Here is a 57142-nt window from a genome sequence, read left to right on the forward strand (position 1 = left end):
ACTATCATGCGGCCAAACCCCATCCGGAGACTACACATGCCCCACTACACGCGCCGCGCTTTACTTGTTGCATTACTCGGCGCACCTGCCCTGGCTGCCTGCGGCGGCCTGGATGGCAAGCAGAGCTCTCGCAATGCCCCTTTTGATCCTCCGCTATACCCCAATGAAACCCCTGAATTGCGTGCATCAATCAACAAGTGGGCTGACCATTATGAACTGCCGCGCGAGCTGTTGCACAAGCTCGCCATAAGGGAAAGCACGCACCGGCCATGGGCCGTCAACAGGCCATATTACGGGTTGCTGCAGATCCTGCCCGCGACAGCGCGATCCATGGGGTACAAAGGCAACGCACAGGGTTTGTTGGATGCAGACACCAATCTGGAGTTCGCCGGAAAATACCTGCGTGGGGCGTGGCTCTTGTCAGATGGCGACCAGAAGCGGGCTATCTTCCTTTATGCCAAAGGTTACTACCCCGAGGCGAAGGCCGCCGGGATGCTGGTTGAAACTGGCCTAAGGTCAGAGTGACGTTGGGTAAGGATATAACTTGTCATTAGCGTAAAGGTTGCAATAATGACTTATGCAATCGCTAAGGTATTCTGTTGCCATAACCACGCATTATGCCTAAGCGATATGCATAATTAGCTTGCGTCAGGCACCACAGTTGACGCAACGTATTCGGTGAAATGGACAGATTTGGCATGTCTTTGGGGAAAGATTTGCCGCCGCAAGGGTTGGACAGGTGAAACTTATAGACTTGGCCGCGATCGACCACGAGGAAAAGTCGGCAGCCGACATAATTAATGCTGTCTGCGATGAATTGGGTTTCGATTACGCGTCTTATGCCACTTTTAACCCTGTAAAGGGTGACGTTCAGGGGTATGCCAACTACCCGGACGAATGGAAGATTCACTATGGCAGCCAAGGCTTCCACCATTTCGATCCGACCTTGTATCAATCTGCGCTCAGCATCGCTCCGGTAGACTGGGGCAGATTTAATCACGACGAAAAGTTCCATTCGGTTTTTCGGGACGCGCATGATTTTGGCATTACTTCCCGTGGCTTAACCGTTCCGGTACGTGGCCCATACGGGGAATGTGGCTTGCTGAATGTGACCCGAAATTGCTCGGATTCCGAGTGGGCAAAGCTGAAGAAACATGTGATGGGGGACCTGCAGATGGCCGCAGTTACAGCGCATGATACCGTGATGCAGTCTGGCCTGCTGGCCAAAGCACTGTATTTACCAGCCCTTTCGACGCGAGAGAAAGAGATCCTGCAGTGGGTTGCGGACGGAAAATCACAGCAAGACATCGGTGATATCCTGTCGATTTCCCACCGAACCGTCGAAGTTCATATGCGATCCGGGCGTGAAAAAATGGGCGCGTTGACAACACCGCAAGCCATTGGAAGAGCTATTGGATTGGGCCTAATTGCCCCAGGATAATCAAAAAAGATCAAAAAATACGGGAAACCCCCAATAGTCTTAGCTCAAATCTTAGTTAACGTCATCCTTACGGTAACCAGACTGTAGGGGGATGGAAATGATCATCGTAATTGATGGTATCAACCAGAATAAGTTTAAGCATGTCTTGGACGAGATGTACAAACTGCGCGCGCGCGTTTTTGGCGACCGCCTTGGTTGGGATGTAAATATCGTTGATGGGCGCGAACGCGACCATTTTGACGACCTTCATCCAGCACATGTAGTTAGCATCGACGACGAGGGGGACGTTGTTGGGTGCATGAGACTACTGCAAACGACCGGGCCACACATGCTGTCCGATGTTTTTCATTCAATCCTAGACGGCGAACCGCCGATCCGCAGCGCGCAGGTCTGGGAAGCAACCCGGTTTTGCGTCGACACCAAAAAGCTTGGGCGAGGACGTGGGGAAAACTCGGTATCCTATGTCACCAGCGAGATCATGATTGGCTCGTTCGAATATGCCAAGATGGCCGGTGTTCTGGACTCTATCGCCGTGATCGATCCGGTGATGAACCGCGTCCTGCAACGGTCCGGCAATGCGCCTTATGACTATCTTGGAACCGCCAAGCCGATGGGTAAGGTTGTCGCCATGGCTGCGTTGATGGATTGCTCGGACGAACGGATCGCTGGAATTCGGGATTACGCCGACATTGAACACGATGTCTTCCTGACCGACGAACAGGCCCTGGAACTGGTCGAACGGACAAAGGCCAAGCCAAGTGCCGCGAATTATGACCACCAGCCTCTGACGCAGTTGGAAAAATACTTTGTCGAACAGATGAGTTCGGCAACATCGAAAGCCGAAGTTGATTCAGTGCTGAAACTGATCGAAGCGCTTTCGGACCGCTTCACGCCAGAGCAGAAGACCGCTCTGCTAAGAACCCCCCGTGCTTTTGCTCATGAGGCCTGACCCCCTCACCTCATAAGTTAAAGCCACCCAAGCGGAGCCGTCTAATTTCAGACGGCTCCGTATTTTTTTGCGCCCATGGGGATTGGCGGACGAGGATTACTCCTCGTCCAGTGCCTCAACGGCTTTCTGCAGATCGTCTTTGCTGACTTCTTTGTCTGCGACCTGAGCCAGTTCAAAGACATAGTCGATGACTTTGTCTTCGAAGATCGGCGCGCGCAGCTGTTGCTGCATCTGAGCGTTCTGCTGCACGAATTCAAAGAACTGACGTTCCTGACCCGGGTACTGACGTGCCTGGTTCATGATCGCCTGGGTCATCTCGGAATCGGTGACCTCAACCTCGGCCTTCTGGCCCAGTTCAGCCAACAGCAGGCCCAGACGCACGCGGCGTTCGGCCAGCTTGTTGTGCTCGTCTGTGGGCTCGATCTCGGCGTGGTCGTGACCTTCCACTTCCGGGTTTTCCTCGTGCCACAGCTGATGTGCGATCTGCTTGGCTTCGGCTTCAACCAACGACGGCGGCAGGTCGAACGAGACCTTCTCGTCCAGCGCATCCAGCAGGCCACGCTTCATTACAGCGCGCGATGCACCGGAATATTCCGCTTCCAGACGCTCGGCGATTTGACCTTTCAGCGCGGCCAGATCCTCTGCGCCGAACTTGGTCGCCAGCTCGTCGTTTACTTCTGCAGCAACAGGTTCCTTCACCTCTTTGATGGTGCAGGTGAATACGGCGTCTTTACCGGCCAGATGCTCTGCGCCGTATTCCTCGGGGAAGGAAACGTTGACGTCTTTGACTTCTTCGGCCTTCACGCCAACCAGCTGCTCTTCGAAGCCGGGGATGAAGCTGTTGGAACCCAGAACCAGCGGATAGTCTTCAGCCGAACCGCCTTCGAACTCTTCGCCGTCAACTTTGCCGACGAAGTCGATCACAACCTGATCGCCGTCTTTGGCTTTGGAACCCTTGCGGCGCGCTTTGAAATCCTGAGCGGTTTCGGCCAGATTGTTCAGGGCTTCTTCGATGGCTGCGTCGTCTGCTTTGACGACCAGCTTCTCCAGCTCGACAGATTTCAGATCAACTTCGGGGATCGCGGGCAGCGCCTCATAGGACATTGCAACCTCGACATCGTCGCCTTCTTTCCAGTCTTCGTTGGTCATCTTGACCTCAGGCTGAAGCGCAGGGCGCTCGCCGCTGTCTTCAAAATGCTGGTTCATCGCACCATCGATGCTTTCCTGCATCGCTTCGCCCAACAGGCGCTGACCGAACTGCTTTTTCAGCAATGCCATCGGCACTTTGCCTTTGCGGAAACCTTTCATTTCGACTTCCGGCTGCGCTTCGACCAGTTTCTCGTTAACTTTGTCGTCCAGCTCGGCTGCGGATACGATGATATTGTAGCCGCGTTTCAGACCTTCGTTCAGCGTCTCGGTAACCTGCATTATGGTAGTCCCCATAGGATTCGGGGCGCGCAAAACGGCGCGCCGGGCAAATTTGACGCCTTCTATTTGCCCAGCCGCTTACGTGCAAGAGGCAATGGCCAGATCAGCCTTGTTTTGCCGCCGATTTGAACAAAAAAAACGCCCCAGCCAGACTGGGGCGCCGTTAGTTTACGGGGAAACGTCGTCAGAACTTCCAGAGCGCACCCAGTACCCAGGCTTCGTTCTTGTCAAAGTCGACCGTGTCGTCGAAATCGTGGTTACGGTATTTCAGGTAGGCGTCTGTGTTGATCGCGTCGATCCGCTGGACAACGGCAATACCCCAGGACTTGGTGCTGGACCCCTGATTTTCAAAATCAGAACCGTCGAAATAGTCGATACCAACGCCGGTTTTACCCCAGGACACCCAATCCCCTTCATAAGCAAGTTTAGTGTACCAGTAATCTGGATCGCTTGCCCCAGCAGAGGTATCGTCCCGCGTGCCGAGGGCCGCAGTAAAGCTGAACCCGCTGGGCAACAGGACCGACGCGGACCCGATGGTATCCTTGCGCTCGCCGGGTTGGCCGTCGAAGTCCCTTACGGCGTAGGCAATGCTCGCTGCGAACTCGACACCGTTGGTGAAGGTGTTCCGGTACTTGACCGCTAGATCGTAATAATCGTCATCGTCGCTGCTGGACAGGATGTTCTGACCATAAGCTATCGCCGCTGAGAAGCCGTTGAAATCGGGTGTGTCATACCGCACCCGGCCCCGGCGCGCGCCATCAAAGTTGCTGGCCGAGTCGCCAACTGTGATCCCACTCAGGACACCGTCTGCTCCACGGTAGAGAAACGCGCCGTTTTCATCGTTTGTGAAAGAATACAAAGCTGTCCCGACGTAGGACAAATCCGTCTCGGCGGCCCCGTCCGAGGCCATGCTGCCCTGACCGGCAGAAAACTTGCCGTATCCACCTTTAAGCGAGAAATCGACATGGCGGATGTCTTCGCGGCTCCAACCGCTTGTGTTGGTGCCATTCTGGTTTGCTGACCCCGTACTTGGCAGACCCAGACCCGTTTCGAACCGGAACATAAACTCATTGCTGCCATAGGGCTGCATGACGCGCAAACCCACGCGGCTGTTGGACAGGTCATTGTCCAGCAACCGGGTCTCGGTCTCCTGGCCGTCATCGACCGATACGATCACCGGATCGAGCTGACCGTACAGCACCACATAACCGCCGCTGTTGTTTTCGTACTTTAGTTCAGCAGCAGCAGGGATCGCCGTGGTCATCGCCAGAACAGCGGCAACCGAGGGGAGTTTCAAATTCACTGTCATTTTATTCACCTTGAACGTTTCGTTTGTGGCAACCGCCAAAAGAAAAACCGATGTGACGGGCCACTCCGCAAGGAACCGAGTTAGTCGCGTTTAGAGTTTCTGCCTTACGGCTCAAATCGGCAGAAAGTAAATTTTAATCATATCAAAGATTTGGCCACCAAGATTTCGTTGGTAGGAAAATCCACGTACAAGTCTGCCACTCTGTCCGAAGTCTTTCAAAAGGAATGACATGCACTGATGCGTATACGTGCGGCTATTTCTTGCCGAACGCTGAAAAAAACGGCCAATTTCCGCCCATGCGTCATTTAGCCAAACTCTGAAAAACCGCAGGCAATTGCTCGGGTAAGTCCTCGGCTATCAGTCCGGGGCCAAATTGGCGCGCGCATTCCACATGCAGCCAGGCCGCCGTTTCCGCTGCCTGCATTGCGGCGAACCCTCGCGCCATCAACCCGGTGATAAACCCGGCGAGCACATCGCCAGAGCCAGCCGTCGCCAACCACGGTGCCGAACGCTCATAATGGGCCGAATTGATCGCACAGCGCCCATCCGGTGCGGCAATCACCGTGTCCGGCCCCTTGAACAGAACCACACACCCTGCCCGCGTGGCCGCCTCACGCGTTGCGTCGACCTTGGAATAGGCTGGGCCTTTGGTGGGAACCGCAGTCAACTTCTCAGCAATATCCGGGAAAAGCCGGGCGAACTCTCCACCATGCGGTGTGAGAACGCAATTATCGTGCAATTGGTCAAACAGAACCGCAGGGTCGTCCGCAAACGCGGTCAAAGCGTCCGCATCCAAAACTGTCGCCCGATTTGCAGCCAGAGCAACCGGAACCAACGCCTGCGCACGCTCCAATCCCAGACCGGGGCCAAGACAAAGCGCATTCAACCGCTCGTCGTTGAGAACATCGGACAACCCCTCACCACCCTCAACCCGTTGCAACATGATGGCCGTGACCTGCGCCGCAACTTCCATCTGCGCGGCCGGCGGGACACCCAACGTTACCAACCCGGCCCCAATCCGCAAAGCACCGCGCGCTGCCAATCGCGCCGCGCCAGTCTTTCCGGAGTCACCAGAAATAATCAGGGCGTGACCATGAGAGTACTTGTGCATCGCTTTGTTCGTTCGGAGATTGGAAGGGTACTTTTCTGACACTTGCCAGCGGGAATTCCCGGTCTCGTATTGAATGGAAGAGTTCCGTCGAAAAGACGGAACAAAATCGGCAATTCCAATTTCCTTGACCTTCAACGTTTCCGCCTGATCCGCCAAAAGGCCAATTTTATGGCCAAGCCGCTTGCGTTCGAACGTTACAATGAGACCGACGACCTCGGGTCCATCGTAGAACTGTGTTTCCTCGTCCAGAAACTTCCCGCTATCGGAACAATATCCAGAGGGAACATCGATAGCCACATCAATGCCAACCTTGAACATCTCACGGCAAAACGCCTTGGCGTCTCCAGAAAGCGGTCGCGACAACCCTGTTCCGAACACGGCGTCAATAACAAGGTCAAAGTCGGCTTTCAGCAATTCGCCCGCTACTGGATTACTGCCTTCGATATCTCCAATTTTGCTCCACCGTTCACAGTTCGCCTTCGCATCCGGCGGCAACTTTTCCGGATCGCCAAACAGAAAAACCTCGATCTCCCAACCCCACTCTTTCAACAGCCGCGCAACGACGAACCCATCACCGCCATTGTTGCCGGGACCGCACAAAACCACGGCAGTGCCAGACGTTCTTGACAGTTCAGGCCACTCCTCGAAAATCGCGTCGACAACACCGCGACCGGCGCGTTCCATCAGTTCCAGACCGGTCACCTCACCGAACTCAATCGCCGCGGTTTCAATTGCTCGCATCTGCGCCGCTGTTAGCAATTCCGTCATTTCAAATCCTCTGGCGATTCAGTTTCGCTTACTTTTTGTGCAAGTTGATCAAAAATTGACCCGACGCCCATTTTCTCAGCGCCCGGCTCGGGCCGATATCGCTATCACATTGCCGCCCGAATTTAGACGTGGTCAGTGCCAATCTGACAAGAGTTAACAGGAGCCCGGAATGAAGAAGATCGAAGCGATCATCAAGCCGTTCAAACTCGATGAGGTTAAAGAGGCGCTGCAGGATGTCGGCGTCCAGGGTCTTAGCGTGATCGAGGTTAAGGGCTTTGGCCGTCAAAAGGGCCACACCGAATTGTATCGCGGCGCGGAATACGTCGTCGATTTCCTGCCCAAGGTGAAGGTCGAAGTCGTTCTGGACGACGATCAGGTTGATGCGGCCATCGACGCCATCGTCGCGGCAGCCAAAACCGACAAGATCGGCGACGGCAAGATCTTTGTCTCGCCTGTTGAACAAGCCATTCGCATTCGGACCGGTGAGACCGGCCCGGAAGCACTGTAACAAACTCAAAGCAGAGGAATATTAAGTTATGAGCAAGGACGCAGTTCTTCAGCTGATCAAAGACGAGGACGCCGAGTACGTCGACGTTCGCTTCACTGATCCCCGCGGCAAGCTTCAGCACGTCACGCTGATGGCCGACCAGGTTGACGAAGACTTCCTGGAAGAAGGCTTCATGTTCGACGGTTCGTCCATCGCGGGCTGGAAATCGATCGAAGCATCCGACATGAAACTGATGGTCGACACCAACAGCGCCTATGTCGATCCGTTCTACGCGGAAAAGACGATCTGCGTGCACTGCTCGGTTGTCGAACCCGACACCGGCGAAGCCTATGAGCGTGACCCGCGCGGCACCGCCCAGAAAGCCGAAGCGTACCTGAAGGCGTCCGGTATCGGCGACGTTGCTTACATGGGGCCCGAGGCCGAATTCTTCCTGTTCGATGACGTCCGTTTCTCGAACAACATCAACAAAGTATCATACGAAGTTGATGCAACTGACGCGTCGTGGAACACCGACACCGAGTACGAGATGGGCAACATGGGCCATCGTCCGGGCGTCAAGGGCGGCTACTTCCCGGTCAACCCCATCGACGAAGCGCAGGACCTGCGCTCGGAAATGCTGTCGACCATGAAGCGTCTGGGCATGAAGGTCGACAAGCACCACCACGAGGTTGCTTCGTGCCAGCACGAGCTGGGCTTGATCTTCGACAGCCTGACCAAACAGGCGGACGAGCTGCAGAAGTACAAATACATCATCCACAACGTCGCGCACGCATACGGCAAATCGGCCACGTTCATGCCGAAGCCCATCGCAGGTGACAACGGCACCGGCATGCACGTGAACATGTCGATCTGGAAAGACGGCAAGCCGCTGTTTGCAGGCGACAAATACGCCGACCTGTCGGATGAGGCACTGTACTTCATCGGCGGCATCCTGAAGCACGCCAAAACGCTGAACGCCTTCACCAACCCGGCGACCAACAGCTACAAGCGTCTGATCCCGGGCTTTGAGGCCCCAGTTCTGCGCGCCTACTCGGCTCGTAACCGTTCGGGTTGCGTTCGTATTCCGTGGACCGAAAGCCCGAAAGCCAAGCGCGTTGAAGCTCGTTTCCCCGATCCGGCTGCGAACCCCTACCTGGCATTTGCCGCTCTGCTGATGGCTGGTCTGGACGGCATCAAGAACAAGATCGATCCGGGCGAAGCCATGGACAAGAACCTGTACGATCTGCCTGCCGAAGAACTGGCCGACATCCCGACCGTCTGCGGTTCGCTGCGCGAGGCGCTGGAAGCGCTGGCGTCGGATCACGACTTCCTGCTGCAGGGTGACGTGTTCACCAAAGACCAGATCGACGGCTACATCGCTTTGAAGATGGAAGAAGTCGAAACCTACGAGCATACCCCACACCCCGTTGAATACGGCATGTACTACAGCTGCTGATCGGGTTCAGGGTAGAATACTCAAGGGCGTCCATTTGGGCGCCCTTGTTTCGTTTGGTACGATCTCTCACACTCGACCCACCCGGTTAGGAGAGATCGCATGTCATCAGACGCCCCCTTTTCTCAATTCACAGATTTCGTGACTTCGAGCGATGAACTGGAGCGCATAACTGGCGCGCCCCTGCCCCAGATCATCGCCAAAGAGCTGTCCGGGCTGGACCAGATGTGCCGCGACTTTATTGCCAAGTCCACATTCTGCCTGATTGCGTCGGCCAATCCAGGTGGTCATCTGGACATCTCGCCCCGAGGTGATCCAGAAGGGTTCGTAAATGTGTTATCCGACACCCTGATCGTAATCCCTGACCGACCCGGCAACAAGCGCGTGGATACGTTCCACAATATTTTGCTGGACCCACGCGTCAGCCTGATATTCTTCGTGCCGGGCAAGATGGAAACTCTGCGCCTTCGTGGCACTGCCCGTCTATGCAAAGATCGCGACTTGCTGGATAGCATGGCGATAAACAACCGCTCGCCGAAACTGGCCTTGGTCATCCATGTCGAGACAGTGTTCGCACACTGCCCCAAATGTGTGATCCGCGCGAACCTGTGGCGGCCGGAGGAATGGCCGGATTCGTCTGAGTTACCGAACATGAACGCGATGATGGTCAAACACGCCAAGATAGACAAAACGCCTGAAGAGTGGTTTGAAAGCTTGAAAGGTACCGGAGAGTTGGACCTGTACTAACCTCTTTTGGGATTGGGGAATGCCACGTACCCTATCCATAACATTTCACTTGCCTGGATTTCACTGATGCTGCGATTTGCCCTTATACTTGCCCTGTCCCTTCCCACAGTTGCAGCCGCCGCTCCTTGCGGAAACACCAGTAACGGCTTCGAAGCATGGAAAAAGGACTTTGCGAAACAGGCCAAGCGTGCTGGCGTCAAAAAGAAGGGGCTGCAGGCGCTGGCACAAACGCAGTACGCCACGCGCACGATCGCTGCGGACCGCAATCAGAAAAGCTTTAAATATTCCTTGGACAAGTTCATGCGCGTACGCGGGGCAGACACCATCGTGGCGCAGGGGCGCAAACGTAAAGCACGCAACCCGCAATTCTATGCAGCGTTAGAACGCCAATACGGCGTACCGGCTGGGGTACTGATCGCCATTCACGGTATGGAAACCGGGTTCGGAAACTTCATGGGCGACAGTCAGGTTGTTTCCGCAATCACAACACTGGCCTACGACTGCCGCAGGTCCGAGTTTTTCATTCCTCACGCAATCGGAGCGCTGAAGCTGGTCGATCAAGGCAGCATTACGACAGCGACAAAAGGGGCAAAACATGGCGAACTTGGGCACACCCAGTTCCTGCCGGGCAATGCCATGCAATACGGGGTTGATGCCACCGGCGACGGTCAGGTCGACTTTTACAATATGACGGATGCTCTGGCCTCAACCGCTAATTTTCTACGTAAGAAGGGCTGGAAACCCGGTCGCGGCTATCAACAGGGTCAGCCAAACTTTGCTGTCATTCAACAGTGGAATGCCGCCTCGGTTTACCAACAATCCATTGCAATAATGGCTGCCCGAATCGACGGTTGAAGCTGGCTTGGGATTCCGGCAGTTACACCCGATTTCGGCCACATTGTCGCCACAGACGTCAAAAGGCCCTTAAAATGCCTAGGTTTCCATAGCGTAATCAATCCCCGCGATTTCTCATTTTTTTCCATTTTTGCCCAAATCTGCCCCAGATCGCTTGCTAGATTGTTTCCAAACACAGGATGCGACAAAGGACAGCGCAGTGACTCCGAAGCACAGCTATCACGGTGGTCTGCAATTCAACGGTAAGGCCGAAAACGCGGTCGAGCGGTTCAGCGACATCGTTGCCAAGACCCTTGCGGACTATGGTCACCTGGTCGAGCGTAAGTCTCTGCAGAACGACACCGAAGCAAGCATTGTGTCCAGCCAGTATCTGGTGCGCCTGACGCTGGATACCAAGGTCGCCGAAACCGAAGACCGGTTCGATCGCCTCAACCGCGCTGCAGGTCTGAAGACAATCCAGAGACCTATTGTCACCCTGCCGAATAATCGGCTGACGATCACAGTGACTCCGGTTTCCCCCCTATTGGATGACAGGGAAGTATCCGAGCTGATGCTGGTCGTAATCCTTTACAGAATGGTTGACGTCTGCGCGACCCAGCGGGTCGAATGGCTGTCGCCCAACACCGTTTTGACTATCGAACAATTCATGAGCGCATTTGACACGCTGGCCCCAAGCAGGCCGCGTGACAGAAAGCAGATTTTCGAGGCAGTGACAGGCCCGTTTGCCGGACTGAATGTCACTGACGCAGAAGACCTGGATGAGCCAGAAAAAAAGGCGCTGACCCCAGTAGCCCGGCCGATCCAGCTGTCGGATGAGCAGTTGCTCAGCATCGCTTTTCGGACAGAACCTATCGAGCAGCCTACCGATCGGGACGACACGCCCCCCCTCGTCCACGAGCAACCCAGCGATATCCTCCGACTGACCAGTTGGGGATTGACGGGTGCCGTGGCAAGCGTGTCCGTCCCGATTGCGGCCTCTTTGGCCGCTGTGAACCTGATAAGGGGCGAAGACTTCCGCCTGAACACTCAGGTGCTGGTATATTCGGTCGCGATCTCCGCTCTCAGCACAAGCGGGGCACTTGCGGGCGCTGCCAGCGCGCTAGGCATGTAGCCTGGTATGAAATGACCCTCCTTGGAGGCCCCGCCATCAGGCGGGGTTTTCCATTTTTGACACCTGCTCTGCCGCCAGAACATAAGTATGGATCGAGAAAACCACGGCCTGTGTCTCAGGCAGTCGCAACAGCGTCTGCCGCTCACTTCGCAGGAACCGCGCGTGTCCTGGTTTCTGCGGGGCCCGCCGGTCGTTTGCGCTGCGGGGTTGATGCAGCTCGGCGTCCTCATACCACAGCGCATTGAACCGCCACAGAGGGCGCCCTGGTTGTATCCCGTCAAACAAACGCTGAACCCGCCGGGCGATGTCGGCGTTGTAGCTGTCAACAGGCAGATGGATGTCGATCAGGGGCCGCATGAATTTTTCGGATAAACGCCAACTGGCAGGAAAACACAGGATGGCTCCAGTGAGCACGTGTTCATCCCCCTGCTTTTGTAGGATGCAGAAATCTTCCTGCACCAATCGGCACAGCGTATCCAATGGCTGATCCGGATCGATCGTAACATCTGTCCCGTCCGGGCGAGCCACGTGATCTGTGCACTCGGGATAGACTTGGTTCAGGACAAGATCCAACAACTCCTGCGCAGCGGGTTTAGCACCTGCATCCATCGCCAGAACATCCGAACGATGACTAACCAAAAGGTCCTTGCGTCTTTGGATCTGGGCGGCGAACGCATCATCGTGGTGCAACCAGCTGTCCATGCTTGCTGGCTGAATGCCTGGCAATGGGCGCTTGTCCAGCGGGTCATACGGAATTGAAGTCTGAAGAATGGTCGTCATGAATTTGACGTATCATCAGAATTTCCGCTTGTCGGTCAAAAAGCGACGAACGCACGGTCGCAAACCTTCAAGACGTCCGGAGATTGATTCTCCACGCTCAAAGAACAGGCAGGGAGACCCACCATGAACCGACACTACCGCGACACTCGCAAGATCGACCCGACCAAAGGTGCGACCCTTGGTGATGGCACCCCGAATGAAAACGACCGGATCGAGATTGGCCCGACGCAGCTTGCGTTTTCAGAATGGGAAAAGGCCGGCCTTGTCCTGCCCGATCTGGCCCGGATGCGCGAACATCGGTGGAGACGGTTGACGCAGGCCATTGTCGATCGCGGCTATGGCGGGCTGTTGATGTTCGACCCGCTGAACATCCGTTATGCCACCGACAGCACCAACATGCAGTTGTGGAACACGCATAACCCATTCCGCGCCGTCTTGCTGTGCGCCGACGGCTACATGGTGATTTGGGACTATAAGAACTCTCCGTTTCTTTCCACGTTCAATCCGCTGGTGCGCGAGCAACGATCCGGAGCTGATCTGTTCTACTTTGACCGCGGTGACAAAGTCGACGTGGCCGCGGACGTGTTTTCAAACGAGGTGCGCGTTCTGATCGACGAACATGGTGGCGGCAACAAACGCCTCGGCGTGGACAAGATCATGCTGCACGGCTTGCGTGCGCTTGAGGCGCAAGGCTTCGAAATCATGGAAGGCGAAGAGGCGACGGAAAAGACCCGCGCCATCAAGGGCCCGGACGAAATCCTTGCCATGCGCTGTGCCAATCACGCCTGCGAAACCGCTGTGGCGGAAATGGAGAAATTCGCGCGCGCCAATGTGGGAGACGGCAAAACCTCGGAAGACGACATTTGGGCAGTTCTGCACGGCGAAAACATCCGGCGCGGCGGCGAATGGATCGAAACCCGCCTGCTGGCCTCGGGCCAGCGAACAAACCCGTGGTTTCAGGAATGCGGCCCCCGGATCACGCAACAGAACGAGATCATCGCTTTTGACACCGACCTGATCGGTTCATATGGCATCTGTATTGATATCTCACGCACATGGTGGATCGGCGACGAAAAACCCCGGCCCGACATGGTCTATGCCATGCAGCACGCGCATGAGCATATCATGACCAATATGGAGATGCTGAAGCCCGGCGTGATGATCCCCGAACTGACGGCCAATGCGCATGAGCTGGACGACAAGTTCCAGGCGCAGAAATACGGCTGCCTGATGCACGGCGTCGGCTTGTGCGATGAGTGGCCTCTGGTTGCTTATCCGGACAAGGCAGTGGCGGGCTCTTACGACTACGCGCTCGAACCCGGCATGGTCCTGTGTGTTGAGGCTGCCGTTGGAGAGGTTGGCGGAGATTTCTCGGTCAAGCTGGAGGATCAGGTTCTAATCACCGAGGACGGGTATGAGAACCTGACCACCTATCCCTTTGATCCGCAGCTCATGGGGCTGAGCTGACGTTTCAGTTCGACCAATGTGACCGTCTGACATTTCCGTGCCAGTCATCGGACACGGGACTAACAACCTGCGCCTCAGTAGATGCCACCGGCGGCAGAGTTTGACCAAGCGCAAATCCGATCACGCCGGTCAGGGCAATCACGGCCAGTATATCCGGGCGTAGAACCACGCCCCTTTGATCCATTGCAGTATGTGCCATTTGAACCTCCTGGGCTGCACGTGTGCGATGGTCGTAAGATGGGGGTGTGATATGAATTAGTGAAACAAATACTTTTTGCATTATACTTCACGAAATTTGATTCTTTAGGTTCACAGCAAAGACAAAGGAATGCGCGCAATCCGTTCGCTTCACTCACCTTCCCGTGACGCTTCTTACTATGGGGTTGAGCGGCCAGACGGAAGCACACACTATTAGTCATCCCGACGAACAAGGAACTGCCATGCCCACCGAACGCATTACCTTTGCCGGTCACGACGGCAACCAATTGGCCGCGCGCCTGGATTTGCCGGACGGACCGGTTCTGGCCACGGCGCTATTTGCGCATTGTTTCACCTGTTCCAAAGACATCCCTGCCGCGCGCAGGATCGCGGCCCGACTGGCGGCAATGGGCATCGCCGTGCTGCGATTTGATTTCACCGGGCTGGGTCATTCCGGTGGGGAATTTGCCAACACAACCTTCACCTCCAATGTCGAAGACCTGATCGCAGCCTCGCATTATCTGGCTGGCCGCAACATGGCTCCGGCATTGCTCATCGGCCATTCGCTGGGTGGTGCCGCTGTGTTGCGCGCTCGTGCTGGCATTCCCAGTGTCAAAGCCGTGGTCACTTTGGGTGCGCCCGCAGATCCGGGCCATGTAGCGCATCACTTCGAAGATGCGCTGCCGGAGATCAAGCAGGCTGGATCGGCGGACGTGATGTTGGGCGGGCGTCCCTTCCGTATTGGCAAAGCTTTTGTGGATGATATTTCCGAAGCAGCCCTGATGCCCGCTATCGCAGATCTGAAGGCCGCTTTGCTGATCTTGCACGCCCCTCGGGACGAGACCGTAAGCATCGACAATGCCAGCACAATCTTTCTGGCCGCCAAACATCCCAAGAGCTTTGTGACCCTCGACGATGCCGATCACCTGATTACCCGCGCATCCGATGCAGAATACGCGGCGGACGTGATCACCGCGTGGGTGACGCGATACGTCAAGCTCTGCCCGCCTGCCCCGCCACCGGGGGCGCCCGAAGGTGTCGTTCGAGTGACCGAAGCTGATCCGGAAGGGTTCCTGCAGGACATTCAGTCCGGCCCACGCCACCACGCCGTCGCGGACGAGCCCGCCTCATACGGCGGCACCGACCGAGGCATGTCTCCCTATGGATTCGTGTCGTCTGGTCTTGGGGCTTGCACATCGATGACCATCCGCATGTATGCGCGGCGCAAGCGGTGGCCGCTGAAAACCGTTTCAGTCGATGTGTGCCACAACAAGGTCCACGCACAAGATGCCGGGCTGGCCAACGAAGGAAAAGTCGATCAGTTCCGCCGCAAGATCCGCCTTGAAGGTCCGCTGACGGCCGAGCAACGCGCGCGACTGCTGGAAATCGCGGACAAATGCCCGGTCCACAGAACCTTGGAAGGGTCAGCCCAGATCACGACGGAATTACTGGACTGACCCGCTAGCTCAGCGCCGCCCTGCGGGGCGGTGAATAGGTGGCCGTGCCGCCGGGGGTCGCGCAACCGGCGGCCGTGGCCTGTTCGGTGGTCGGGACACCGGCGGTCTGTTCGGTGGCTTGGCGATTGGCGGAACAGGACGCGCAGGTGGACGTCCATCCGGCGGTCTGGGTCGATCCGGTCGGTCGATGTCTATATCTACATCCACGTCGTGATAGTAGTCGTTCCACAACATCGAGTCGTAGAAGGGGTCATACCCGTATCCCACGCCAACGGTGACGCCATCACAGGCCGAAAGCGTCAGTGTGGCAGCACCCAATCCAAGGGCAAGGGTTGCACGTTTGATCAATTTGCGTGTCATGTGCGCCTCCTCACTGAAGGGACCGGAACGACGCGAACACGGCGTTCAGGTCGTTCACATAAGCTGGATCGGCGCCGTCGCGCAGGATCGCCACGGCAATGGCTACGCGCCCCCTCGGCAAGTCGATCACTGAAACCGTAAAGTTAACACCACGTCCTTCGCGATTGCCGGTCCCGCGAATAACCCGTGCGGGCAATCCGCCGATACGCGTCGTGGTGGTTTCGGATACGGTCGGATCCTTGACCAGAAACCTGTCTATGTCTTCAAGATACCGCAGACCGCCCTCGATCGAGGCCACGCCAGCAGGCGACACAAAGCCCATCCAGACATTATCGTCCGTGACTGGCCGCATCCCCATGACCCGAGCCACGGCACGTGCATCGCCCAGCTCGGTATCTTCAATTTCGCGCGGGCCACCGGTGCGCAGCGCCCAGAAGTCGGGCACGGAAAAGCCGAATAGCGCGCGTCCATTGTCCGTATAGGTAACCGGAGTGTCGGCGGATGCCGTCCCACCGCTCAGCATAAGCGAAGCACAAACCGCGAGTGCCGAAGCTAATTGAATACGCATATCTCAATAACCTAATGATTTCATTGAATGCAGATTGACCTGCAGTGGCCCCTTTTGTCCAGCATTCCAATGTGCGGGCACAAAAAACCGCGCCGGGATATCTCCGGGCGCGGCTTCGTCAGATTTGGATTGGTTGGAAATTACGAACGAGCGTCGCCCACCAGTTTCCACAGGCCAGGGATCAGCAGTGCAGCCAGCACCAGCTTGATCGCGTCGCCCACCAAGAAGGGTGTCAGACCCCACTGCAGGATCGGCTGGTCCCATCCGTACAGCTGACCCAGCCACAACAGACCGGGCACGTAGATCGCGACATTTGCCAGAACCAGAGCCAACGCCATCTTGCCGAACGAACGGTCCCAGCCTCGCGCGGCCAGTGCGCCCAGCAGAACGGTTGCCAGAAGGTAACCGACCAGATAGCCGCCGGTACCGCCCATCATGTAAGTCAGACCAAATTTCTCGGCCGAGGAACCTGCGAACACATCAAAGCCCAGCGCGCCGATCAAAAGGTAGCCCAGCATGGTGGCTAGACCCAGCCGCGTGCCATAGGCGGTGCCGATGGTCAGCACGGCAAAGGTGCCCATTGTGATCGGGACAGGCCACATCGGAACCTTGATCTTGGCAGCAATTGCCAGCGCAAGAATACCTAGTGCCACCAGCGCAACTTGTTTGACGCGCAGCGCGGTGCCTTCGCGCGGGCCAATCGCATTGGCCAGTACATTCGCATTCATTCTTATGACTCCACCTATTTTCAACAGCAGAAATGCCCGCTTAGAGCTTTGACTGCAACATGATTACGCTATCTTAACCGATATTCGGTGTTCATTTCATAAGATTTTCTGGGTCCCGAGACGATCCAGCGCACGGACCAGACTGGCCAGGCCGAAAAATCGTAGACAGCATCGTAGCTGTCGGGCGGGCAATCGTGGTGGTCAGACGCATGCGCCTGCCCCAAGGCCAGCCGGTGAAAATAGCGGCCGTCGTCAAAATGTATGGCAATCGCTGCACCCGCCGCGTGCCACAGGTACCTGCGCGTGCCTTTCATCTCGGCTTGCCCCGGCACACGCAGCGTGACCTCTTCGTCGTATGTCAAGCCGTCCTCGGTCGGGCTCAGGACCGCGTGACCATCGACCTGCACCACCTGCCCCGCCTGCGCGTCCAGAATGGTCCGGGTCAGGCGCCAACGGCCTTGGAAATCCGACAGTTTGCGCGGCAGGCTCATTCGGCGAGTGTTCCGTCGGTCGTGGCACCGTTATCATCCACGAACCGGATCACATTGCCACTTTGCTCGACATCATAGCAGGCCCAAAAATCCGAAGGCGGCCAGACCGAGCAATAACGATCCTCGCGCACTGCCCACCGCCCTGCGCTGGGCCCGCCCGAGAAATACTGCGTCAGCATCGTATCATCGAAGGTCTGCCAGATACCTTCCCCGTAATCGAGCTTCTGTCCGGTCAATGCCGACAGAATTTCATCCCCCGTCAGCGTTCTGAACTCCTCAGCCGCCAGAAAACCGGGCCAAAGGGCCAAAATCAGGGCAAACCGTCTCATCTTTGCACTCGCGCCTTGTTCCTTTGCTTGCGCAGGTTTAAACCCCGCCGCAACGCCTCCTGCCAAATCACAATAAGGTGCCGCTGCCAATGATTCCACGCTATTCCCGCCCCGATATGGTCGCCATCTGGTCGCCCGAATCCAAGTTCCGCATCTGGTACGAGATCGAGGCACATGCCTGCGACGCTATGGCGGATCTGGGTGTGATCCCGCGCGAGAATGCCGAGGCTGTCTGGAAAGCCAAGGATGTGGAATTCGACGTGGCACGCATCGACGAAATCGAAGCGGTTACCAAGCACGACGTCATCGCCTTCCTGACCCATTTGTCCGAACATGTCGGCAGTGAAGAGGCGCGTTTTGTCCATCAGGGCATGACCAGCTCAGACGTTCTGGACACTTGTTTCAATGTGCAACTGACCCGCGCCGCCGACCTGCTGATCGCAGATCTAGAAGGTCTGCTGGCTGCCCTGAAACGCCGCGCGATCGAACACAAGGACACGGTCCGCATCGGCCGCAGCCACGGTATCCATGCGGAACCCACCACCATGGGCCTGACTTTTGCGCGTTTCTACGCCGAGATGGACCGCAACCTGTCCCGCATGCGCGACGCCCGCGCTGAAATTGCCACTGGCGCGATCAGCGGCGCGGTCGGCACCTTCGCCAATGTTGATCCGCGTGTGGAAGAGCATGTCTGCGACCAGTTGGGTCTGGTGCCCGAGCCGATTAGCACTCAGGTCATCCCGCGCGACCGTCATGCTGCGTTCTTTGCCACGCTGGGGGTTATCGCCAGCAGCATCGAGAACGTCGCCATCGAAATCCGCCACATGCAGCGCACCGAGGTGCTGGAGGGGGCCGAATTCTTCTCGATGGGTCAGAAAGGCTCCTCGGCCATGCCACACAAGAAAAACCCGGTTCTGACCGAGAACCTGACCGGGTTGGCCCGCATGGTACGCGCGGCAGTGATCCCGGCAATGGAAAACGTGGCACTCTGGCACGAGCGCGATATCTCGCATTCCTCGGTTGAACGCATGATTGGGCCGGATGCCACGATCACACTGGATTTTGCACTGGCGCGACTGACAGGTGTGATCGACAAGATGTTGATCTTCCCCGAGAACATGATCGAAAACATGAATAAGTTCCCTGGTCTAGTGATGAGCCAGCGGGTTCTGCTGGCGCTGACACAAGCAGGTGTCAGCCGCGAAGATGCCTATGCCATGGTTCAGCGCAACGCGCTGAAAGTCTGGGAACACCGCACCGATTTCAAAGAAGAACTGCTGGCAGACGCGGACGTCACCGCCGCGCTGAGCCCTGAAGAAATCGAAGAGAAATTCGATCTCGGCTATCACACCAAACACGTTGATACGATCTTCGCCCGTGTGTTCGGCGAATAAACCGCGATTGATCAAATGCTTCGCAGGGCCCGGTTCGCGTGACGTGATCCGGGCCCTGCTCTTTTGCCAGACAGGCCAAAACAGGCTATGATGCCCGCGTATGTCCGGACAGGAGAAACACGATGATCCGCACTTTGATTTGCGCTTTGGCTCTTAGTTGTTCAGCTTCCATTGCTTTGGCCTGCAGTGGCCATTCCAAGCAAACCCAGTCCTGCGCGCCGGGCACGTATTGGGATGCAGAAACCCATACCTGCACCAAAATTGTGAATAGCTGAGAAAAAATCTTCCTATTCGTGAATAAACGCGAGCCTTCGGTTGTTAGCTTTTGAGAAGAACGCACTATGCTTTCTGTAAGTAGCCCATACAACGGAGTAGGAATATGCGCCTAGTACTCGCTTCAGCCATCGCCCTTCAGGCCTTTGCATTCGCGCCGGTCGCGCTTGCCGCTGGCGGTGACAGCAGCCCGCCAAAACCGACCAACACGACCAAGAAGTGTTTCTTCGGTCGCGTCTATGACAAAGACGCCGGACGGTGCGTGAAGCCGGACAAGACCAACTTTACTGAAGAAGAGCTGTATGACGCCGTGCGCGAACTGGCCTATGACGGACAGTTAGAAAATGCACAGGACATCCTGCGCATCATGGATCAAGATGATGATCGCGTGTTGACTTACTGGGGTTTCACCTACCGCAAAATGGGTGAGCTTGATCTGGCGAATGCCTTCTATTCGAACGCCATTGAGGCGAATCCCGACAACATACTGGCGCGCAGCTATATGGGTCAGGGCTATGTCACCGAAGGCAAAACCGATCTTGCCATCGCACAGTGGCGCGAGATCAAGGCGCGCGGCGGTGAAGGCACCTGGGCCGAGGCATCCCTGCGCGAGGCGATCCGCACCGGGCTGACTTACAACTACTAAACTTCAGCCTTTCTTTACCCGACTCTCCGTAATCTGCCTGTGGAACAGAAACTTGGCACCACGGGCAGATGCAGGACACAAACTCTTTGGTTCAACTGGCACCGGGGACATCAACACCCGCAGCCGACGCCCAGAACGACGCGCCCCGCGTCGTCCCCAAGGCGTTGAGCAACCGACAAAAAGCCGCCGTCGTGGTGCGTCTTTTGTTGAATGAGGGCGCAGATATCCCCCTGGAAGAACTTCCCGACGATTTGCAGGAAAAGCTGACGCACCAGCTGGGTCAGATGGGCCTAGTGGATCGCATCACGCTGGCATCCGTCGCACATGAATTTGCCGAAGCGCTGGACAGTGTCGGCCTGTCTTTTCCACATGGGTTGGCCGGTGCTCTGGACGCAGTCAGCGACAAGATTACGCCGGCAACAGCGGCTAGGTTGCGGAAGGAAGCCGGGGTGCGCCAGATCGGCGATCCGTGGCAACGGCTGCGCGAAATCCCGACAGAAGATTTGGCCACCATCGCTCTGGCCGAAAGCACTGAAATTGCAGCGGTCATGTTGTCCAAGCTGGAAACTGCGAATGCCGCGCAACTTCTGGGTCACCTGCCCGGCCCGGTCGCGCGGCGCATCACCTATGCCGTGTCTAAAACGGCCAACATCACACCCGAGGCGGTTGAACGGATTGGCTGGTCGCTGGCGGCGCAAATTGATCGACGTCCCGCCACGGCCTTTTCGGATGGCCCCGGCGTGCGGGTCGGTGCGATTCTGAACCAATCAGCCGCAGCGACGCGCGACGGGCTTTTGACGGCCCTAGATGAAGAAGACACCGACTTTGCAGCTTTGGTGCGCCAATCGATATTCACCTTCGCCCATATCCCGGCGCGCATCCTGCCCCGGGACGTGCCTGCGATTCTGCGTGGATTGGATCAGGCTGATCTCGTCACCGCCTTGGCTGGCGCCACGGCCGAGAATGACAAAGCCGCGGTCGATTTCCTGCTATCCAACATGTCGACGCGTATGGCGGATAACCTGCGCGAGGAATTCACCGAACGCGGCAAGGTGAAACTGGCAGAAGCAGAAGAAGCTATGACACTTGTCATCGGCTCAATTCGAACACTGGTCGACGAAGGCGCAATAGCGTTGATCGAAGAGGATAGCGAAGAGTGACGGGCTAGTCCGATCCGGCAAGACAAAGCATGGCTTTGTTTTGCAACGCTTGTGGTTGCGGTTTCCGCCTTGTATGACTTGCCCGGCAAATCGCAACAGCCGGTGAGACCTATTCATGCCCGTCGAAAAGTCGGAACTAAGCCGCACAGAGCTTAGAAAATACTACATCACTGGATTGTTCATGAAGGGCGTCATCGGGACCTTGCGGTTGCTGCCCTATGAAGCTCGCCTGGCCACCATGGGCGCAATCGCGCGTGGGCTTTCACCGTTGATCGGCTTTACCAAACGCGTGCGCAGCAACTTGAAATTGACCCGCCCTGACCTGTCAGAGGCCGAGGTCAACAGAATTTGCAGTGCCGTTCCGGACAATGCCGGTCGCGCGATTATGGAGCATTTTTCGCCCGAAGGGTTCACCGAACGTCAGCGCACGGCAAAGGTAAGCGGTTCGGGTGTTGCCGCATTTGACACTGCCGTCGCCGAAGGGCGACCGATCATGATGATCACCGCGCATTTTGGTCACTATCTTGCAGCACGCATCGCCCTGCAGGAACGCAGCGGTCAACCGATTGGGTGCCTCTATCGCCGCATGGCGAACCCTTATTTCAACGACATGTATGTCGAAGCGTTCCATAAGACCGGCTCGCCGATGTTCGAGCAAGGCCGTCGCGGAATGGTCGAGATGGTGCGTTCGCTCAAAAAAAATGGGATCATCGCGATCGTATCCGATCTGCACGCCCATGGCGGTGAAGAGCTGACATTCTTTGGCAAACCCGCCGTGACCTCAGTCCTGAATGCAGAACTGGCAATGAAATACAACGCCGTCCTGATCCCATGCTATGCGGTGCGGCAACCAAACGGCGTGGACTTTGAAATCGTGCTACACGATCCGGTGCCGCATACAGATCCGAAGACCATGACCCAGTTCACCAATGACGATCTTGAGGCCATGGTAAGACAGCATATGGGTCAGTGGTTTTGGATCCACCGGCGCTGGAAAGCCTGGAACGGTTTGGGCGTGCAGCCCGAGGACATGCCCTGATTATTTGACCCGCGCGGCTGCCACGATCGGGCCGTGCCCTGCCCTTTGCACCAGCACAACTGCCGGAAAATCTGGGTCGACGGTTACCGAAAACGCCTGAGGCGCGACGCCGTCCCATTGACCTGCCATATGCCAGGCCTCGACAACATTGGCATAGTCCAGATCGTGGCCAGCCAGCTCTCCGCGTCGGATCGAGGCATGGCGCATCGGTGAATACTGAATGACCCGGATGTCATAGGTTTCTCCGGCCGGCAGTTCGACCGGCGTCACATCCACCGATACATCATCACCCGAGCGCACGGCCGTCACGGATGCTTGCGGGGTGGCCTTGAGATGTGCATTGATCAGGCGATCCAGTTCCCGCGATTGCGCCCCGACCACATCCTGCTGCCCATTCACCACCATCTGAGGCGTATAGATCATCGACCGCCCACCTTCTCGCGCATAAGTGCGCTGGCGCAGAGTGTGATCCGGGTCGGCATATTCGTCCTTCCAGCCGATGTAGTCCCAGTAATCCACATGCAGTGCCAGGCCGATCACATCGTCGCGTTTGGCCAAATCATGCATGATCCGGTCGGCAGGCGGACAGGACGAACAGCCCTGAGATGTGAACAACTCAACCACAACCGGGTCGCCCTCGGCCAGGGCTGCTGTAGAGAGAAACAAGGAAACTAGCGCTGTCGCGCGAATGGATCTGAACATTACGGGTCTCGGGCCTTTGGCTGGGTGTACTGCCCGGTTTAAACGCAAGCCCGTTCAACCTCCAATCAACGTTTCTTGAGACATGCGACCATCGTTACCCTTATATTTTGTGTGCAATGGTATACATAACTCAACGAGCTCACCACCTTGGTCCTTGAACCAAAGGCGTTGGTGATGCAGATAAAGATTAGCGAATCCCGGGATCTAAGTCATTTCAGAGGGAGGCCACAGATGCCCATCAAAGTCGGACAAGATACCGCCAAAACACGCCGCAACCTTAGCGTGAATGGCAAATCCATTTCATATTACTCGATCCCTGCGGCGCAAGAGGCTGGTCTGGGTGATTTTTCCAAGCTTCCCGCCGCGCTGAAAGTGGTTCTGGAAAACATGCTGCGGTTCGAGGACGATGGCTTTTCTGTCGCGGTCGACGATATCAAAGCCTTTGGCGAATGGGCACGCAATGGTGGCAAGAACCCGCGCGAGATTGCGTATCGCCCTGCCCGCGTGTTGATGCAGGACTTTACCGGCGTTCCGGCTGTTGTTGATCTGGCCGCGATGCGCGATGGCATCAAAGGGCTGGGCGGCGATGCGCAGAAGATCAACCCGCTGAACCCGGTTGATCTGGTCATCGACCACTCGGTCATGATTGATGAATTCGGCAACCCGCGCGCGTTCCAGATGAACGTGGATCGCGAATATGAACGCAACATGGAGCGTTACCAGTTCCTGAAATGGGGGCAGTCGGCCTTTAACAACTTCCGTGTTGTTCCCCCCGGAACCGGCATTTGCCATCAGGTAAACCTAGAATATCTGGCCCAGACCGTCTGGACCGACACCGACCAGAACGGCGACGAAGTCGCCTACCCCGATACGCTGGTTGGCACCGACAGCCACACCACCATGGTCAACGGCATGGCTGTTCTGGGCTGGGGCGTCGGCGGGATCGAGGCCGAGGCCGCGATGCTGGGACAGCCGATCTCGATGCTCATCCCCGAGGTCGTGGGTTTTGAGCTGACCGGCGCGATGCTCGAAGGCACCACTGGCACTGACCTTGTTCTGAAAGTCGTCGAGATGCTGCGCGCGAAGGGCGTGGTGGGCAAATTCGTCGAGTTCTACGGGAGCGGTCTGGATCGTCTGCCGCTGGCTGACCGCGCAACGATTGCCAACATGGCCCCCGAGTATGGCGCGACCTGCGGTTTCTTCCCAATTGACGGCGAGACCCTGCGCTATATGCGTAACACCGGCCGGGATGAGAATCGTCTGGCACTTGTCGAAGCTTATGCCAAGGAAAACGGCCTTTGGCGTGATGAGAACTACGCGCCCATCTACACCGACACTCTGACGCTGGACATGGGCACGATCGTTCCCGCTATCTCCGGCCCGAAACGACCGCAGGACTATGTTGCGCTGACCGACGCCAAGGCGGCATTTACCAAGGAAATGGCCGAAACCTTTAAGCGCCCGATGGGCAAGCAGGTCGTGGTCAAGGGCGAAAACTACGGCATGGAATCGGGCAAGGTCGTGATCGCCTCGATCACATCCTGCACCAACACTTCGAACCCTTACGTGATGATCGGGGCCGGTCTGGTTGCAAAAAAGGCGCATGAGCTGGGCCTGAACCGACAGCCCTGGGTCAAAACTTCGCTGGCCCCCGGCTCGCAGGTTGTATCTGAATACCTTGAGGCGGCTGGCCTGCAGCAACATCTGGATGCCATCGGGTTCAACCTGGTTGGTTATGGCTGCACCACATGTATCGGCAACTCTGGCCCGATTCAGAGGGAGATCAGTGAAGCAATTGCCGAGGGTGATCTGGTCGCCACGTCCGTCCTGTCCGGCAACCGCAACTTTGAAGGCCGGATTTCGCCGGACGTGCGGGCCAACTACCTCGCCTCGCCACCGCTGGTTGTAGTCTATGCGTTGGCTGGCACCATGGATATCGACCTGACATCCGAGCCGATTGGGCAGGACAAGGACGGCAATGACGTCTTCATGAAGGACATCTGGCCAACCCAAAGCGAAATTGCCGAGCTGGTGCAGGAAACTGTCACCCGCGAAGCGTTCCAGTCGAAATATGCGGATGTCTTCAAAGGCGATGAGAAATGGCAAAGCGTCGAGGTTCCGCAACAGGAAACCTATGACTGGCCGCCGACTTCGACCTATATCCAGAATCCTCCCTATTTTCAGGGAATGGGTGCCGAGCCGGGCACGATCTCAAATATCGAAGGGGCCAAGGTGTTGGCGGTTCTTGGGGACATGGTCACGACCGACCACATCTCACCCGCAGGGTCTTTTGCAAGCACTTCACCTGCCGGTCAGTACCTGATCGAACGTCAGGTGCAGCCACGCGAGTTCAACTCCTACGGTTCCCGCCGCGGCAACCACGAGGTCATGATGCGTGGCACATTCGCCAACATCCGCATCAAGAATGAGATGCTGGACGGCGTCGAAGGTGGCTATACCAAAGGTCCTGACGGCGAGCAGGCTTCGATCTACGACGCTTCGATGGCCTACCAGGAACTAGGCCTGCCGCTGGTCGTCTTTGGTGGCGAGCAATACGGCGCCGGCTCATCCCGGGACTGGGCTGCCAAGGGCACGGCCTTGCTGGGCGTCAAAGCCGTGATTGCCGAAAGCTTTGAGCGTATTCACAGGTCCAACCTGGTTGGCATGGGCGTGATCCCGTTCGAGTTCACCGGCGGCGACACCCGCAAGACACTGGGCCTGACAGGCGATGAAACCGTATCAATCCACGGCTTGGATTCGGTCGAGCCGCTGCAAGAAGTGCCCTGCACCATCATTTTCGGCGACGGAACCGAGAAAACAATCACGCTGAAATGCCGGATCGATACCGCGCCCGAGATCGAATACATCGAAAACGGCGGCGTGCTGCAATATGTGCTGCGGAACCTTGCCAAGGAAGCTTAAAGCAACAAAGCCCCGGCCAATGCGCCGGGGCTTTTTCTTGAGTGCCAGCGCCACCAGCACCAATAAGAAATAGAGCGCGTGCCGCAGGCACGCTCCGCTTGGCAACGGTTCAGATCACTGGCCGGCTTTTTCCAAGGCAGGGCGGATCGTGCTTTCAATCACGCGCTGCGTGATCGGACCGGCAAAGCGCAGAATGATCGTGCCCTCTCCGTCGATTACATAAGTTTCCGGAACACCGTAAAGACCCCAGTCCAGCGCCATGCGTCCTTGCTCATCCCGTCCGATGGCCTCGTAAGGGTCGCCCAGTTCGGTCAGAAAACCTTCGGCATTGGCCAACTGATCCTTGTAGTTGATGCCATAGACCGGGATGCCCTCTTCGGACAGCGCCTCAAGATTGGGATGCTCAGCCCGACAGGGTGCGCACCAGCTGGCCCAATAGTTGACCAGCTTGACCTCACCATCACGCAAAGTGGCATCGTCGAACAACGTTTTGCCCGGAAACTCTGTCAGAACGACAGGTGGCGCGGGCTGCCCTTCGCGTGCAGATGGCAAAGCATCAGGGTCGTCGCGGAACATTCCAATGCCTGCCAGAACGGCAAAAGCGCCGAAGATCAACGGCGGCGCAATCATCAGGGGTGAGATTTTAGCCATTGCGCGACATCCTGTGTTCGACCTTTTCCATTTCCGCCCGGACTTTGCGCCCGCGCATTACGCTGAGAACGACCAGTGCAATCAGCAACCCCAGCGAGGCAGCATAGGACCACAGGACCGCGTCGGCATATTTTCCAAGATCAGGGATCATCCGTTTAGCCTTTCTCGCGCCAGCAGAGCCTTGATCCGCCGCGCCCGGATTTCTGTTCCTGTGCGATACAGAACCAACGCGATGAACAGCAGCACAAATCCGATGATACATACCAGCAGCGGATAGAAATAAATGTTGCTGACTTTTTCTTCGGTATCCGCGCCGGTGACGGCTGCGGCGCGCATCACGGATGCCCCCTGATGCAGGCCTTGGTTCCAGAAGTTCACCGCATAGCGGCTGAGCAAGGCAAAAACCGACCCCACCAGACACAGGACCGAGGTCAGATCAGCGGCTGTATCGGAATCCTCGATCGCTTCCCACAGGGCTACGTAGCCAAGGTAAAACAGAAACAGGATCAGGAAAGCCGTCAGGCGTGGATCCCAGGCCCACCACGTGCCCCACATCGGTTGCCCCCAGATTGCGCCGGTTGCCAACGCGATTAGGGTCATCACGATACCGATGGGAGCTGCCGCTCGCGCAGCGAGTGCACTGACATGGTGGCGGCGCACCAGCCAGACCAAAGATGTGGCCAGCATCATCAACCAGCAATTAATCGCCATCAGCGCCGCAGGCACATGCAGATAGATGATCTTGACCGTCGAGCCCTGTTTGTAGTCATCCGGTGTGAAGAAAAAGCCCCAAACCAGCCCAACGAACAGACACACAAAAGAAGTCATCCAGAAGAACGGCAGGATCCGCTCGCTAGTCGCGAGGAATTTGCGCGGGTTGGCGTATTCCCAGAGGGTATTGGCTTTGGCTGCGATAGACATGGGCTCTATTTAGTCCGACTCGTGTTTGTTCTCAATTGACATCAGTCAAACTGCGACAGCGTCACCGAAGGTTGATCCGCAATACTGCTGCGCTGGCAAAAGGCAACAGCGCAATCGTGGCGGCGGTGATCCCCGCCAGCATCAAAAGCGGCGTCTGAGTTTCCATCCCCGTGGCACCACGGCGCGCGACCTCGGCCCCGAAGATCAGTGTGGGAACATAAAGCGGCAGAACAAGCAATGACAACAATAGACCACCACGCTTTAGGCCGACTGTCAGAGCTGCGCCGAAGGTCCCGATCACACTCATGGCCGGGGTGCCGACCAAAAGTGAGATCACCAGCCAGAAAAATCCCGGCACCGGCAGGTTCAACAGCACACCCAGAAACGGCGCGGCCAGAACCAGGGGCAAACCCGTCGTTAACCAGTGGGCCAGCGCCTTGATCGTCACGACCGCCTCAAGCGGCAAGGGCGCCGTTGCTAGCAGGTCAAGCGATCCGTCTTCCCAATCCAGCGCAAGCAGACGATCAAGGGACAACAGGCAAGCCAACAGCGCGCCCAGCCAAAGCACACCCGGCGCAATTGTCGACAGCAGCGAAGATTGCGGGCCGACAGAGAACGGCACCAGGACGGTCACAATCAGAAAGAATGCAAGGCCAAGACCAAAGCCCCCACCCGCGCGGAAGGCCAGTTTCAGGTCGCGCAGCAGCAAGGCGATCACAGGAAGCCTCCGTCAAAGTCGTCGATGGGTTTTGGTTTGGCTCTGTTGGGACCCACATCCAGAACCGCGCCGTCCAGACCAAGGTCGATATGGGTAGCGATCAGGGCCGAACCGCCCTGCCCCAGATGGGCACGAACGGCATCTGCGAACATCTGTACGGCGTCCTTGTCCAGTGACACGGTCGGTTCGTCCAGCATCCAGATCGGCCGTCCGGTGACCAGCATCCGGGCCAGCCCGAGGCGGCGTTTTTGTCCGGCGGACAGGTTGCCCGCATGGCGATCCGATAAATCATTTAATGCAAAAGCGTCCAGAGCAGGCTGAATGCCATCTGTTCCAAAGACCGAGGCCCAAAAGGTCAGGTTCTCGACCACCGTCAGCGTCGGCTTTAATCCGTCGGAATGCGAGGCGTAAGCGATCTGATCTTCGGCCCCGTCAATGGTTCCGCTCAACGCCGGCTGCAACCCCGCCAGCGTGCGCAGCAAGGTCGTTTTTCCGATCCCGTTCGGTCCACGCAGGATCAATGCCTGACCGGGTCGAAGCGAGAAGTTCAGCCCCTCGAGCACGGGGATGCCCCCGCGGGTGATGGCAAGATCGGATACGGTCAGTGTCATACGGTCCGGCTTATCTTATTGCGCATAGGGGCAAAAGGCGGGATTTGCCGCAGGGTGACACCTGATCCGCTTTCAAAGGACCGCGGTAGCGAGGGGCCAGCCCCTCGCTCTCTCCGGGGTATTTTTGGCCAGATGAAGCGGTTCCTGTCAGGTGGGAAGCAAAGCCAGCGCGATGCGGCGGCCTTCGGAGAGCAGTACATTATAAGTCCGGCAGGCTGCGGGTGAGTTCATGATCTCAACGCCCATGCCGGCCTGCTCGAGCGCCGCTCGAAAGTCAGAGGGGATGTGGGCCAGATCAGCGCCCGTTCCGATCAACAGGACATCCACATGCCCAGTCAGTGCAAGCAAAGAGGATCGATCGTCGTATCCGCCCCAACCGGTGGTGCCCGATGGACCGGTCAGAACCGCCCCTTGGTGAACCTGGCCACCAATACGGAAAAAGCCGGGCCCGTAGCCATCAACCGGTGTTGCGTTGTTATATGTGATCTCATTCAACCGCATGGATATCTTCTATGCCCCAAAGCGGCAGGCCCGACAAGGCAGCAAGGGCGATGACCACATAAGCCGCGGCACGGTAGAGCTTTGCCCTTTCTGGATTGAATAGCCATCCGCCCAACCAATTGCCGAGAAGATTTGGAGCGGACAGAGCCAAACCCAGAACAACACTGTCGAGGGTCACACGCCCCATGCCGGACAGGAAGCCAAAGATGAGAAAATCGAATCCAAAAAGGAACAGCAGGATTGTGGCCCGGATGACCTCTACAGGAAGTGGGCGAGACATGTAGAACAAGATCACCGCCGGTCCAGGCAACCCAGCGACGCCACCGAGAAAGCCCGCAGCGCCACCGATTGCGGTCACCATCGCGCGCCGCACGCGGCCTTGATAGCGTAATCCGAGGATCAGGATTGCGAGCATGAATAAGGCCAGAAAGCTGACCGCGTATCGAAAAACCTCAGGTTCGACCTGCGTAAGGACCCACAGGCCAACGGGCAGGACCAGGGCGCAGCCCAGCAGTAACCGTGCCAGGTCGCCGCGGTCCACGACGCGCCACGCCCGTCGCAGGTTGGGGAGTGGCCCGAAGATATCCATGATCGTCAGTCCGATCAGCGCCCCAAACGGGCCGAGGAACGGTGTGGCCAGAGGTAAAAAAATCAGCGCGGTGCCAAAGCCGGAAAACCCGCGAACGATGCCACCCAGTGTCGCTGCAAAAAGGATAACGGCCAGCCCCGTGGGGGATTGGCCGAGAAGATCAGGCATCCACATTTGCGAACTGGTTGCCCGCGTTGTTGGATGGCTTAGACCAGTCGCGCTTAACGCCCAGCCACAGCAGAATGGTCGAGGCCACAAAGACCGAGGAATACGTCCCCACGATCACACCCCAGATCATCGCGAAGACAAAGCCGCGGATCACGTCACCGCCCAGCACATAGAGCGAGATCAGAGCCAACAGGGTGGTAACCGAGGTCATTACTGTTCGACTGAGTGTTTCGTTGATCGAGATATTCAGAACCTCTTTGAGGTCCTTCTTCTTGTACTTCCGCAGGTTCTCGCGGACGCGGTCGAACACGACCACAGTGTCGTTCAGCGAATAGCCAACGATGGTCAGCAATGCCGCGATGATGGCCAGATCGAACCGGATTTGCAGTTCCGAGAAAATCCCAATTGTCAGGATCACGTCATGCACCAGCGCGGCCACAGCGCCCAAAGCGAACTGCCATTCGAAGCGCAGCCAGATGTAGACAAGCACCGCCCCGATCGCCAACACCACCGCGATAACGGCAGTTTGGATCAGCTCACCGGAGACTTTGGGGCCGACGGATTCAACGCTTTCAAATGGTAATTTGAGGCCTGGATCAGCAGCGGCAAGCACCTCGCCGACCTGAGTGATCACGTCCGATGTAACTGCCTCGGCGTCTTCTTGCGCCTGGATACGGATCATCGCGACATTCTCATCCGGTCCAAAGTTTGGATCGAAGATCTCTGTGATTGTCACATCCCCCAATTCCAACGGGGCAAGGGCGTCACGATAAACTCCAACATCAATCTCTTGGGTGCTTTGCGTCCGGATCGTTGTGCCACCGCGGAAGTCGATGCCGAAGTTCAGCCCCTGAAGCATGAAGGACGTGAACGCCACGATCATCATCAAAGCCGAGATACCCAGCCAGATTTTCCAGCGGCTGAAGAAATCGAACGAGGTATTCTGGGGTACGAGTTTCAGTCTCATGTCAAACCTCGATCATTTTCGGGCGGCGGCGTTCAAACCAGATGACGATCATCAGACGCGTCACGAAGATCGCGGTGAAGACCGAGGTCAGAATGCCCAGACCCAACGTGATGGCAAAACCGCGCACCGGACCGCTGCCCATGGCAAACAGGATTACAGCGGTGATGAATGTGGTCACGTTTGCGTCCAGAATGGCCGACAACGCCTTTTCATAACCCAGTTCGATCGCGCGCGCCGGGCCTCTGGCGGATTTCAGTTCTTCGCGGATACGTTCAAAGATCAGCACGTTGGCATCCACCGCCATACCAACCGTCAACACGATACCGGCGATACCGGGCAGTGTCAGGGTGGCTCCGATCAGGGACAACAGACCAAACAGCAGGCCGACGTTGATGATCAGGGCAATGTTGGCAAAGAGACCAAACAGGCCATAGCTGAGCGCCATGAAAACCAGCACTGCGACGAAGGCCACAATAGTTGCGACCTTACCGGCGTCGATGCTGTCCTGCCCCAGTTCGGGGCCGATGGTACGCTCTTCGAGGAATTCCAGCCCGGCTGGCAACGCGCCTGCGCGCAACAAAACAGCCAGATTGGTGCTTTCTTCGACGGTGAAGTTGCCGGTGATGATGCCCGACCCGCCGGGAATGTGGCTTTGAATGACAGGGGCCGAGATGACCTCATCATCAAGAATGATTGCGAACGGCTGGCCGATATTTTCCAGCGTATAGTCGCCGAACTTGCGTGCCCCCGATGTGTTGAACCGGAAGCTGACCGCTGGGCGACCGTTCTGGTCGAATGCTGGCTGCGCGTCCACCAGCTCTTCGCCAGTGACGACTGGGGCCGCCTCGACTGTGTAAAACAAACCGGTTTCGTCGATGGAGGGGAGGACCTGTTCGCCAATCCCCGGCACTGCGTCCGGGTTGGTGCCCCGCCCCACAACGGGATTGAATGTCAGCTGAGCAGTGGTGCCGATGATCTCTTTCAGTTCACCAGCACTGCCAATACCCGGCACCTGTATCAGGATACGATCCGCACCCTGGCGTTGGATCGTGGGTTCACGCGTTCCGACCTCGTCAATACGGCGGCGCACAATCTCAAGCGACTGGCGAACAGTGCGGTCGTCTGTGGCAAGTTTTTCCGCCTCGGACAGTTGAACGACGATTGTGTCGCCTTCAGCCCGTGCCTCGATATCGGTTGCACCTACACCGGTCAGGGTCTGCACCTGACGGGCCAGACCGCGCACAACTTCAAGCGCGCGGGACATGCCCTCGGGCTGGCTGATGCGCACCCGAATCTCGTCCGGGGCCGACTCTTGCTTGCGGATGGTGCCTACAGTGGCGCGCTCATCCCGCAGCGCATCGCGAATTTCGGGCCACATGGCCTCCATCCGGGATTCGTACACATCGCCGACCTGAACTTCGGCCAACAGATGCGCACCACCGCGCAGATCGAGGCCCAGATTGACCAGCGACGACGGCAGCCAGTTCGGCCATTGTGCCGCCTCGGCCTGCATTTCGGGGGTGTCGATGCCAAGCTCGATTGCGGCCTTGGCATCGTTGGATTGCTCGACGCGCGTATAAAACGCATTCGGCAGGGCCATCAGCAGGCCGATCACGCAGACCGACCAGATCAGAACCCGCTTCCAGGTATCAATTTGCAGCATTACCCTGCCTTTTCAAGGAATTATCGCGCGAAGTTACTTCGCAGGCTCGGTCTTACTCAGAACCTGCGCGATGGTCGATTTGACAACACGAACCTTCACACCCTCGGCGATTTCAACTTCAATCTCGTTGTCGCCTTCCTTGACCTTGGACACCTTGCCGATCATTCCACCTTGGGTGACAACCTGATCGCCGCGACGTACGGCCTCGACCATGGCCTGATGCTGCTTCATCTTTTTCTGCTGCGGACGGATGAGCAGAAAATACATGATAGCGAAGATCAGGATCAGCGGGAGAAACTGGGCGATTGCGCCACCTTCCATGGGATATTCCTTTGTTTTGATGCTGCGGAGAAGCTCCGCAAATTTGGCGAGAACCTATGCTCTGAATTGCGCCTTTGCAAGCGATGGCAACGCTCTACACCGCCCTGACCCGGCCACAGTGCAAAAAGAACAAGCCAGTCGTTGCAGATATGTCCTAGGCACCTTGTTGAAACCGGGTATAGTTCGGGTTAAGGGGGACATATGGCAAGGCATTTCAAGCCCTTCCTTTTGCTGGTTTATTTTCTGACAGCCCTAGCGTCCAGCCTGTGGTTTTCCGATGTCGTACTAGCACAGGAAACACCGGCAGAGTCCCCAGCTTCTGACGGGGCGGATTCGGACACTTTCGTGGCTCCGGTCATCGTGGACGGGGACGTCTTGTTCCAGGTCCGGGGCTCCAGTGCCCTACCCGCGCCAGAGCGGGCGGAAGATGTTCAGGACAAGATCATCGAAATCGCCGAAGCCTCGGATGCACCAACGGTTGAGGTGACATACGAAGAGACCGAGTTCGGTATCTGGACTCTGGTCGATGGCGACAGAGTCTCGATCGTCACCGAAGCTGACGCCGAGTTGGATCAGATGGAGCTGAGCGTTCTAAGCGTTTTACACGGGAACGCGATCAAAGAATCCATCGAAGACTATCGCGCCAACCGCACCGATCGGGCGCGCGTGTCCGGTGCAATTGAGGCGGTGGCATGGACTGTAGGGTTTGTTGCATTTGTGGTGGCAATCCTGTGGGTGCATCGTCGGATTCGACGGAAGACATTGAAATTTGTCTCGCGTCACCTCAGGGACGTTGAAACGGCCACAGCCAAAAGCGTTCAGGCCGAGGCGATTGCCGCGCTGGTACGATATGGGCTGAACTTTGTTCTGCTTATCATCTTCTTCCTGGGTTTTTACTACTACCTCTCATTTGTTCTGCTGGCCTTCGCTGAAACCCGCTATTTCGCGCAGCTGTTGCTGACCTATCTGACAGAGCCAGTTCTGCTGATCTTCAAAGGCGTTATCAGCTACATCCCCAATATGATCATGCTGGGCCTGATCACCTGGGTGGCGATGTACATCATCAAGGGGATGCGGGTGTTCTTTGACGCGGTCGAAGCGGGTTCCTTCGATATGGGCGATTTCGAAAAACACTGGGTCAGCCCAACCTTCAACATCGCTCGGGTTGTGGTGATCATGATCGCCCTGGTCTTTGCCGTTCCCTACATCCCCGGGTCCGACTCGGCGGCGTTCCAGGGATTGACGATCCTGGTAGGCGCCATGCTGTCGCTGGGTGCAAATTCTGTCGTCTCAAACATGCTGGCCGGCCTGTTCGTGATCTATCGTCGCTCGACCTCGATCGGGGACCGCATTCAGATCGGCGACCACATCGGCGATGTGGTTCAGATCAAACTGATGGAGACGCATCTGAAATCTATCAAGAACGAACTGATCTCGATCCCAAACGCGCAACTGATGAATTCGGATGTGGTGAACTTCTCGAAGAAAACGGACGGCAGCGGTCTGCTGCTGCACACCACGGTTGGCATCGGCTATGAAGAGCCGCCCGAGAAGGTCGAGGCGATGCTGATTGAGGCGGCCAACAGAACCAAAGGCATCAAGGCCAAGCCTGAACCCTTTGTTTTGTGGACCGCATTGGCGGATTACGCGATCAACTATCAGATCAACGGCTATACGACCCGTGGCAGCATCATTCCGAAAATCCGGTCGGACCTGCATCGCAACATCGTGGCCGTGTTCAATGAAAATGGTGTGCAGATCATGACGCCCTCTTACATGGCTGATCCGCCTGATCCCAAGATCCCAACCGAACATTGGGATGGCCATCTGGCGCATGAAACACACGAGGATGCCGATAAGTCGTAACCGGCGCTACACCCCGCCTTTCAGATGGTGCATAAGCGGTTTCAGTGATTCACGCATTTAAGGATCTGAACCATGCACGACATCCGCGCCATTCGCGAAAACCCCGCCGCCTTCGACGCCGCACTTGCGCGCCGTGGGGACGCGCCGGTGTCGTCAGATTTACTGAGACTGGACGAAAGCCGCCGGGCCAAGATTCAGTCCGCAGAAACGGCACAAGCCGAACAGAACAAGGCCAGCAAGGAAGTCGGTGCCGCCAAGGCACGCGGCGACGAGGCTGAATTTCAACGCCTGCGCGCGCTGGTCGCCGAGAAAAAGGCCGAAATTGCCCGGATGCAGACCGAGGCCAAGGATCTGGATGCGCTGCTGACTGATCAGCTGATCCGCATCCCGAACCTGCCCGCCGAGGACGCGCCAGAAGGTGCGGACGAGAACGACAATGTCGAGGTCAGCCGCTGGGGCACTCCGCGTGAGTTGGGTTTTGCACCGAAAGAGCATTTTGAAATCGAGGCCGTACAGAACGGCATGGATTTTGAAACGGCGGCAAAGCTGTCCGGCTCGCGCTTTGTCCTGTTGTCCGGCGGAGTTGCCCGCATTCACCGTGCGCTGGCGCAGTTCATGCTGGACACGCACATCAATGAAAACGAACTGACCGAGGTGAACGGCCCGGTTCTGGTTTTGTCCGAGATGATGCAGGGCACAGGCCAATTGCCGAAGTTTGGCGAAGACAGCTATCAGACCCGTGAAGGCTGGTGGCTGATCCCGACGTCCGAGGTGTCGCTGACCAATATCGTCAACGACACGATGATCGAAGAAAACTATTTGCCCCGCCGCTACACCGCGCATTCCCTGTGCTTCCGGTCCGAGGCCGGATCGGCCGGCAGGGACACACGCGGCATGTTGCGCCAGCACCAGTTCGAAAAGGTCGAAATGGTCTCGGTCACCCATCCCGACAAGTCGGATGATGAGCAAAAACGCATGCTGCGCTGTGCCGAAGGTATTCTGGAAAAGCTGGGCATCCCCTATCGCACCGTGATCCTGTGCACAGGCGACATGGGCTTTGGCGCGCGCCGTACCTTTGACATCGAAGCATGGCTGCCGGGTCAGGATACGTACCGTGAGATCAGTTCAGTCTCGACTTGTGGTGATTTTCAGGCGCGCCGGATGAACGCGCGCTTCCGTCCCGAGGCAGGGGGCAAACCGGAATACGTTCACACGCTGAACGGATCCGGTCTGGCTGTTGGGCGCTGCCTGATCGCCGTGCTGGAAAACGGCCAGAACGCAGACGGCACCGTCACCCTGCCCGAGGTTCTGGCCCCCTATCTGAGTGGTAAGCTGACGCTGCAACTGGACGGCACGCTGGCATAAGAAAACCGGCGGCCAACAGGGCGCCGGTTCAAGAGGCTTAAGGGCGGAGAAGGCTTACTTCTTCGCCTTTTTCTTATCCTTCTTTTTATCTTTTTTCTTATCTTTCTTCTTGTCCGTCTTGTCGGCCTTTTTCTTTTTGTCTTTCTTCTTATCTTTCTTCGCCTTGGCCTTCACCTTGTCCTTGGCTTTTGAAAAGACGGCTTCCATTTCCTCAAGCTTTTTAGCGGCCTTTTCAGCCTTGGCTTTGGCCTTAGCCTTCTTTTTTGCCTTGGCTTCTGCCAGTTCGGCTGCGGCCTTTTCCTCAGCCGCTTTGCGCGCAGCCTCTTCCGCCCGCTTGTCGGCAGCGGCGGCGGCGATGGTCTTGCGGGGCGCTGTTCGGCGCGCTGCGGGCTTTTTGGCAGGCGCGCGGCGCGTACTTGTTTTCGCAGCAGGGCGTTTGGCGGCTGGCTTAGTCGCGGCGGGTTTTGCGGCTGCTGGTTTCGCCGCAATCGCCTCTTTCGCGGCGGCAATCAAAACGGCCGCGCGGGCTTTGCCGATACGAGGAACTTTGACCAGTGTAGCGGGGGTTGCCTTGGCAACGGCTTCAGCGGTTTTGAAACCGTTGGCGGTAAGTGACTTTCCTAGCCCTTCTCCAACGCCTTTTATTGCGGTCACTGCGGTCATTCTTTGTCCTTTCCGATTTTCCCTGCATTATCTTATGTATACCAGATACACGTTCTCACAAGCCAGTGCCCAGGGATGCAGGTCATTTGTGTCAGCTACTGTGTGCGAGGTTACCGGATTGATCCTTTCCGGGAAACGGAACAAGCCGTTTGGCGTCTTCGTCCCACAGTTTCAGGTTTAAAGCGGCAACAGCCTCGGGGAATTTGATCCGGCGGGGCGTGAATTCGGGCGGTAGGTTATAGTGGCATGCACGCAGCCGATAAGACGGAATGCGCGCATTGAAATGGTGGATATCGTGCAGCGTGATGCAGGCAACCGCATTGTCGAACCACCACCCGAAATCCAGCGCCGATGATCCCTGTAGCGCGGCCAGTTGCGGATCCAGATCCGGACGGCGATCCCAATACGTGTCCTCGAAATTGTGCTGCAGATAGACTAGAAAAACACCCAGCATCCCGCCCAACAGAGAGAATACCAACCACACCAGAATACCCGTGGTGCCGGCGATCAAATACAGAAGGCCAAGAAAGACGATGATCGACAAGTTGTGTAGCAATACGCCCTTCACGCCAAACCGAACCGTGTTCTTGGGCCACCGGTAGCGGATGAAATACGTAAACAGCGCCCCAGCCGGAACCAGGATGAAGGGATTTCGGTAGAGCCTGTAAAACAAGCGTCCTTTCCAATCCGCCTTGTTCCATTCCCGCACAGTCATCGTGTGGATTTCACCCGTCTCGCGGTGCTCGAGATTGCCGATACCGGCGTGGTGAAGGTTATGGTTTTGCTTCATCACTTCGAACGGAGCGAAAGTGAATGGCGAGAGCCCGTGCCCGGCCCATTCGTTCTGCGCCCGCGTCTCAAACAGCGAATGATGCCCGCAATCGTGCTGAAGCACGTAGAGGCGCACCGCCGAAAAGGCAAAAACGATTCCGGCCGGGATCATGACAAACCAGCGATCCACATAGATGATCGCCAATGCCAGCGATGTGAAATACACCGCAAAAGTTCCAAAATAGCTCAGCGCGGCCAATCTGTTGTCCTGAACCGCGTATTGCCGAGTGTATTCCCTCAGATCCATCCAGCCGCTCCTCACGTTGGTCAGGTCCAATGGTTGTCAAAAACTGGTGCGGAAGCTCCGCGTGAAATTATGCGCACACAAAACAGATGCACGCCAGTGAATGCTAGCGTGGGGAAATGGGGCTGTCACGCCCCTCAGCCGAAAATGCTGAAAATTGGCGCAGTTACGCGCGACCCTTGAGATGTTTGGCCAAGGCACCCGCGTTCTTCTTACGGCGTCCCTTGTACGGGTTCTTGTCCCCCTGTCCGCGCAAAGTCAGGCGGATCGGAGTACCGGGCATGTCAAAAGATTCGCGCAGACCGTTGACTAGATACCGGGTGTAACTGGCTGGCATTTTGTCAGGATGCGAGCACATGACAACAAAGCCCGGTGGGCGGGTTTTGGCTTGGGTCATGTAACGCAGCTTGATCCGGCGACCTTGCGGGGCTGGCGGCGGGTGTTGTTCCAACATGGCCGTCAGCCAACGGTTCAGCGCAGCCGTCGGCACACGGCGGTTCCAGATGTCATGGGCTCGCAGAATGGCGGCGCGCAGGCGCTCTAGCCCCCGACCCGTCTTTGCAGAGACCGTCACCAGCGGTGCGCCACGCAGTTGCGGTAGCAAACGCTCGAACGACTCTTTCAGATCCCGCAGCTTTTCCTGTTTGTCTTCTTCGATGTCCCATTTGTTGATGGCGACAACAACGGCACGACCCTCGCGCTCGGCCAGATCGGCAATACGCAGGTCCTGCTGTTCGAAGGGAATGGCAGCGTCCAGCAGAACCACCACCACTTCGGCGAATTTTACGGCGCGCAAGCCGTCCGAGACTGAAAGCTTTTCAAGCTTTTCCTGCACCTTGGCTTTTTTGCGCATACCGGCGGTATCAAAGATACGCATCGGTGTGCTGTCTCCGTCCGGGTCGGCCCAATCGATCCGCAGACTGATGGCATCGCGCGTAATACCAGCCTCTGGCCCGGTCAGCAGGCGGTCTTCGCCAATGATCTTGTTGATCAATGTGGATTTACCGGCATTCGGGCGGCCAACAACTGCCACCTGCAACGGCTTTTCAGCGCTGATCAGGGGCGTTTCGCCCTCGCCGTCCTCATCCAGTTCGATATCGGTTTCCGGTGCATCCTCGACCGCCTTTTCCTCGGCGGCATCGGCCAATGGCATAAGCTGAGAATAAAGATCGGTCATTCCCTCGCCATGCTCGCCCGATAGGCGCACCGGCTCACCCAGACCAAGGTTATAGGCTTCAAGCACCCCCGCATCCGCTGCGTTTCCTTCGGCTTTGTTGGCCGCAAGGATCACGTGTTTGGACCGTTTGCGCAGAATCTCGGCAAACAATTCGTCGGTCGGCGTGACCCCGACGCGCGCGTCAATCATGAACAGACAGACATCTGCCATGTCCACCGCACGCTCGGTCAGGCGGCGCATGCGGCCCTCAAGGCTGTCGTCGGTCGCATCCTCAAGCCCCGCGGTGTCGATCACGGTAAAGCGCAGATCCCCCAGACGCCCTTGGCCTTCGCGCAGGTCGCGCGTCACGCCGGGCTGGTCGTCGACCAAAGCCAGACGTTTGCCCACAAGGCGATTGAACAGGGTGGATTTGCCCACATTCGGGCGCCCCACGATGGCGAGGGTCAGCGACATGATACTCAACTTTCAAGACTCAGACGCGCCCTTTAGCGCATCTTGTGGTCAACGGAAAGCGTGCAAATCACCTTTGGCCGACACGACGTACAGTGTTTGGCCCGCCACAACCGGTGCCGTGGTCGCGCCACCTGGCACTTCGACACGGTTCACCAGTGCTCCGTCAACAGGGCTGAAGAACCGAACATAGCCATCGTTCGAGGCGATGACGATGCGCCCACCCGCCATGATCGGACCATAATGCGCGTAGACCGCCCCCCGGCGTCCCGGCTTATCCTTGACAAAACCCGGCAGGTCCTGCGCCCAAACAATCGCTCCGGTCGCGGCGTCTAGTCGGACCAGTTGGCTGCGATCACTGATCAGGAAAATACTGTTGCCAGCGGCCCAGACCGTATCGACGGCCCCTTCGTCTGCGGTCCACATCCGTTCGCCGGAATTGGCGTCAAACGCGACCGTGCGCCCGGAATGGTTGCCGATATAGATCTTATCGCCCACCACCATTGGCCCACCGGTTACATCGACGATCTGCGCCGCCGCACGTCCGCGACGTCCCCCGGCTACTGATGCGTTCCAGCGGCGAATACCCCCCCGACGGAACGTCGCTGCGACATCACCCGAGCCAAAGGCGAACACGGAAAAATCGGATGCAATGACTGGCGCCGGCGCACCCAGAACGTTTCCAACGCTTGGGGTGCCCTGAATTTGCCAGGCAATGCGGCCGTCCTTGGTGTTGACCGCCCAGCCAGTTTCGTCACCAGCCACCAGATACAGCAGACCGTTGCTGACCAAAGGCGCGCCGCTGCCGGTCGCGTTCAACCTTTTTTGCCAACGAACTGCACCGGTTTTGGCATCCAGCGCTGTCAGGCGGCCATAACCGGAAGACACATAAAGCACACCGTTGTCATAGGCCATGCCACCACCCGTGGCATCCGAGTCGCCATCACTTGGCGGAATAAGATCGGTGTTCCAAACGACCTGCCCTTGCGGCGACACGGCAGACACCGTTGCGCCGGCATCAAGCGTGTAGATCAACCCGCCCGCAACAACGGGATCAGCCGTGATCCGCTGCTTGCGCGAGTCACCCTGACCGATTGAAGCGGACCAAATGCGCTGCGGCGTTGCCCGCAACTGTGCATTGGTCGTCCGGAACGCAGCTGTACCCGGGCTTTGCGGCCAACTCGCGTTGGCTCTTTGCGCCGGAAGGCTGATCGGCTTTGAGCCGCGGGTTTCCACCGTTTCGGTATCGGCAGCAGGTCGGATATCTTCTCGCGGTCCAGGCAAGATAACCTCGGGTTCCCGACAGGCGGCGACCAAGGTCAATGAAAGGGCTGCCATCGGCAATCCAATACGGGAGAATAGACTTGCTACCATGATATTCCGAACTCGCCTGTAAGTTTTCCTGCCGCCACCGGATCAGCCCTGTTGGGCGATCAGCGGCTCTGGTTCGCCACCCAGTGCTACAATCAACTGAGCCGCACGCTGTTGCAGATCCACGCCAACCTCTGCGTCCTGACGCAAAGCCTGAAGCCGCGTGATGGCCGCGTCAACATTGCCCTCGGACACATCAATCAGGGCCAACTGTTCTTCGGCAAGCAACCGCAGCGGAGCGCCCGGTGCGGCCAGCGCTTCGAACTGAAGACGACGATCGGCTGCGGGCAGAGTGTCGCTCTGCAGCAGCAGCGCCTTAAAAGCCGCGATCGCGCGGTAGATTTCCGGCAGATCCCCTTGGGACGTAATGGCATTCAGGCTGGCAACCGCATCCTGCTCCGATCCGGCCTCAATCTGAGAAGCCGACAACAGCATGTTAAGAACCGCATCCCCACCCGGCGATTGCGTTTCGACAGCGGCAAGACTGGCTGCACGGTCTTCCGACTGATTCTGTGCCAGCGCTGCCAGGATTGAATCACCTAAATCCTGCGCCTGACTGGTTGCGCGCGACTTTCGGACTTCATTGAACGCAGCACCGCCCACGATCAGGACAACCACAAGCACACCGACCCAACCCCATCTGCGCAATAGCAAGAACAGGCGGTCCCGGCGCACCTCTTCGGTCACCTCATCAATAAAACTGTCGACGTCGCTCATCCCTGCCCTCCGGGGCTGCATCCTTGGTGTATGGCGCCATGTCATACCCCGGCGCAATCGCCAAGCCAAGAGCCCGATTTTTTACAATCCCGCCGGTGGCCTGCCCTCTTGTGGAAAAAAATAAACCGAACTATTCAGTTTAGTGTGGAAACGATACATAATCGTCCCCACTTTCTAGCATGACCGCAAAAAATATGTGGCGCAGAATTCTGGGAGTAGTCCTGCATGCGATTGATTTCATTAGTAAACGCCGCTTTGGTTATTGTTGTTTTGTTTTTTTTGGTTTTCGAACGGGACAGCCTGTTCTCTTTCGCCGGGCGCGCGGAAGCCGAGGCCAGCCCTGAGGCTGCCAGCGAATCTGGCGAAGTCGCGGACGTGGATCAGGCAACGATTGGCGTCGTTGCCGTTAGGTCAACTGCACGTGAACTTGACAGCGCCGTGTTTTTGCGGGGCCAGACCAAGGCCAATCGTCAGGTCGAAGTTCTGGCCGAAACCACATCGACCGTCATCTCAGAGCCCAAGCGCAAAGGCACGTTCGTCGAAGCCGGCGATCTTCTGTGCGAGCTTGACCCTGGCACCCGCCCCGCCAGTTTGGCCGAGGCGAAAGCTGCCAAGTTAGAAGCCCAAAGCCGCATTCCAGAAGCCGAAGCCCGCCTGGAAGAAGCACATGCGCGTGTCGCCGAAGCCGAGATCAACCTGACGGCTGCGAATAAACTGTCTGACTCTGGGTTTGGATCTGAAACACGCAGAATCTCAAGCGAGGCGGCGATGAGAACCGCCGAGGCCGGTATCAAAACCGCCGAAGCCGGTCTTGAGGCCACCCGCGCTGGAATCGAAGCCGCAACCGCCGAGGTCAAAGCCGCGGAACGCGAAATCGATCGCCAGACGATCACAGCACCCTTCAAAGGGTTGTTGGAAAGCGATACCGCCGAATTGGGCAGCCTGATGCAGCCCGGTGCGCTATGCGCGACCGTTATCCAACTGGATCCGATCAAGCTGGTCGGATTTGTGCCGGAAACCGAGGTTAACCGCATCATTGTCGGTTCCGAAGCCACCGCGCAGTTGGTCACTGGCCTGAAGGTTTCTGGTCGTGTGACATTCCTGAGCCGCTCGGCCGATGAAACAACCCGCACGTTCGAAGTCGAAATCACTGTTCCGAACCCGGAACTGGCAATTCGGGACGGCCAAACCGCCGACATCCGCATTTCGGCCGCCGGGGCCAAGGCGCATTTCCTGCCGCAATCGGCTCTGACCCTGAGCAATAACGGTCAACTCGGTGTCCGCACGATTGGCCATAGCAACGTGGTCGATTTCCAGCCGGTCGTTCTTCTGCGTGATACCGCAGAAGGCGTTTGGGTCGGTGGCCTGCCGGAGACTGTGGACATCATCGTCATCGGGCAAGAGTTCGTGACCCGCGGCGTCACAGTTGAACCCACATATCGGGAAGCTTCGAAATGACCGGAATCGTCAGTTGGGCCGCCGGCCGGGCCAGAATGGTTCTGGCCTTCATCGCCATCTCATTGGTGATTGGCGGCTTTGCCTATGTCAGCCTGCCGAAAGAAGGCGAGCCCGACATTGAAATCCCTGCCCTGTTTGTCTCGGTTCAGTTTCCGGGCATCTCAGCCGAGGATTCGGAAAACCTGTTGGTCAAACCAATGGAGACCGAACTTGCGGACCTTGATGGGCTGAAAGAGATGACCTCGACCGCCGCCGAAGGGTATGCGGGCGTCGCGCTGGAGTTCGATTTCGGCTGGGACAAGACCGCGATCATGGCTGATGTGCGCGACGCGATGAACAGCGCGCAAGCCGATTTCCCCGACGGAGCCGAGCAATACTCGCTGACCGAGATCAATTTCTCAGAGTTCCCCATCGTCATCGTCAACCTGACCGGCGCAGTCCCCGAGCGCACTATAGCGCGGGTCGCCAAGGCTTTACAGGACGACCTTGAGGCGATGGATTCGGTGCTCGAAGCCGGGATCGCGGGCAACCGCGACGAATTGCTTGAGGTCATCATCGATCCCCTTCGGCTTGAGGCGTACAACGTCACCGCCGCCGAGCTCATCGATGTGGTGCGCAACAACAATCAGTTGATTGCTGCCGGTGAGGTTGAAACCGCACAGGGCACATTCTCGGTCAAGATCCCCTCTTCCTTCAAAACCGCGCAGGATGTTTATGGCCTGCCGGTCAAAGTGAACGGCGACCGGGTCGTCACCCTGGGGGAATTGGCGCAGATCAACTATACCTTTGAAGACCGTGAAGGCACCGCCCGTTTCAACGGCGAGCAAACCGTCGCGCTGCAGGTGGTCAAGCGCAAGGGCTACAACCTGATCGACACAGTCGAGGGTGTGAAACAAACCATTGCCGCTGCGCAGGCCAAATGGCCGCCCGAGATGCAGGCCGCAATCCAGCTGGGCACCTCGAACGACCAAAGCCGCATCGTCGGCTCGATGGTCAGCCAGCTCGAAGGCTCGGTTCTGACGGCCATCGCACTGGTGATGATCGTTGTTCTGGCCTCTTTGGGCACACGCGCAGCATTGCTGGTGGGTTTTGCGATCCCGACCTCATTCCTGCTGTGTTTTGCGTTCCTGGCAGTCATGGGCATCAGCATCTCGAACATCGTGATGTTCGGTCTGATCCTTGCGGTGGGTATGCTCGTCGACGGGGCCATTGTTGTTGTGGAATACGCTGACCGGCGCATTAAAGAGGGCGTCGGCCCGATGCACGCCTATGTCGAGGCCGCTCAGCGTATGTTCTGGCCTATCGTGTCATCCACGGCCACAACCCTATGTGCCTTCCTGCCCATGCTGTTCTGGCCGGGTGTCCCGGGTGAGTTCATGGGCATGCTGCCCGTCACGTTGATCTTCGTTCTGTCCGCCTCGTTGATCGTTGCACTGATCTATCTGCCTGTCATGGGCGGTGTTTCGGGACGTCTGAGCCGGGTTTTTGACCGCACATCCGACTGGCTGCGCGCGCGCACCCGGTGGTGGGTTCGTGCGGTTATGGTGCCGCCATCGCTGTACCTGATCTTCCTTGGTGCGATGCAACTGCTGAATCCGACATATCTGTTGCCCGAAGGTGCATTCGGAGCAGTTCTGCTTGGTGCCTTCCTGTTTATTTTCGGAGCATTTGCTGGTTCTGTTACGTTGAGTGCCGCGAAAATCGAACGCGCGCCCGATCAGCATGTGCATACGGCGCGCGAACACACACCCTTTGGCTATGTCATCAAGTTCCTCGTCGGCAACCCGATCATGCCGATTGTTTCGATTGTCGTCATTGGCTTCGCTGTGATGTCAGTCATGACCGCATTTGGGAACAATAACCGGGGCGTAGAGTTCTTCGTCGAAAGCGAACCCGAGCAAGCCACGGCCTATGTTCGTGCACGTGGCAACATATCACTGGTCGAAAAGGACCAGATGGTACTGGCGGCCGAAGAAATTATCAGCGCACATCCCGCAGTCGTGAACGTGTTTTCCTTTGCCGGAGAAGGCGGGCTGAACCAGAACAATGGAGGTGCGCAAGCACCAGCAGACACTGTCGGTCGCGTCCAGTTCGAAATCATCCCGTGGGAAGACCGGCCCAACGTGTCCGAACCGATCTTCGGCGGGTTGATCGCCCGTGAAACGGTTGCCCCGGAATATGACGGTGACTTCGTGCTCGATCAGTTGAACGCCGAACTTGCGAAGATTCCGGGCTTCATCGTCGAAATCCTACCGCTGGAACAAGGCCCTGCCTCGGCCAAGCCCGTTCATCTGCGCATCAAGGCGGACGGCTGGGAAGAACTGAACTCAGCCACTGTTGCGGCCCGTAAGATGTTCGATGAAACACCCGGCCTGATCAAGATCGAAGACACCCTGCCGTTGCCCGGCATCGACTGGCAGATCGACGTGGATGTTGCCAAAGCGGGTCGTTTCGGCGCGGATGTGGCAACCGTCGGCGCGATGGTGCAACTGGTCACGCGCGGGCTGCTGCTGGGCGAAATGCGCCCCGACAGCGTGGACGAGGAAATCGAAATCCGCGTTCGCCTTCCCGACGAAGATCGGGTTTTGTCGACACTGGATACGCTCAAAGTGCGTACACCAGATGGGCTGGTGCCTTTGTCGAACTTTGTCACGCGCAAGCCGGTGGCTAAACTGGCCGAAATTAACCGGATCAACCAGCAGCGCTATTACGATGTGAAGGCCGACGTTGAGCCGGGCCTGAGCAAAGTTGTGATAGATAACGCAGACGGCGCGGAACAGCGGCTGGCCGTTGTGCGCGGCGTCGTGGAAGGTACAGAACCCACAGGTGCGATCTTCACTGGACCGACCGGCAGCAATTTCGAGCTTGTCAAGTTGACTGGTGCAGAGGATGTCGATGCAGTGCGCGCCGATCTGGAATCTGGAAACGCCCGGATTAGCCTGATCAATGCCAACGAACGCATTGCAGTGCTGACCGAGTGGCTTGAAACTAATCCCTTCGGCAGCACCGTCAGTTGGGAATGGACCGGCGATCAGGAAGATCAGGCAGAAAGCCAGGCTTTCCTGTCCAGCGCTTTCTTGGCTGCATTAGGCCTGATGTTTGTGATCCTGCTGGCGCAGTTCAACTCGTTCTACAACTCGGTGCTTGTTCTGCTGGCCGTTGTGCTTTCGACCACCGGTGTTCTGATCGGGATGATGGTCATGCAGCAACCGTTCTCGATCATCATGACCGGTACAGGGATTGTGGCCTTGGCAGGGATTGTGGTGAACAACAACATTGTTCTGATCGATACATATCAGGAATACAGCCGGTATATGCCCCGGATCGAAGCGATCATCCGCACGGCAGAGGCGCGTATCCGCCCGGTTCTGCTGACCACCCTGACCACGATGGCCGGTTTGACGCCGATGATGTTCGGATTGTCGCTGGACTTCATCAATGGCGGCTACTCCATCGACAGCCCAACTGCGCTGTGGTGGAAACAGCTGGCTACGGCGGTTGTGTTCGGGCTGGGTATTGCAACGGTGCTGACCCTGATCGTGACGCCATCGTTCCTGGCGCTGCGGGTGTGGGTCACCACCTATGCGGTATGGCTGGCCAAGGCGCTGGCACGGGCCACTGCAGGTCGTTCCAGCCAAATCGCTCAGGATATGGCGGTTGGTCATGCTGCCCGTCAGGTACAGGCCACCGAGGTTGTCTGGGGGGATGAGACGCCGACCGCGCCCGCACCGGATGCAGACAAGGATGAGCGTCCCGATCACCCGCCAACGTCACCCCTAAAGGCGGCCGAGTAATGCAAATGGCGAACCGCAAGGTTCGCCATTTTTCTTCGCCAGGACTTAGTCTCTAAGACTTAGTCGGTGAATACATATTCACCCAAATCACACAGGTTTAGACCGAAGTCTTCAGCCGACGACCCATCGTCGAACGCCCCCCGAATATCGTAGACACATGTGGTCAGGCCATCCGCGATGACAACATCGATTTCATAATCGGGCGCGACATAGCCACCGCTCAGCAGGTTTCCCTCCCAGCTGCCGGAAGACCCAGGCGAGACATTGAACTCGACCAGATCCGCGCTGGATTCATTCACAACCAGAAATTCAAGATCCTCGGCAAATGCCGAAGTCGCCGTAAGAACAGTTGCGGCCAAGGCTGCTGCTGCACGCATTTTCATTAGATATTCCTTTAGTTAAGGTCCGGCCAAAGAACCTGGCACCGTGACTTTAGGTGATTTGTCACCAAGGAAAATGAACGTCAAATTAAACTTGGAGGAATGAACGCATTTTTGCTGCGCTGTTCTGCCTGGTCTCCTGAAATACCCCTGTGGCCGGATCAGGCCGCGTCCGCTTGCTGACGACTCCAGAGCTGCGCGTAACGGCCCTCGCGCTGCAAAAGCTGGTCATGGGTGCCTTGTTCAAGGATTTCACCGCGCTCCAGCACGACAATACGGTCCGCTTCGGCAATGGTGCTCAGGCGGTGCGCGATCGTCAGCACGGTCCGTCCCTCACCAGCCCGCGCCAATGCGTCCTTGATGTCCTGTTCGGTATCTGTGTCCAGCGCCGAGGTCGCCTCATCCAACAGCAGGATCGGCGGGTTCTTCAGAAGGGTGCGCGCAATGCCCACCCGTTGTTTCTCGCCACCCGACAGCTTCAGGCCCCGCTCTCCAACCTTGGTGTCATAGCCTTCTGGCAAGGTCACGATAAAGTCGTGGATCTGCGCAGCTTTGGCAGCAGCTTCGACATCTTCCTGAGTGGCCCCGTCCCGGCCATAAGCGATGTTGTAGCGGATGGTATCATTAAACAGCACTGTGTCCTGCGGCACGACGCCGATGGCCGCGTGCAGGCTGTTCAGGGTCACGTCGCGCACGTCCTGCCCGTCGATCTTCAACGCGCCCCCGGTGACATCGTAGAACCGGAACAGCAAGCGGCCTATCGTTGACTTACCCGAACCTGTGGCACCGACAATTGCAACAGTCTGGCCAGCAGGTACCGTCAGCGACACACCTTTGAGGATCTCGCGGTCCGCATCATAACCAAAGCGCACATTGTCCAATGTCACCTCACCACCACTGACCACCAGATCTGGCGCGCCGGGCTTGTCCTGCACCTCGGTCGGTTGTTCCAGCAAGTCGAACATTTGCCCCATGTCCACCAGCGATTGACGGATTTCCCGGTAGACAGTGCCCAGAAAGTTCAGCGGCACGGTGATCTGGATCATATAGGCGTTGACCATGACGAAATCGCCGACGGTCAGCGTTCCCTGTTGCACCCCCATGGCCGCCAGAACCATCACGCCGATCAGTCCGCAGGTGATCAGAAGGGACTGACCAAAATTCAGGAAGGCCAACGAATACGCCGTCTTAAGCGCTGCCCCGGCATAGGCTTTCATCGACACGTCGTACCGTGCCGCCTCGCGCGATTCAGCATTGAAATACTTGACGGTTTCAAAGTTCAGCAGGCTGTCGATGGCACGTTGATTGGCCTCAGTATCCTGATCGTTCATTTCGCGGCGCAACTTCACGCGCCATTCCGTCACCGCAAAGGTGAACCAGATGTACAGCGCGATGGTGACAGCAACGACAACCAGATACCAGACGTCGAACAGCCACATCAGGATGATCGCGACCAACAGCAGTTCCAGGATCAGCGGACCAATCGAAAACAGCAAAAAGCGCAACAGGAATTCCACGCCTTTCACACCACGCTCGATAATCCGGCTAAGCCCTCCGGTGCGACGCGTCACGTGGTAACGCATGGATAGTTGGTGGATATGCTGGAACGTCTCCAACGCCAGCGCGCGCAAGGCCCGTTGCCCCACCGGAGCAAAGGCAGCATCGCGAAGCTGCTGGAAGCCGACGGTCATCATCCGCGCGACGCCATAAGCCACCGTCAGACCAATAGCACCCAACGCAAGCGGCGGTACGCCCTCACCCGCCAAACTATCAACTGCGCCCTTGTAAAGGATCGGAGTATAGACCGCGATCAGCTTGGCCAAAACAAGCATGCCCATGGCCAGCACGACGCGTCGTTTTACCCAAGGCTCGTCCTCGGGCCACATATAGGGCGCAACTTTCCGGATCGTGCGCCATCCAGAGCTGCGTTCGTCGGACGTGGGCGTATCGGCTGATGTCATTGGCGCTGCTCGTCTCATCACGTACCTGATTTGCGGTCAGAGATAGACCGCCGGCCCACCAAGGGCCAGCGGCAATAGTTTATTCCGGGATGGTGAATATCTGACCGGGATAAATCAGGTCAGGATCGCGGATCGCGCCGCGGTTGGCCTCGAACAGTTTCACGTACAGGATACCATCACCGAACCGGTCGCGCGAAATGGCCCAAAGCGTGTCGCCTTCCTGCACGGTGACCGCGCGGATGGGGGGCGTATCTGGTTCGCCCTCGGGCTCATCCCTGGCCTCTGCCGCGCGCAGCACCTCTAGCGGTTCGCGCTTGAACGGGGTTTCCAGGCGGCTGACCACTGTACCATCCGAGGCGATTTCATCGACGCGCAATGTATATATACCGGGATCAATTCCCTCGAGTTCGCTGCGCCATTTACCATCATCAACCGGCGACAGATCATCGACAAGCTGGTTATCCAGATACAGCCGTACCGCAGACCCGTCCGGGACCCGGCCGGTAAGCTCTACGTCGCCAACGTCGGAATAGCCAATCGTGTCCAAAGCCACCTCGTCTGAGGCGTCGGTTTCGGCGGTTGGAGACTGAACCAACTCAACCCCGTCCTCGCCGGAACGCAGAATGGCAACTTGTTGATTTTCATTGCCTTCTTCAGCGGTTTCTTGTGCCGTCTCCTGGGGTTGATCCGCAGACGGTTCTGCGGGCGCATCCGCCGTTTCGACATCCCCGGTCGTCGCTTCATCTGTTGGCTCTGACGAGGGTGTGTCTTGCGCTCCTGCTGTTTCGTCGCCGGAGGGCGCAGCGTCACCCGTTTCGGCAGCGGCGACCTGCTCGGTCGTCGGTTCAGGTTCAGGTTCAGGTTCAGGCAAGGCTGCAATCAAATAGTCGTCCGAACGAACGGGTTGATCCTGGCCCGCAGTTTCCAACGTAAGCCCGCGCGCATCGTCTGAAAATGGAATCGAAAGGAACTCGGCAAACTGACCGGTGTTGTCGACGGTAAAGCTGTGCACTTGCTCACCATCCAGCAGGACACGAACATCCGTGCCTGGCTCTGCATTGCCAGAAAGAACGGTATTGCCGTCCGGCTCAACAAAGATCTGGTCCAGAGTCGGCGGCGCGACACCCGGGTCGGCCTCAGCCGTTTCCGTCGCCGGTGCAGTCTCGGAATCAGACGGATCAGCGGTTTCCGGTTCCTCAATTGCCGTGCTCTGATCCTCGGAAGGAGTGGAAACCGAACTGGCCTCTTCCGTGGTTTGGACAGAGGTGTCTTGCTGCGGTGAAGCTTCCTGAGGACCCGTCCCGAAGACGCCGGACAGGTACAACCCGCCCGCCCCGACTAATGCAACGATGCCGGCAATCACCCCCCAGATGAAAGTACCGGAGCTTTCGCTTCCCGACTTGGAGTTCATTCTTTTCCTTTCGCTCCGCAGCGCAAGTGCTTTGAGCAAAACACATTCTGCCTAACGGTTGAGCCAATCTATCAATCCCGCTATCACGGGTCAAAACACCATATACAAGCCCGGAGAAGCCAACCCATGTCTCAGAAATCTGTCTGTGTGTATTGCGGGTCACGAAATGGCGCGAATCCGGCCTATTCCGACGCGGCGCAACACTTTGGAACCCTTTTGGCCAAAGAAGGCTGGCGGCTGGTCTACGGGGCCGGGGATGTGGGGCTAATGGGCGAGGTCGCGCGAGCTGCGCAAGCCGCTGGTGGTGACACGTTCGGCGTCATCCCCGTGCACCTTCTGCAACGCGAAGTCGGCAAGACGGACCTGACCCGTTTCGTGGTCACCGAGACGATGCACGAGCGCAAGAAGGTCATGATCATGAACGCCGATGCGGTTATTGTCCTGCCCGGCGGCCCGGGGTCGCTGGATGAGTTGTTCGAGGCGCTCACCTGGCGGCAGCTGGGCCTGCACGAAAAGCCCATTCTGGTCATGAATGTGGATGGCTATTGGGATACGCTGCACGAGCTGTTGCAACAGGTCATCGGCCAAGGCTTTGCAGACGCATCGCTGTCGGATTTCATCACTTGGGTCGATAGCCCGAAGGCTGCAATGTCAACGCTCAGGAAAGTTCTGACTTAGGCTGACAGATGTACGGGCGGCCAGAACCGCCCGTTTGCCATCGCCAAATTCAAGTCGCCGGAGCAAGGCGCTGTCGCAGCACCTGTTCGACCTTATGCATCGGATGATTGGTCAGAGTTTTATCGACCTCGGCAACCACTTTGCCCAGCACTTCGCTGTGCAACCGCCGGCGCAGCAACCCTAGAACATGCGGGCTGGCTACCAGGACCAATCGTTTATAGGCCCCTTTTAAACCCTTACGGTTCAACAGGTTGGCGACATCCTGCACGAACAGGGATTTCGCATGGGTTTTCCATTTGCTCTCTTCCACGGCCGATTTCTGATGTGGTGCCGTGTCAAAACGACGACCGGCCCGGTCCGAAGGCTTGGTCCTTGGTCCGTCGCTTTCTTCTACGGATACGACAACCAGATTGGGATCATCAGCGTCGGTGATATTCTCCATGAACAGCGCCTTTTCCCCGTCGGCGATGACAACCCATGTTCCCTGTGCAAGTTCGACCATTGTGTTCTCCTGTAATGGCGTTTTTTTGGCCATCCCTCATGCGTCAGGCACAGCTTACCCGAGACGCGCCAAAGTCATTCAGCGCGGTGCCTGACCGTTTTCTTAGTGGTTTGCGGCTCTCTCCCTCCGCATACTTTAGCTAGGTATTGCGGGGCGGCGTACAATAGGTCTCAATTCGAAAGTTGACGTATAGGCAGGTTTTCTCCTGCGGCGGAGTTGCAGGGTCACGCCAGCACTGTCGAATAGCTTTTCGGCTAATATCAGCTTGCGGGACGAAGCATGGGTATTTGGGCTAACCAGATTGATGGGTCTGCCAGTCAGTGTCGGATTGAATTTGGTTCTGCTTCGATGAGCCTGCACCTGCGTCATGGGCTTCGGGCCGCTGGTCTTGATGTGGTCTGGATGGAAGCACGGCAAGTGAACGCGGCTCGTTCAGCGATGCGTAACAAGACCGACAAAACGCATGCGCGAGGGATTGCAGAGGTGTTGCGATCTGGGTGGTTCAGTAAATTTTTCATCAAGAGCCGCATGGCACACGCGTTAAGAACACTATTGAGAAGCCGCACGGCTGTTCAAAGGAAATGCATCGATTTGACCAACGAAGTCCGCGGCTTGTTCAGGGTCTTCGGCCAGCAATTGCCGTCGCATGTTGATCAGGGGTCTTTCGACGAACGGGTCATACCATTGATCGAGGCAGATCCAGATCTCGCGCGTGCACTTCTGCCGCTCCTAGGTTCACGCGTGATGCTGTACAGAACCTACTGAGAGCTGGATCGCCGGGCAAAGCAGACACTTCCCTCTTGATCTCTGGATAACTGCCACTCGCTGCTGCTCTACGATGTATTACTTTTGGGTGATCTCTCCATAGAGAGCTGAGGTACGGGTTCCGCGCGTATTTAGTCTCGTGTCGAACACATTTCGGCAAGTTTTCAATTGGCGGCTTGAAATAGCAGCTCGTATCCCACAAGCATTTAGTAAATCACTGTCGCATTCGTTAAACGCCTGATGACGGACGTTTTTTTGGACTAAGTGACATAATTTAAAGGATTATGATGCGCACAGTCGTATTGTTTTTTTCGCTTGTCCTCTTGGTGTTTTCTGGAACTGCTCATGCTCAAGGCGTCACCCCTCTTTCTGAGAAAGGCGGATTATACGCAGCCTATGTGGTTCCGAGGGATGACTTCGACCGTGTGGACGTGCAGCGAATTGTTCTATCGGGAGCGTATGATGATCCGGAACCATCCGGTACAGCTCATCTAGCTGAGCATCTGGCTGCGTTTTCAGCGGACGCCACAATACTCAGAAAGCCCCGAGAGCGCGATATCTACGCGACAACGCATAACGTATCAACGGTGTACACGAATTCCGGCGTACCTTCTGACATAGAAATGTTGCTGCAGCTGTCTCGGGCCGTCCTTGACACGCCATCGCTGCCAGAAGGATTTGCGGAAAGCGAAATTGGTATCGTACAGCGTGAAACATTTCTTCGTGAAAGGCAGTCTCCGCTTCGTTGGCTCAGAAGAATTGCACTTCAAAACCTCTACGGCACTTTGCGCGGCCGTGCAGACAACACCATTGAAGATCTTCCGCAATTGAACCTTGAGAAGGCCTATCAGTTTCACAAAACTCACTATACGCCGTCCAATGTGACGTTAATCGTGTCGGGAAAAATTGAACCTAGTAAAGCCGAAGAACTCGTTGCTCGTATATTTGGGGACACAGAACCTTCTGAGGCCCCTCAAAAACGCTGGTTAGACGACAAACCAGACCCTGAGGTTCGGTTTGTTGAACGCATTCGGTCGGACAAGTTGGCGCATGACACAATCCAGTTTGCGAAATTCGTGGACTTCGAAGATCGATCAACCAGTATCGATATGCAGGGCGCATTTTTTATCGCCACCGATGTTTTGAACGAAAGGCTTTACAAGGCCCTGTACTATCAGGACGAGCGCGTTTTCAGCGTCGACGCTGACTGGTTTTTTGCCAAAAATGCGGATCTGGAACTTACCATAGATTTGCACCTAATGCCCGGCTTCAGCTTGGACGCGGCGCATAACCATCTGACAGAAACTCTGGCCAATTTGTTGAACGAACCGATCACCAGGGATGAAATCAATCAAGCGCGCCGGATGCAGGTCGTTGGATCCAGAAATGCCGCGCGCCGGCCCACAGAGTTTCTATCATTCCTGTCGAATGTGGCTTCTGATGGTTTCCCCCCTCTCACACCGACTGTATTTGTCGACATCTTGAACGATACGACAGATCAGGACGTTATTGATTTTGCCGAAAAGGTCATCAAGCCATCAGCCACTTCGGTCGTGTTGGCCGAAAAAGCAGAGTAACATGCAGACATTAAAAAGCCGGTTCATTTCCTCTCTCTTATTGGTTCTCAGCCTGCTGTCAGCGCAGCAGGTCCGTGCGGAGCTGATCGCAACGACCGGTGATGCAAATTTTGCCTATCTGATGCCTCTGGAAAACGGCATTTCTGAGCTCACCTTGGTTTGGCCGATAGATCGACCGACGATAGACCGGGTGGCCGCATTGCGTGCAGGTCTCTCAAGTGTAATTTCTGGAGGAACATCAAGCCGTTCTTCCTACAAAATTGCTGAGTACAAGCAGTTGAAAGGGATCAAGCATTACGTCGAAACAAGTCGCCGTAGTCTGATGCTCACGGTCTCGGCGCCAAACGAAGTCTTTCCAGAGACCATCGTTCACCTCGAAAACCTCTTGCTTGAGGCGGAATACTCGGACGACTGGTATGCAAGAGAGCTGCAGTATTCCAACTCTACCAAGTCTACCAGAACCAGGAGGCCAGAAGATGTTCTGAAGGAAGTGGCGCATTTCCTGGAGTACGAACCTGGCGACGCAGATGCTGAGGTTGGGGGTGGCGAATTTCGTTTTGGTCAACCCATTCAGGCAATCCTAAGATCCGGAGACCAAGAAGTAGAACGCCGCACTCTTCGATTGGTCAGCAAGCTTCCGCGCCTGAAGGGAAAGTGGAATTTGCCTTTCGCAAAATGGGCTGAAGCGTTGATTGGCACGAATGAGGAAGATTTCAGCCTTCCGACGGGTGTCATTCACTTTGCCGATCCTGACTCTACCGAGATGCTGATCCTTTTTGTCAAAGCTGAAGAGTTTGAAGATGAGATTGACCAGGTTGGGACAAATGTCTTGGTGGATTACATCGGTGCCAGTCAAGGATCCGAGATGTTTCGTATTATCCGCCAGGAATTGCGCGCGGCTTACGATCCACGCTCAGACTTCGTTGTCATGGGTAAGAAAAAGGCGATTATCTCGCTAAGCGCCACAGTTGAGGCCGTGAAGTGGCCCGAAGTCTATGAGAGAATAACGGACATTTACCAGAGTGTCCGCAGCGGGAAAATTGAACAAGAAGGTTTGGGGATTCAGTTCAGTCGGTTGGACCGGGCTTACTATCGCGATTTTTTTACTGAGCCTGTCTGGGGTGCGCGACAATACCTGCACGAATATCCCGAGGGTACTGACGGCACTATCGAAATTCCGCTTTTTAGCGCTTTTCAATCACTGTCATTGGAGCAGACGGCAGCAAACTCGCATGAGCTTTTGCCGCCTTTGGAGGATTTCCTCCTTATATTGATCGGGGGCGGAAGCTCACCTTCGGACATCTTGCCGTCAAAAGGTTACTGTGCGCTGCCCAAAAGCACTCCCTTAAGGTTTTGCCTTGATGCGCTGCCGAGTGCTGAAAACCTTTAAACGAAATGCAATTGTAGTTGGCCTTTTGAAAGGAAGCACTGGCCCCTGCAAAGCTTGTTTACCGCGCAAAGCAGTCATAGGTGTTTAGTGCAGCATTGTGCAAATTGGGCTCAGACTGGGCTTGCGGCAGTACAGAAAGTTGAAATGGTATACTTTCTGCCGTTTCAATTCAGCTTTTCGGACAAAGCCGACCTTGCAGAAAAGTGAGGGAATCCTTGAAAAAGCTTGCTTCCGCTGGGATGGTTTCTCCGACAGAGTTTTCTGAGGAATTTAGAATGCATTTTCCCAAACTTGCGGCGGTTTCGTCGATTTTTCTCACTATAGCCAGTTCGCAAGCGCTCTCCCAGGATGGGGGGCCGATACTGTTCACAAACGTCAACGTGTTTGATGGTGTGAATGAGGAAATGATTACAAATGCCTATGTTGTTGTAACCGACAATCTGATCACAGATGTGTCCTCAGAACCCCTCGCCGTCGCCAATGGTATCGTCATCGATGGCGGCGGGCGAACGTTGATGCCGGGCCTGATCGACGTACACTGGCACACGCTTTACTGTTGCAATCCGCAGAGTGTGGTTGTGACCGGCGATATTCTTGAGGTCGCGGTGCGGGGTGCCATCGGGTCCGAAGGCACGTTAATGCGCGGCTTTACAACGGTGCGCGACGTTGGCGGCAATTCATTTGCCATAAAACGGATGATTGACGCGGGCGAGATCGAAGGCCCCCGTATCCTGCCGTCCGGCCCACCCGTGACACAAACCGGCGGCCACTTTGACTATCGCCCCTACCAAGCGGTTCCGACGAACGGCGCGGATTCGCAATGGTACTGGTACAGCGTTGGTTTGATGGCGCAAGCTGATGGTGTTCCGGAAGTGGTCAAACGCGCGCGTGAGATCATGCGCATGGGTGCAACCCAACTTAAGATTTCTACCGGTGGCGGGGTGTCATCCACCTATGATCCTCTGGATGTACGCCAATACACCAAGGCCGAAATCGAGGCTTTTGTAGAGGTGGCCGACACCTACAACACTTATGTTGCATCTCATGTCTTCACGGACGAGGCTGTGGAAATTGCCGTTGCCGCTGGCGTTAAGTCCATCGAGCATGGTTTTTTGATGAGCCGCGAAACGATGGAACTGATGCGCGACAATGAAGTTTGGTTGTCAGTGCAGCCTCTGCTGGATGACGAGGATGGCTTTTCTTTCGACGACCCTGTTAGCCAGCAGAAATGGATCGACGTCACCGACGGTACAGATTTC

54 protein-coding genes (1 of these 54 running past the window's edge) are annotated in these 57142 nt (G+C 56.9%); 24 read left to right on the plus strand and 30 right to left on the minus strand.

What is annotated here, in order from left to right; genetic code table 11:
* The first annotated feature begins 36 nt into the window (after positions 1 to 36).
* From AC2FJC_RS17360 to AC2FJC_RS17370, 3 genes are all read left to right on the plus strand, one after another.
* Complete coding sequence (locus AC2FJC_RS17360) at positions 37 to 525, plus strand: lytic transglycosylase domain-containing protein (RefSeq protein ID WP_282120445.1); 489 nt, start codon at positions 37 to 39, stop codon at positions 523 to 525.
* A 214-nt stretch (positions 526 to 739) separates the two neighbouring features.
* Positions 740 to 1441, plus strand: a complete 702-nt coding sequence (locus tag AC2FJC_RS17365) for a LuxR family transcriptional regulator (protein WP_058274014.1) — start codon at positions 740 to 742, stop codon at positions 1439 to 1441.
* 97 nt (positions 1442 to 1538) lie between these two features.
* Entirely contained in the window at positions 1539 to 2390 is an 852-nt protein-coding gene (locus AC2FJC_RS17370; RefSeq protein ID WP_496740434.1) for an acyl-homoserine-lactone synthase, read from the plus strand.
* A gap of 96 nt (positions 2391 to 2486) precedes the next feature.
* On the opposite strand, the gene tig is transcribed toward AC2FJC_RS17370, so the two are convergent.
* From tig to AC2FJC_RS17385, 3 genes are all read right to left on the minus strand, one after another.
* Positions 2487 to 3818 (minus strand): trigger factor, encoded by a 1332-nt coding sequence (gene tig / locus AC2FJC_RS17375; RefSeq protein ID WP_496740435.1) that lies wholly within the window; start codon positions 3816 to 3818, stop codon positions 2487 to 2489.
* Between the two features lie 184 nt (positions 3819 to 4002).
* Positions 4003 to 5127: a porin gene (locus AC2FJC_RS17380; RefSeq protein ID WP_496740436.1), complete on the minus strand. Its 1125-nt coding sequence runs from the start codon at positions 5125 to 5127 to the stop codon at positions 4003 to 4005.
* 301 nt (positions 5128 to 5428) lie between these two features.
* Positions 5429 to 7006, minus strand: coding sequence for an NAD(P)H-hydrate dehydratase (locus tag AC2FJC_RS17385; RefSeq protein WP_496740437.1), 1578 nt, complete (start codon positions 7004 to 7006; stop codon positions 5429 to 5431).
* Positions 7007 to 7175: 169 nt separating this feature from the next.
* Here AC2FJC_RS17385 and AC2FJC_RS17390 point away from each other — a divergent pair, with 169 nt between their 5' ends.
* The 5 genes from AC2FJC_RS17390 (at position 7176) to AC2FJC_RS17410 (ending at position 11659) form a co-directional block, all read left to right on the plus strand.
* The gene (locus tag AC2FJC_RS17390; protein ID WP_058274017.1) at positions 7176 to 7514 is read left to right on the plus strand and encodes a P-II family nitrogen regulator; all 339 of its coding nucleotides are present in this window, start codon (positions 7176 to 7178) and stop codon (positions 7512 to 7514) included.
* Positions 7515 to 7542: 28 nt separating this feature from the next.
* The gene (gene glnA / locus AC2FJC_RS17395; protein ID WP_496740438.1) at positions 7543 to 8949 is read left to right on the plus strand and encodes a type I glutamate--ammonia ligase; all 1407 of its coding nucleotides are present in this window, start codon (positions 7543 to 7545) and stop codon (positions 8947 to 8949) included.
* A 99-nt stretch (positions 8950 to 9048) separates the two neighbouring features.
* The gene (locus tag AC2FJC_RS17400; RefSeq protein ID WP_496740439.1) at positions 9049 to 9693 is read left to right on the plus strand and encodes an MSMEG_1061 family FMN-dependent PPOX-type flavoprotein; all 645 of its coding nucleotides are present in this window, start codon (positions 9049 to 9051) and stop codon (positions 9691 to 9693) included.
* Positions 9694 to 9759: 66 nt separating this feature from the next.
* Positions 9760 to 10548, plus strand: a complete 789-nt coding sequence (locus AC2FJC_RS17405) for a lytic murein transglycosylase (protein ID WP_496723462.1) — start codon at positions 9760 to 9762, stop codon at positions 10546 to 10548.
* A gap of 199 nt (positions 10549 to 10747) precedes the next feature.
* Positions 10748 to 11659 (plus strand): hypothetical protein, encoded by a 912-nt coding sequence (locus AC2FJC_RS17410; protein WP_496740440.1) that lies wholly within the window; start codon positions 10748 to 10750, stop codon positions 11657 to 11659.
* Between the two features lie 36 nt (positions 11660 to 11695).
* On the opposite strand, the gene AC2FJC_RS17415 is transcribed toward AC2FJC_RS17410, so the two are convergent.
* Positions 11696 to 12439, minus strand: a complete 744-nt coding sequence (locus AC2FJC_RS17415; RefSeq protein WP_496740441.1) for a heme-dependent oxidative N-demethylase family protein — start codon at positions 12437 to 12439, stop codon at positions 11696 to 11698.
* 123 nt (positions 12440 to 12562) lie between these two features.
* Between AC2FJC_RS17415 and dddP the strand changes: the two genes are divergently transcribed.
* A complete protein-coding gene (dddP, locus tag AC2FJC_RS17420; RefSeq protein WP_496740442.1) occupies positions 12563 to 13906 on the plus strand; it encodes a dimethylsulfonioproprionate lyase DddP in 1344 nt (447 codons plus the stop codon).
* Positions 13907 to 13910: 4 nt separating this feature from the next.
* Here dddP and AC2FJC_RS17425 read toward each other — a convergent pair whose 3' ends face one another.
* Positions 13911 to 14105: a hypothetical protein gene (locus AC2FJC_RS17425; RefSeq protein WP_496740443.1), complete on the minus strand. Its 195-nt coding sequence runs from the start codon at positions 14103 to 14105 to the stop codon at positions 13911 to 13913.
* 241 nt (positions 14106 to 14346) lie between these two features.
* Here AC2FJC_RS17425 and AC2FJC_RS17430 point away from each other — a divergent pair, with 241 nt between their 5' ends.
* Complete coding sequence (locus AC2FJC_RS17430; protein ID WP_496723472.1) at positions 14347 to 15561, plus strand: bifunctional alpha/beta hydrolase/OsmC family protein; 1215 nt, start codon at positions 14347 to 14349, stop codon at positions 15559 to 15561.
* A 9-nt stretch (positions 15562 to 15570) separates the two neighbouring features.
* Here the strand turns inward: AC2FJC_RS17430 and AC2FJC_RS17435 are convergent, their stop codons facing one another.
* From AC2FJC_RS17435 to AC2FJC_RS17455, 5 genes are all read right to left on the minus strand, one after another.
* Positions 15571 to 15921 carry a hypothetical protein gene (locus AC2FJC_RS17435; protein ID WP_082649311.1) on the minus strand — a complete coding sequence of 117 codons (351 nt, stop codon included), beginning with the start codon at positions 15919 to 15921 and terminating at the stop codon, positions 15571 to 15573.
* A gap of 10 nt (positions 15922 to 15931) precedes the next feature.
* Positions 15932 to 16489, minus strand: a complete 558-nt coding sequence (locus AC2FJC_RS17440; RefSeq protein ID WP_496723474.1) for a hypothetical protein — start codon at positions 16487 to 16489, stop codon at positions 15932 to 15934.
* 140 nt (positions 16490 to 16629) lie between these two features.
* Positions 16630 to 17217: a biotin transporter BioY gene (locus AC2FJC_RS17445; RefSeq protein WP_496740444.1), complete on the minus strand. Its 588-nt coding sequence runs from the start codon at positions 17215 to 17217 to the stop codon at positions 16630 to 16632.
* A gap of 68 nt (positions 17218 to 17285) precedes the next feature.
* Entirely contained in the window at positions 17286 to 17708 is a 423-nt protein-coding gene (locus AC2FJC_RS17450; RefSeq protein ID WP_496740445.1) for a DUF6314 family protein, read from the minus strand.
* Complete coding sequence (locus tag AC2FJC_RS17455) at positions 17705 to 18037, minus strand: hypothetical protein (protein ID WP_496740446.1); 333 nt, start codon at positions 18035 to 18037, stop codon at positions 17705 to 17707. The genes AC2FJC_RS17450 and AC2FJC_RS17455 overlap by 4 nt, the downstream gene beginning before the upstream one ends.
* An 89-nt stretch (positions 18038 to 18126) precedes the next feature.
* On the opposite strand from AC2FJC_RS17455, the gene purB reads away from it, so the two are divergent.
* The 4 genes from purB to AC2FJC_RS17475 all read left to right on the plus strand — a co-directional run bounded on the left by purB (position 18127) and on the right by AC2FJC_RS17475 (position 22549).
* On the plus strand, positions 18127 to 19431 hold the full coding sequence (gene purB / locus AC2FJC_RS17460; protein ID WP_058277485.1) for an adenylosuccinate lyase: 1305 nt from the start codon (positions 18127 to 18129) through the stop codon (positions 19429 to 19431).
* Positions 19432 to 19810: 379 nt separating this feature from the next.
* Positions 19811 to 20350, plus strand: coding sequence for a tetratricopeptide repeat protein (locus tag AC2FJC_RS17465; protein WP_496740447.1), 540 nt, complete (start codon positions 19811 to 19813; stop codon positions 20348 to 20350).
* A gap of 68 nt (positions 20351 to 20418) precedes the next feature.
* The gene (locus AC2FJC_RS17470) at positions 20419 to 21510 is read left to right on the plus strand and encodes a flagellar motor switch protein FliG (protein ID WP_496740448.1); all 1092 of its coding nucleotides are present in this window, start codon (positions 20419 to 20421) and stop codon (positions 21508 to 21510) included.
* 115 nt (positions 21511 to 21625) lie between these two features.
* On the plus strand, positions 21626 to 22549 hold the full coding sequence (locus tag AC2FJC_RS17475; RefSeq protein ID WP_108860319.1) for a lysophospholipid acyltransferase family protein: 924 nt from the start codon (positions 21626 to 21628) through the stop codon (positions 22547 to 22549).
* Here the strand turns inward: AC2FJC_RS17475 and AC2FJC_RS17480 are convergent, their stop codons facing one another.
* On the minus strand, positions 22550 to 23251 hold the full coding sequence (locus AC2FJC_RS17480) for a DUF1223 domain-containing protein (RefSeq protein WP_496740449.1): 702 nt from the start codon (positions 23249 to 23251) through the stop codon (positions 22550 to 22552).
* A 231-nt stretch (positions 23252 to 23482) separates the two neighbouring features.
* Between AC2FJC_RS17480 and acnA the strand changes: the two genes are divergently transcribed.
* Positions 23483 to 26173 (plus strand): aconitate hydratase AcnA, encoded by a 2691-nt coding sequence (gene acnA, locus AC2FJC_RS17485; RefSeq protein WP_496740450.1) that lies wholly within the window; start codon positions 23483 to 23485, stop codon positions 26171 to 26173.
* A 114-nt stretch (positions 26174 to 26287) separates the two neighbouring features.
* Here acnA and AC2FJC_RS17490 read toward each other — a convergent pair whose 3' ends face one another.
* The 10 genes from AC2FJC_RS17490 to yajC all read right to left on the minus strand — a co-directional run bounded on the left by AC2FJC_RS17490 (position 26288) and on the right by yajC (position 33283).
* Positions 26288 to 26824 (minus strand): DsbE family thiol:disulfide interchange protein, encoded by a 537-nt coding sequence (locus AC2FJC_RS17490; protein ID WP_496740451.1) that lies wholly within the window; start codon positions 26822 to 26824, stop codon positions 26288 to 26290.
* Positions 26817 to 26975 (minus strand): heme exporter protein CcmD, encoded by a 159-nt coding sequence (gene ccmD / locus AC2FJC_RS17495; RefSeq protein ID WP_496723495.1) that lies wholly within the window; start codon positions 26973 to 26975, stop codon positions 26817 to 26819. Before ccmD ends, AC2FJC_RS17490 begins: the two co-directional genes overlap by 8 nt.
* Positions 26972 to 27745, minus strand: a complete 774-nt coding sequence (locus AC2FJC_RS17500) for a heme ABC transporter permease (RefSeq protein WP_496740452.1) — start codon at positions 27743 to 27745, stop codon at positions 26972 to 26974. The genes ccmD and AC2FJC_RS17500 overlap by 4 nt, the downstream gene beginning before the upstream one ends.
* A 61-nt stretch (positions 27746 to 27806) precedes the next feature.
* Positions 27807 to 28463 (minus strand): heme exporter protein CcmB, encoded by a 657-nt coding sequence (gene ccmB, locus AC2FJC_RS17505; protein WP_496723499.1) that lies wholly within the window; start codon positions 28461 to 28463, stop codon positions 27807 to 27809.
* The gene (ccmA, locus tag AC2FJC_RS17510) at positions 28460 to 29074 is read right to left on the minus strand and encodes a heme ABC exporter ATP-binding protein CcmA (protein WP_496740453.1); all 615 of its coding nucleotides are present in this window, start codon (positions 29072 to 29074) and stop codon (positions 28460 to 28462) included. The genes ccmB and ccmA overlap by 4 nt, the downstream gene beginning before the upstream one ends.
* A gap of 147 nt (positions 29075 to 29221) precedes the next feature.
* Positions 29222 to 29575 (minus strand): Mth938-like domain-containing protein, encoded by a 354-nt coding sequence (locus AC2FJC_RS17515; protein WP_496740454.1) that lies wholly within the window; start codon positions 29573 to 29575, stop codon positions 29222 to 29224.
* A complete protein-coding gene (locus tag AC2FJC_RS17520) occupies positions 29562 to 30332 on the minus strand; it encodes a sulfite exporter TauE/SafE family protein (RefSeq protein WP_496723505.1) in 771 nt (256 codons plus the stop codon). The genes AC2FJC_RS17515 and AC2FJC_RS17520 overlap by 14 nt, the downstream gene beginning before the upstream one ends.
* A complete protein-coding gene (gene secF / locus AC2FJC_RS17525) occupies positions 30325 to 31299 on the minus strand; it encodes a protein translocase subunit SecF (protein WP_058277475.1) in 975 nt (324 codons plus the stop codon). The genes AC2FJC_RS17520 and secF overlap by 8 nt, the downstream gene beginning before the upstream one ends.
* Before the next feature lies 1 nt (position 31300).
* On the minus strand, positions 31301 to 32962 hold the full coding sequence (secD, locus tag AC2FJC_RS17530) for a protein translocase subunit SecD (RefSeq protein ID WP_496740455.1): 1662 nt from the start codon (positions 32960 to 32962) through the stop codon (positions 31301 to 31303).
* A gap of 33 nt (positions 32963 to 32995) precedes the next feature.
* Positions 32996 to 33283, minus strand: coding sequence for a preprotein translocase subunit YajC (gene yajC, locus AC2FJC_RS17535; protein WP_496723509.1), 288 nt, complete (start codon positions 33281 to 33283; stop codon positions 32996 to 32998).
* Positions 33284 to 33484: 201 nt separating this feature from the next.
* Between yajC and AC2FJC_RS17540 the strand changes: the two genes are divergently transcribed.
* Together AC2FJC_RS17540 and serS are read left to right on the plus strand one after the other, a co-directional pair.
* A complete protein-coding gene (locus AC2FJC_RS17540; protein WP_496740456.1) occupies positions 33485 to 35149 on the plus strand; it encodes a mechanosensitive ion channel family protein in 1665 nt (554 codons plus the stop codon).
* Positions 35150 to 35221: 72 nt separating this feature from the next.
* Entirely contained in the window at positions 35222 to 36514 is a 1293-nt protein-coding gene (serS, locus tag AC2FJC_RS17545) for a serine--tRNA ligase (RefSeq protein WP_496740457.1), read from the plus strand.
* Positions 36515 to 36568: 54 nt separating this feature from the next.
* Here serS and AC2FJC_RS17550 read toward each other — a convergent pair whose 3' ends face one another.
* The 5 genes from AC2FJC_RS17550 to AC2FJC_RS17570 all read right to left on the minus strand — a co-directional run bounded on the left by AC2FJC_RS17550 (position 36569) and on the right by AC2FJC_RS17570 (position 41967).
* A complete protein-coding gene (locus AC2FJC_RS17550) occupies positions 36569 to 37177 on the minus strand; it encodes a helix-hairpin-helix domain-containing protein (RefSeq protein WP_496740458.1) in 609 nt (202 codons plus the stop codon).
* A 91-nt stretch (positions 37178 to 37268) separates the two neighbouring features.
* Positions 37269 to 38255 carry a fatty acid desaturase gene (locus tag AC2FJC_RS17555; RefSeq protein ID WP_496740459.1) on the minus strand — a complete coding sequence of 329 codons (987 nt, stop codon included), beginning with the start codon at positions 38253 to 38255 and terminating at the stop codon, positions 37269 to 37271.
* A gap of 163 nt (positions 38256 to 38418) precedes the next feature.
* The gene (der, locus tag AC2FJC_RS17560) at positions 38419 to 39882 is read right to left on the minus strand and encodes a ribosome biogenesis GTPase Der (RefSeq protein ID WP_496740460.1); all 1464 of its coding nucleotides are present in this window, start codon (positions 39880 to 39882) and stop codon (positions 38419 to 38421) included.
* 48 nt (positions 39883 to 39930) lie between these two features.
* Positions 39931 to 41253: a PQQ-like beta-propeller repeat protein gene (locus tag AC2FJC_RS17565; protein WP_496740461.1), complete on the minus strand. Its 1323-nt coding sequence runs from the start codon at positions 41251 to 41253 to the stop codon at positions 39931 to 39933.
* A gap of 42 nt (positions 41254 to 41295) precedes the next feature.
* Positions 41296 to 41967 (minus strand): hypothetical protein, encoded by a 672-nt coding sequence (locus AC2FJC_RS17570; RefSeq protein WP_496740462.1) that lies wholly within the window; start codon positions 41965 to 41967, stop codon positions 41296 to 41298.
* Positions 41968 to 42192: 225 nt separating this feature from the next.
* Here AC2FJC_RS17570 and AC2FJC_RS17575 point away from each other — a divergent pair, with 225 nt between their 5' ends.
* Both AC2FJC_RS17575 and AC2FJC_RS17580 read left to right on the plus strand, forming a co-directional pair.
* Entirely contained in the window at positions 42193 to 43425 is a 1233-nt protein-coding gene (locus tag AC2FJC_RS17575; protein ID WP_496740463.1) for an efflux RND transporter periplasmic adaptor subunit, read from the plus strand.
* On the plus strand, positions 43422 to 47219 hold the full coding sequence (locus AC2FJC_RS17580; protein WP_496740464.1) for an efflux RND transporter permease subunit: 3798 nt from the start codon (positions 43422 to 43424) through the stop codon (positions 47217 to 47219). Before AC2FJC_RS17575 ends, AC2FJC_RS17580 begins: the two co-directional genes overlap by 4 nt.
* Positions 47220 to 47278: 59 nt before the next feature.
* On the opposite strand, the gene AC2FJC_RS17585 is transcribed toward AC2FJC_RS17580, so the two are convergent.
* The 3 genes from AC2FJC_RS17585 to AC2FJC_RS17595 form a co-directional block, all read right to left on the minus strand.
* Entirely contained in the window at positions 47279 to 47602 is a 324-nt protein-coding gene (locus AC2FJC_RS17585) for a hypothetical protein (protein WP_496740465.1), read from the minus strand.
* A 158-nt stretch (positions 47603 to 47760) separates the two neighbouring features.
* Entirely contained in the window at positions 47761 to 49560 is a 1800-nt protein-coding gene (locus tag AC2FJC_RS17590; RefSeq protein WP_496740466.1) for an ABCB family ABC transporter ATP-binding protein/permease, read from the minus strand.
* A 79-nt stretch (positions 49561 to 49639) separates the two neighbouring features.
* A complete protein-coding gene (locus tag AC2FJC_RS17595; RefSeq protein WP_496723531.1) occupies positions 49640 to 50971 on the minus strand; it encodes a LysM peptidoglycan-binding domain-containing protein in 1332 nt (443 codons plus the stop codon).
* Positions 50972 to 51097: 126 nt separating this feature from the next.
* Here AC2FJC_RS17595 and AC2FJC_RS17600 point away from each other — a divergent pair, with 126 nt between their 5' ends.
* Positions 51098 to 51649, plus strand: a complete 552-nt coding sequence (locus tag AC2FJC_RS17600) for an LOG family protein (RefSeq protein WP_496740467.1) — start codon at positions 51098 to 51100, stop codon at positions 51647 to 51649.
* Positions 51650 to 51698: 49 nt separating this feature from the next.
* On the opposite strand, the gene AC2FJC_RS17605 is transcribed toward AC2FJC_RS17600, so the two are convergent.
* Positions 51699 to 52151: a baeRF12 domain-containing protein gene (locus tag AC2FJC_RS17605; protein ID WP_496740468.1), complete on the minus strand. Its 453-nt coding sequence runs from the start codon at positions 52149 to 52151 to the stop codon at positions 51699 to 51701.
* Positions 52152 to 52430: 279 nt separating this feature from the next.
* Between AC2FJC_RS17605 and AC2FJC_RS17610 the strand changes: the two genes are divergently transcribed.
* The 4 genes from AC2FJC_RS17610 to AC2FJC_RS17625 all read left to right on the plus strand — a co-directional run.
* Positions 52431 to 52916, plus strand: a complete 486-nt coding sequence (locus tag AC2FJC_RS17610; protein ID WP_496740469.1) for an IS110 family transposase — start codon at positions 52431 to 52433, stop codon at positions 52914 to 52916.
* Positions 52917 to 53203: 287 nt separating this feature from the next.
* The gene (locus tag AC2FJC_RS17615; protein ID WP_496740470.1) at positions 53204 to 54493 is read left to right on the plus strand and encodes a M16 family metallopeptidase; all 1290 of its coding nucleotides are present in this window, start codon (positions 53204 to 53206) and stop codon (positions 54491 to 54493) included.
* Position 54494: 1 nt separating this feature from the next.
* Entirely contained in the window at positions 54495 to 55883 is a 1389-nt protein-coding gene (locus tag AC2FJC_RS17620; RefSeq protein ID WP_496740471.1) for a hypothetical protein, read from the plus strand.
* 275 nt (positions 55884 to 56158) lie between these two features.
* On the plus strand, positions 56159 to 57142 hold the 5' portion of the coding sequence (locus tag AC2FJC_RS17625; RefSeq protein WP_496740472.1) for a metal-dependent hydrolase family protein. Its footprint extends 354 nt past the window's final position; 984 of the gene's 1338 nt are visible here — the first part of the coding sequence; it begins with the start codon at positions 56159 to 56161; its stop codon lies off the right edge, out of view.

The organism is Ruegeria sp. CDSB117, assembly GCF_059611005.1.

Excerpts from the sequence above, each read along its gene's own strand:
- AC2FJC_RS17360 (WP_282120445.1), top strand. The coding sequence starts at position 37 with ATGCCCCACTACACGCGCCGCGCTTTACTTGTTGCATTACTCGGCGCA.
- AC2FJC_RS17370 (WP_496740434.1), top strand. The coding sequence starts at position 1,539 with ATGATCATCGTAATTGATGGTATCAACCAGAATAAGTTTAAGCATGTC.
- tig (WP_496740435.1), bottom strand. The coding sequence starts at position 3,818 with ATGCAGGTTACCGAGACGCTGAACGAAGGTCTGAAACGCGGCTACAAT.
- AC2FJC_RS17380 (WP_496740436.1), bottom strand. The coding sequence starts at position 5,127 with ATGACAGTGAATTTGAAACTCCCCTCGGTTGCCGCTGTTCTGGCGATG.
- AC2FJC_RS17385 (WP_496740437.1), bottom strand. The coding sequence starts at position 7,006 with ATGACGGAATTGCTAACAGCGGCGCAGATGCGAGCAATTGAAACCGCG.
- AC2FJC_RS17390 (WP_058274017.1), top strand. The coding sequence starts at position 7,176 with ATGAAGAAGATCGAAGCGATCATCAAGCCGTTCAAACTCGATGAGGTT.
- glnA (WP_496740438.1), top strand. The coding sequence starts at position 7,543 with ATGAGCAAGGACGCAGTTCTTCAGCTGATCAAAGACGAGGACGCCGAG.
- AC2FJC_RS17400 (WP_496740439.1), top strand. The coding sequence starts at position 9,049 with ATGTCATCAGACGCCCCCTTTTCTCAATTCACAGATTTCGTGACTTCG.
- AC2FJC_RS17405 (WP_496723462.1), top strand. The coding sequence starts at position 9,760 with ATGCTGCGATTTGCCCTTATACTTGCCCTGTCCCTTCCCACAGTTGCA.
- AC2FJC_RS17415 (WP_496740441.1), bottom strand. The coding sequence starts at position 12,439 with ATGACGACCATTCTTCAGACTTCAATTCCGTATGACCCGCTGGACAAG.
- dddP (WP_496740442.1), top strand. The coding sequence starts at position 12,563 with ATGAACCGACACTACCGCGACACTCGCAAGATCGACCCGACCAAAGGT.
- AC2FJC_RS17425 (WP_496740443.1), bottom strand. The coding sequence starts at position 14,105 with ATGGCACATACTGCAATGGATCAAAGGGGCGTGGTTCTACGCCCGGAT.
- AC2FJC_RS17430 (WP_496723472.1), top strand. The coding sequence starts at position 14,347 with ATGCCCACCGAACGCATTACCTTTGCCGGTCACGACGGCAACCAATTG.
- AC2FJC_RS17435 (WP_082649311.1), bottom strand. The coding sequence starts at position 15,921 with ATGACACGCAAATTGATCAAACGTGCAACCCTTGCCCTTGGATTGGGT.
- AC2FJC_RS17440 (WP_496723474.1), bottom strand. The coding sequence starts at position 16,489 with ATGCGTATTCAATTAGCTTCGGCACTCGCGGTTTGTGCTTCGCTTATG.
- AC2FJC_RS17445 (WP_496740444.1), bottom strand. The coding sequence starts at position 17,217 with ATGAATGCGAATGTACTGGCCAATGCGATTGGCCCGCGCGAAGGCACC.
- AC2FJC_RS17450 (WP_496740445.1), bottom strand. The coding sequence starts at position 17,708 with ATGAGCCTGCCGCGCAAACTGTCGGATTTCCAAGGCCGTTGGCGCCTG.
- AC2FJC_RS17455 (WP_496740446.1), bottom strand. The coding sequence starts at position 18,037 with ATGAGACGGTTTGCCCTGATTTTGGCCCTTTGGCCCGGTTTTCTGGCG.
- purB (WP_058277485.1), top strand. The coding sequence starts at position 18,127 with ATGATTCCACGCTATTCCCGCCCCGATATGGTCGCCATCTGGTCGCCC.
- AC2FJC_RS17465 (WP_496740447.1), top strand. The coding sequence starts at position 19,811 with ATGCGCCTAGTACTCGCTTCAGCCATCGCCCTTCAGGCCTTTGCATTC.
- AC2FJC_RS17470 (WP_496740448.1), top strand. The coding sequence starts at position 20,419 with ATGCAGGACACAAACTCTTTGGTTCAACTGGCACCGGGGACATCAACA.
- AC2FJC_RS17475 (WP_108860319.1), top strand. The coding sequence starts at position 21,626 with ATGCCCGTCGAAAAGTCGGAACTAAGCCGCACAGAGCTTAGAAAATAC.
- AC2FJC_RS17480 (WP_496740449.1), bottom strand. The coding sequence starts at position 23,251 with ATGTTCAGATCCATTCGCGCGACAGCGCTAGTTTCCTTGTTTCTCTCT.
- acnA (WP_496740450.1), top strand. The coding sequence starts at position 23,483 with ATGCCCATCAAAGTCGGACAAGATACCGCCAAAACACGCCGCAACCTT.
- AC2FJC_RS17490 (WP_496740451.1), bottom strand. The coding sequence starts at position 26,824 with ATGGCTAAAATCTCACCCCTGATGATTGCGCCGCCGTTGATCTTCGGC.
- ccmD (WP_496723495.1), bottom strand. The coding sequence starts at position 26,975 with ATGATCCCTGATCTTGGAAAATATGCCGACGCGGTCCTGTGGTCCTAT.
- AC2FJC_RS17500 (WP_496740452.1), bottom strand. The coding sequence starts at position 27,745 with ATGTCTATCGCAGCCAAAGCCAATACCCTCTGGGAATACGCCAACCCG.
- ccmA (WP_496740453.1), bottom strand. The coding sequence starts at position 29,074 with ATGACACTGACCGTATCCGATCTTGCCATCACCCGCGGGGGCATCCCC.
- AC2FJC_RS17515 (WP_496740454.1), bottom strand. The coding sequence starts at position 29,575 with ATGCGGTTGAATGAGATCACATATAACAACGCAACACCGGTTGATGGC.
- AC2FJC_RS17520 (WP_496723505.1), bottom strand. The coding sequence starts at position 30,332 with ATGCCTGATCTTCTCGGCCAATCCCCCACGGGGCTGGCCGTTATCCTT.
- secF (WP_058277475.1), bottom strand. The coding sequence starts at position 31,299 with ATGAGACTGAAACTCGTACCCCAGAATACCTCGTTCGATTTCTTCAGC.
- secD (WP_496740455.1), bottom strand. The coding sequence starts at position 32,962 with ATGCTGCAAATTGATACCTGGAAGCGGGTTCTGATCTGGTCGGTCTGC.
- yajC (WP_496723509.1), bottom strand. The coding sequence starts at position 33,283 with ATGGAAGGTGGCGCAATCGCCCAGTTTCTCCCGCTGATCCTGATCTTC.
- AC2FJC_RS17540 (WP_496740456.1), top strand. The coding sequence starts at position 33,485 with ATGGCAAGGCATTTCAAGCCCTTCCTTTTGCTGGTTTATTTTCTGACA.
- serS (WP_496740457.1), top strand. The coding sequence starts at position 35,222 with ATGCACGACATCCGCGCCATTCGCGAAAACCCCGCCGCCTTCGACGCC.
- AC2FJC_RS17550 (WP_496740458.1), bottom strand. The coding sequence starts at position 37,177 with ATGACCGCAGTGACCGCAATAAAAGGCGTTGGAGAAGGGCTAGGAAAG.
- AC2FJC_RS17555 (WP_496740459.1), bottom strand. The coding sequence starts at position 38,255 with ATGGATCTGAGGGAATACACTCGGCAATACGCGGTTCAGGACAACAGA.
- der (WP_496740460.1), bottom strand. The coding sequence starts at position 39,882 with ATGTCGCTGACCCTCGCCATCGTGGGGCGCCCGAATGTGGGCAAATCC.
- AC2FJC_RS17565 (WP_496740461.1), bottom strand. The coding sequence starts at position 41,253 with ATGGTAGCAAGTCTATTCTCCCGTATTGGATTGCCGATGGCAGCCCTT.
- AC2FJC_RS17570 (WP_496740462.1), bottom strand. The coding sequence starts at position 41,967 with ATGAGCGACGTCGACAGTTTTATTGATGAGGTGACCGAAGAGGTGCGC.
- AC2FJC_RS17575 (WP_496740463.1), top strand. The coding sequence starts at position 42,193 with ATGCGATTGATTTCATTAGTAAACGCCGCTTTGGTTATTGTTGTTTTG.
- AC2FJC_RS17580 (WP_496740464.1), top strand. The coding sequence starts at position 43,422 with ATGACCGGAATCGTCAGTTGGGCCGCCGGCCGGGCCAGAATGGTTCTG.
- AC2FJC_RS17585 (WP_496740465.1), bottom strand. The coding sequence starts at position 47,602 with ATGAAAATGCGTGCAGCAGCAGCCTTGGCCGCAACTGTTCTTACGGCG.
- AC2FJC_RS17590 (WP_496740466.1), bottom strand. The coding sequence starts at position 49,560 with ATGACATCAGCCGATACGCCCACGTCCGACGAACGCAGCTCTGGATGG.
- AC2FJC_RS17595 (WP_496723531.1), bottom strand. The coding sequence starts at position 50,971 with ATGAACTCCAAGTCGGGAAGCGAAAGCTCCGGTACTTTCATCTGGGGG.
- AC2FJC_RS17600 (WP_496740467.1), top strand. The coding sequence starts at position 51,098 with ATGTCTCAGAAATCTGTCTGTGTGTATTGCGGGTCACGAAATGGCGCG.
- AC2FJC_RS17605 (WP_496740468.1), bottom strand. The coding sequence starts at position 52,151 with ATGGTCGAACTTGCACAGGGAACATGGGTTGTCATCGCCGACGGGGAA.
- AC2FJC_RS17610 (WP_496740469.1), top strand. The coding sequence starts at position 52,431 with ATGGGTATTTGGGCTAACCAGATTGATGGGTCTGCCAGTCAGTGTCGG.
- AC2FJC_RS17615 (WP_496740470.1), top strand. The coding sequence starts at position 53,204 with ATGCGCACAGTCGTATTGTTTTTTTCGCTTGTCCTCTTGGTGTTTTCT.
- AC2FJC_RS17620 (WP_496740471.1), top strand. The coding sequence starts at position 54,495 with ATGCAGACATTAAAAAGCCGGTTCATTTCCTCTCTCTTATTGGTTCTC.